At 59.6% G+C, this 57671-nt stretch carries 42 protein-coding genes and 6 pseudogenes (2 of these 48 only partly in view); 14 read left to right on the top strand and 34 right to left on the bottom strand.

What is annotated here, in order from left to right:
* Window positions 1–58 carry the final stretch of an IS110 family transposase gene (locus tag P6U29_RS13720; protein WP_407118070.1) on the top strand. It extends 983 nt beyond the left edge of the window, so only the last 58 of its 1041 coding nucleotides appear in the window; its start codon lies off the left edge, out of view; the stop codon is at window positions 56–58.
* Window positions 59–712: 654 nt separating this feature from the next.
* On the opposite strand, the gene P6U29_RS13715 is transcribed toward P6U29_RS13720, so the two are convergent.
* The 12 genes from P6U29_RS13715 to P6U29_RS13660 all read right to left on the bottom strand — a co-directional run bounded on the left by P6U29_RS13715 (window position 713) and on the right by P6U29_RS13660 (window position 13663).
* Window positions 713–1699, bottom strand: coding sequence for a glycosyltransferase family 2 protein (locus P6U29_RS13715; RefSeq protein WP_407118069.1), 987 nt, complete (start codon window positions 1697–1699; stop codon window positions 713–715).
* Complete coding sequence (locus tag P6U29_RS13710) at window positions 1696–2343, bottom strand: class I SAM-dependent methyltransferase (RefSeq protein WP_407118068.1); 648 nt, start codon at window positions 2341–2343, stop codon at window positions 1696–1698. Before P6U29_RS13710 ends, P6U29_RS13715 begins: the two co-directional genes overlap by 4 nt.
* Window positions 2344–2423: 80 nt before the next feature.
* Window positions 2424–3794, bottom strand: coding sequence for a class I SAM-dependent methyltransferase (locus P6U29_RS13705; protein ID WP_407118067.1), 1371 nt, complete (start codon window positions 3792–3794; stop codon window positions 2424–2426).
* A 97-nt stretch (window positions 3795–3891) separates the two neighbouring features.
* The gene (locus tag P6U29_RS13700) at window positions 3892–5088 is read right to left on the bottom strand and encodes a DegT/DnrJ/EryC1/StrS family aminotransferase (RefSeq protein ID WP_407118066.1); all 1197 of its coding nucleotides are present in this window, start codon (window positions 5086–5088) and stop codon (window positions 3892–3894) included.
* Window positions 5028–6053: an NAD-dependent epimerase/dehydratase family protein gene (locus P6U29_RS13695; RefSeq protein WP_407118065.1), complete on the bottom strand. Its 1026-nt coding sequence runs from the start codon at window positions 6051–6053 to the stop codon at window positions 5028–5030. The genes P6U29_RS13700 and P6U29_RS13695 overlap by 61 nt, the downstream gene beginning before the upstream one ends.
* On the bottom strand, window positions 6026–7204 hold the full coding sequence (locus P6U29_RS13690; RefSeq protein WP_407118064.1) for a DegT/DnrJ/EryC1/StrS family aminotransferase: 1179 nt from the start codon (window positions 7202–7204) through the stop codon (window positions 6026–6028). The genes P6U29_RS13695 and P6U29_RS13690 overlap by 28 nt, the downstream gene beginning before the upstream one ends.
* 92 nt (window positions 7205–7296) lie before the next feature.
* Entirely contained in the window at window positions 7297–7818 is a 522-nt protein-coding gene (locus P6U29_RS13685) for an acyltransferase (protein ID WP_407119321.1), read from the bottom strand.
* Window positions 7819–7853: 35 nt separating this feature from the next.
* Window positions 7854–9329: an oligosaccharide flippase family protein gene (locus tag P6U29_RS13680; protein WP_407118063.1), complete on the bottom strand. Its 1476-nt coding sequence runs from the start codon at window positions 9327–9329 to the stop codon at window positions 7854–7856.
* A gap of 52 nt (window positions 9330–9381) precedes the next feature.
* Window positions 9382–10446, bottom strand: coding sequence for a Gfo/Idh/MocA family protein (locus P6U29_RS13675; RefSeq protein WP_407118062.1), 1065 nt, complete (start codon window positions 10444–10446; stop codon window positions 9382–9384).
* Window positions 10447–10485: 39 nt separating this feature from the next.
* A complete protein-coding gene (wecC, locus tag P6U29_RS13670; RefSeq protein ID WP_407118061.1) occupies window positions 10486–11748 on the bottom strand; it encodes a UDP-N-acetyl-D-mannosamine dehydrogenase in 1263 nt (420 codons plus the stop codon).
* Window positions 11741–12865, bottom strand: a complete 1125-nt coding sequence (wecB, locus tag P6U29_RS13665; protein ID WP_407118060.1) for a non-hydrolyzing UDP-N-acetylglucosamine 2-epimerase — start codon at window positions 12863–12865, stop codon at window positions 11741–11743. The genes wecC and wecB overlap by 8 nt, the downstream gene beginning before the upstream one ends.
* 3 nt (window positions 12866–12868) lie before the next feature.
* Complete coding sequence (locus P6U29_RS13660) at window positions 12869–13663, bottom strand: WecB/TagA/CpsF family glycosyltransferase (protein WP_407118059.1); 795 nt, start codon at window positions 13661–13663, stop codon at window positions 12869–12871.
* 182 nt (window positions 13664–13845) lie between these two features.
* Here P6U29_RS13660 and P6U29_RS13655 point away from each other — a divergent pair, with 182 nt between their 5' ends.
* The gene (locus tag P6U29_RS13655) at window positions 13846–14733 is read left to right on the top strand and encodes a glycosyltransferase (RefSeq protein WP_407118058.1); all 888 of its coding nucleotides are present in this window, start codon (window positions 13846–13848) and stop codon (window positions 14731–14733) included.
* A 167-nt stretch (window positions 14734–14900) separates the two neighbouring features.
* Window positions 14901–15340: pseudogene (locus tag P6U29_RS13650) on the top strand (transposase); the annotation flags it as partial.
* A gap of 75 nt (window positions 15341–15415) precedes the next feature.
* Here the strand turns inward: P6U29_RS13650 and ltrA are convergent.
* Entirely contained in the window at window positions 15416–16666 is a 1251-nt protein-coding gene (ltrA, locus tag P6U29_RS13645) for a group II intron reverse transcriptase/maturase (RefSeq protein WP_407118057.1), read from the bottom strand.
* Window positions 16667–16800: 134 nt separating this feature from the next.
* Between ltrA and tnpA (P6U29_RS13640) the strand changes: the two genes are divergently transcribed.
* The 4 genes and pseudogenes from tnpA (P6U29_RS13640) to P6U29_RS13625 all read left to right on the top strand — a co-directional run.
* Window positions 16801–17181 carry an IS66-like element accessory protein TnpA gene (gene tnpA / locus P6U29_RS13640; RefSeq protein WP_407118056.1) on the top strand — a complete coding sequence of 127 codons (381 nt, stop codon included), beginning with the start codon at window positions 16801–16803 and terminating at the stop codon, window positions 17179–17181.
* A gap of 34 nt (window positions 17182–17215) precedes the next feature.
* Window positions 17216–17569: an IS66 family insertion sequence element accessory protein TnpB gene (gene tnpB, locus P6U29_RS13635; protein ID WP_091880705.1), complete on the top strand. Its 354-nt coding sequence runs from the start codon at window positions 17216–17218 to the stop codon at window positions 17567–17569.
* 50 nt (window positions 17570–17619) lie between these two features.
* A pseudogene (tnpC, locus tag P6U29_RS13630) lies at window positions 17620–19184 on the top strand (IS66 family transposase).
* Window positions 19181–19341: pseudogene (locus P6U29_RS13625) on the top strand (IS1096 element passenger TnpR family protein); the annotation flags it as partial. The pseudogenes tnpC (P6U29_RS13630) and P6U29_RS13625, both read left to right, overlap by 4 nt.
* A gap of 97 nt (window positions 19342–19438) precedes the next feature.
* On the opposite strand, the gene tnpC (P6U29_RS13620) reads toward P6U29_RS13625, so the two are convergent.
* The 3 genes from tnpC (P6U29_RS13620) to tnpA (P6U29_RS13610) are packed head-to-tail and all read right to left on the bottom strand — an operon-like array spanning window position 19439 to window position 21867.
* On the bottom strand, window positions 19439–21100 hold the full coding sequence (tnpC, locus tag P6U29_RS13620; protein ID WP_122401599.1) for an IS66 family transposase: 1662 nt from the start codon (window positions 21098–21100) through the stop codon (window positions 19439–19441).
* Window positions 21101–21145: 45 nt separating this feature from the next.
* A complete protein-coding gene (tnpB, locus tag P6U29_RS13615) occupies window positions 21146–21442 on the bottom strand; it encodes an IS66 family insertion sequence element accessory protein TnpB (RefSeq protein WP_407116271.1) in 297 nt (98 codons plus the stop codon).
* Window positions 21443–21465: 23 nt separating this feature from the next.
* Window positions 21466–21867 (bottom strand): IS66-like element accessory protein TnpA, encoded by a 402-nt coding sequence (gene tnpA, locus P6U29_RS13610; protein ID WP_074448291.1) that lies wholly within the window; start codon window positions 21865–21867, stop codon window positions 21466–21468.
* Window positions 21868–22003: 136 nt separating this feature from the next.
* Here tnpA (P6U29_RS13610) and P6U29_RS13605 point away from each other — a divergent pair.
* Together P6U29_RS13605 and P6U29_RS13600 are read left to right on the top strand one after the other, a co-directional pair.
* Window positions 22004–22252: pseudogene (locus P6U29_RS13605) on the top strand (plasmid pRiA4b ORF-3 family protein); the annotation flags it as partial.
* 102 nt (window positions 22253–22354) lie between these two features.
* Window positions 22355–23023, top strand: a pseudogene (locus P6U29_RS13600) (IS5/IS1182 family transposase); the annotation flags it as partial.
* A gap of 27 nt (window positions 23024–23050) precedes the next feature.
* On the opposite strand, the gene P6U29_RS13595 reads toward P6U29_RS13600, so the two are convergent.
* From P6U29_RS13595 to rfbC, 10 genes and pseudogenes are all read right to left on the bottom strand, one after another.
* Window positions 23051–24223: a hypothetical protein gene (locus tag P6U29_RS13595; protein WP_407118055.1), complete on the bottom strand. Its 1173-nt coding sequence runs from the start codon at window positions 24221–24223 to the stop codon at window positions 23051–23053.
* A gap of 24 nt (window positions 24224–24247) precedes the next feature.
* Window positions 24248–25675 (bottom strand): HlyD family type I secretion periplasmic adaptor subunit, encoded by a 1428-nt coding sequence (locus P6U29_RS13590; RefSeq protein ID WP_407118054.1) that lies wholly within the window; start codon window positions 25673–25675, stop codon window positions 24248–24250.
* Window positions 25672–27807, bottom strand: coding sequence for a peptidase domain-containing ABC transporter (locus tag P6U29_RS13585; protein WP_407119320.1), 2136 nt, complete (start codon window positions 27805–27807; stop codon window positions 25672–25674). Before P6U29_RS13585 ends, P6U29_RS13590 begins: the two co-directional genes overlap by 4 nt.
* A gap of 61 nt (window positions 27808–27868) precedes the next feature.
* The gene (locus tag P6U29_RS13580) at window positions 27869–28189 is read right to left on the bottom strand and encodes a hypothetical protein (protein WP_407118053.1); all 321 of its coding nucleotides are present in this window, start codon (window positions 28187–28189) and stop codon (window positions 27869–27871) included.
* 10 nt (window positions 28190–28199) lie between these two features.
* Window positions 28200–30887, bottom strand: a complete 2688-nt coding sequence (locus tag P6U29_RS13575) for a DUF4082 domain-containing protein (protein ID WP_407119319.1) — start codon at window positions 30885–30887, stop codon at window positions 28200–28202.
* Window positions 30888–31028: 141 nt separating this feature from the next.
* Window positions 31029–34168 (bottom strand): annotated as a pseudogene (locus P6U29_RS13570) (DUF4082 domain-containing protein); the annotation flags it as partial.
* A 1063-nt stretch (window positions 34169–35231) separates the two neighbouring features.
* The gene (gene rfbA, locus P6U29_RS13565) at window positions 35232–36119 is read right to left on the bottom strand and encodes a glucose-1-phosphate thymidylyltransferase RfbA (RefSeq protein ID WP_407118052.1); all 888 of its coding nucleotides are present in this window, start codon (window positions 36117–36119) and stop codon (window positions 35232–35234) included.
* Window positions 36028–37017, bottom strand: coding sequence for a dTDP-4-dehydrorhamnose reductase (gene rfbD / locus P6U29_RS13560; RefSeq protein ID WP_407118051.1), 990 nt, complete (start codon window positions 37015–37017; stop codon window positions 36028–36030). Before rfbD ends, rfbA begins: the two co-directional genes overlap by 92 nt.
* Window positions 37018–37024: 7 nt before the next feature.
* The gene (gene rfbB, locus P6U29_RS13555) at window positions 37025–38080 is read right to left on the bottom strand and encodes a dTDP-glucose 4,6-dehydratase (RefSeq protein WP_407118050.1); all 1056 of its coding nucleotides are present in this window, start codon (window positions 38078–38080) and stop codon (window positions 37025–37027) included.
* 14 nt (window positions 38081–38094) lie between these two features.
* The gene (rfbC, locus tag P6U29_RS13550) at window positions 38095–38652 is read right to left on the bottom strand and encodes a dTDP-4-dehydrorhamnose 3,5-epimerase (protein WP_407118049.1); all 558 of its coding nucleotides are present in this window, start codon (window positions 38650–38652) and stop codon (window positions 38095–38097) included.
* 355 nt (window positions 38653–39007) lie between these two features.
* Between rfbC and P6U29_RS13545 the strand changes: the two genes are divergently transcribed.
* The 3 genes from P6U29_RS13545 to P6U29_RS13535 all read left to right on the top strand — a co-directional run bounded on the left by P6U29_RS13545 (window position 39008) and on the right by P6U29_RS13535 (window position 45053).
* A complete protein-coding gene (locus tag P6U29_RS13545; protein WP_407119318.1) occupies window positions 39008–41344 on the top strand; it encodes an AAA family ATPase in 2337 nt (778 codons plus the stop codon).
* A gap of 76 nt (window positions 41345–41420) precedes the next feature.
* Window positions 41421–43433, top strand: coding sequence for a hypothetical protein (locus tag P6U29_RS13540; protein ID WP_407118048.1), 2013 nt, complete (start codon window positions 41421–41423; stop codon window positions 43431–43433).
* A gap of 150 nt (window positions 43434–43583) precedes the next feature.
* On the top strand, window positions 43584–45053 hold the full coding sequence (locus P6U29_RS13535; RefSeq protein ID WP_407118047.1) for an exopolysaccharide biosynthesis polyprenyl glycosylphosphotransferase: 1470 nt from the start codon (window positions 43584–43586) through the stop codon (window positions 45051–45053).
* A gap of 64 nt (window positions 45054–45117) precedes the next feature.
* Here P6U29_RS13535 and P6U29_RS13530 read toward each other — a convergent pair whose 3' ends face one another.
* Window positions 45118–45486 carry an H-NS family nucleoid-associated regulatory protein gene (locus P6U29_RS13530; RefSeq protein ID WP_407118046.1) on the bottom strand — a complete coding sequence of 123 codons (369 nt, stop codon included), beginning with the start codon at window positions 45484–45486 and terminating at the stop codon, window positions 45118–45120.
* 642 nt (window positions 45487–46128) lie between these two features.
* On the opposite strand from P6U29_RS13530, the gene P6U29_RS13525 reads away from it, so the two are divergent.
* The gene (locus tag P6U29_RS13525) at window positions 46129–46515 is read left to right on the top strand and encodes an H-NS family nucleoid-associated regulatory protein (RefSeq protein WP_407118045.1); all 387 of its coding nucleotides are present in this window, start codon (window positions 46129–46131) and stop codon (window positions 46513–46515) included.
* A gap of 164 nt (window positions 46516–46679) precedes the next feature.
* Here P6U29_RS13525 and P6U29_RS13520 read toward each other — a convergent pair whose 3' ends face one another.
* The 3 genes from P6U29_RS13520 to P6U29_RS13510 form a co-directional block, all read right to left on the bottom strand.
* On the bottom strand, window positions 46680–47708 hold the full coding sequence (locus P6U29_RS13520) for a nucleotidyltransferase family protein (RefSeq protein ID WP_407119317.1): 1029 nt from the start codon (window positions 47706–47708) through the stop codon (window positions 46680–46682).
* Between the two features lie 37 nt (window positions 47709–47745).
* Window positions 47746–48885: a serine/threonine protein kinase gene (locus P6U29_RS13515; protein ID WP_407118044.1), complete on the bottom strand. Its 1140-nt coding sequence runs from the start codon at window positions 48883–48885 to the stop codon at window positions 47746–47748.
* A 185-nt stretch (window positions 48886–49070) separates the two neighbouring features.
* Window positions 49071–49316: a hypothetical protein gene (locus tag P6U29_RS13510; protein ID WP_407118043.1), complete on the bottom strand. Its 246-nt coding sequence runs from the start codon at window positions 49314–49316 to the stop codon at window positions 49071–49073.
* Window positions 49317–50010: 694 nt separating this feature from the next.
* On the opposite strand from P6U29_RS13510, the gene P6U29_RS13505 reads away from it, so the two are divergent.
* Entirely contained in the window at window positions 50011–50226 is a 216-nt protein-coding gene (locus tag P6U29_RS13505) for a hypothetical protein (protein WP_407118042.1), read from the top strand.
* Window positions 50227–51003: 777 nt separating this feature from the next.
* Here P6U29_RS13505 and P6U29_RS13500 read toward each other — a convergent pair.
* From P6U29_RS13500 to P6U29_RS13485, 4 genes are all read right to left on the bottom strand, one after another.
* Window positions 51004–52365 (bottom strand): HlyD family type I secretion periplasmic adaptor subunit, encoded by a 1362-nt coding sequence (locus P6U29_RS13500; protein ID WP_407118041.1) that lies wholly within the window; start codon window positions 52363–52365, stop codon window positions 51004–51006.
* A gap of 18 nt (window positions 52366–52383) precedes the next feature.
* A complete protein-coding gene (locus P6U29_RS13495) occupies window positions 52384–54204 on the bottom strand; it encodes a type I secretion system permease/ATPase (RefSeq protein ID WP_407118040.1) in 1821 nt (606 codons plus the stop codon).
* A 12-nt stretch (window positions 54205–54216) separates the two neighbouring features.
* Entirely contained in the window at window positions 54217–56832 is a 2616-nt protein-coding gene (locus P6U29_RS13490) for a hypothetical protein (RefSeq protein WP_407118039.1), read from the bottom strand.
* 730 nt (window positions 56833–57562) lie between these two features.
* Window positions 57563–57671, bottom strand: partial view of a hypothetical protein gene (locus tag P6U29_RS13485; RefSeq protein ID WP_407118038.1) — the 3' portion only. The gene runs 458 nt beyond the window's last position; the window shows 109 of its 567 coding nt (coding positions 459–567); its start codon lies off the right edge, out of view; the stop codon is at window positions 57563–57565.

Here is a 57671-nt window from a genome sequence, read left to right as displayed (position 1 = left end):
GAACAAGGGCGGGACGTACCGACGTCCCGACCCGCTGACTGCCGCGGCCGCCGTCTGATGGACGCAGTGACCGCCAAAGCGATCTGACCGGCGCAGGCCGGCAGAGGGCCAGGTGCAACAACAGCCGATGAACCCATGGGACGACATCCCGAAACGAGTGAAGCTACTGCCCCCAATGCGCTCAAACGCGTAAACTTGATTTAGCTCCTCGTTCCGCGGATCTCATCGAGGCCAGGCGGCCATGTGCCGCGCGCAAAGGCCGGACATATGACCGCACCGTTCCAATGTGTGAAATCGACTGAAAAAGCTCTTGCCACGCGGGCCGTTCCACATATGGGGGCAAGGTCAGCGTCACACTCCGTCCTCCGCAGTGCCGCATCCGCGCCCTTTCGAACGTTTGGTAGCACTCACCGTCTGCTCGAGAATTGCTCCTGACAATGACGGCACGCAGCTCGCCGGAGGGCAAGTGATTCGTCATCAACCCGACGGTCACGTGGAATGGCTTTTGACGCGACGGAAATATCGTGCCCTTCACGCTGAGAGTTTCTCGCTAAGCGTGCTGGTTGACAACGCCAAGCCCGGCATGCCCCGTCTGGTCAACCTGTCCTGGAAAACTTGCGACCGAACTTCTCAAACGGACTCAGCCCATCGAGATCACGGTGACCATGAGGATAGCCGGCGTGCCCTCCCGAGAGCCGCGCACCCCTTCCTGCTATCGCCACAGCATCTGCCTCGCTAGATCAACGGCCGGTCGTAAAAACTGCGATGCACGTAGACCAAGACGGCGTTTGCAAACGAGAACAAACCAAGATAAAGTGCTTCCAACGCTCGGATCCATCTCCAATGCAGCGTTACAAAGCCGGTCGGAAAGTCCCATTGCTCCTTCGTTGAAGGCACGGCTCGCACTCCTTACTGCGTCAAGCGCCAGCTCTTGGACGAACCAGGTCCGAAGATCATCAATGTTTGCAAGAACTGGGGCGCAACTGCGAAGGAAGTCTTCAAATGCCGCTTTTCGTTGCGCGAGATCCTGCTCCGGCGAGTAAGTCGTTGACATGTTGGCCGCATGCCGTCGATAAACAGCCTGGGCCTGGTCGATAAATGCGACATCGGCGTGCGCCGCGAATCGCAACCACATGCCCATGTCCCCACTGTGCGTAAGTTGCGCCGAATATCCCCCCACCTTTTTTTGCAGGCTCGTCCGAACCACTACGGTAGGCGCGAGCACGATGTTCTTGGCGCCGCTGAGATGAATGAACTCAATTCCAGATAATATCCGTGTTCCCGGCCCCAGACCTGGAGGAGCAGCGACGTCTTCCGTTCGATCATCCTGTTGTACCATCGCTCTACCAAAAACGAGACCGACGGAAGGGTGATCATCCATCACGCGGGTTGATCTCGCAAGGGCACCAGGCAGCAGATAGTCATCTGCAGAAAGCAGCACCATGTAGTCGGCCGCCGCCCAGGCAATGCCTTCGTTGAACGTTGCGATGTGCCCCCGATTAGACGCGTGCTTGAGGACGTTGACCCGCGAGTCCGCGCGGGCCAACTCCCGCGCAACGTCAGCCGTGTTGTCTGGTGACGCGTCGTCAATAATCAGCACGCGGACCGTCACCCCGGATTGCGTCAGAACAGATTGGACGCAATCGCTCAGAAAATGCCCATACCGATAGCAGGGGATGACTACATCTATGGATCTCACCGGCGTCCCTCCGCCGCGCGCACGTTGTCCGCTCTCCTCCAGATGATGTTGGGCTGTGCCGAAGCATCGCCGCGTCGTTGCCCGGCCATGATGTACTGCTTGACCAGGTGGTGACGAAGGGCTCCGAGCGAGAGACAATCAATCAACCTCGATCTCGGTCCTTCGATGCCCGCAACCAACCCGTCCGTGACAATTAGATCAGCATCGTTCAGAAGTTCGACTGCCGTTCCTTCGACAAAAAACCTCAAATGCGTGCGATCTAGAATCCCGGAATCCCGATATGTAAACGTCCGCCGGAAGAGCAGCGGCAACGATACACTCAAATGCGCGACGTTCGGCACCGACACGATAATGCGGCCGCCCTCAGTTAGACGCCCGCTGATCGATCGAAGTGTCCTCGCGGGATCCGGCAGGTGCTCCAATACATCGAGAAGTAAGACGAGATCGAACTGGCCCAGGTCGGATGTACAATCATCGATGTTGCCGATAACGGCTATATCGGCGTTTTCCTCTAACTCTTCCTTCAGCTCAGGGTTGACCTCGACCCCCACGGTCGTGACGTTCGGATAGATCGATCTCAGCCAACGTAGCGTGTAACCGCCGCCCGGCCCCACCTCTAAGATCCTTGAGGCTTCATTTGGCAATAGCGACCTAATTTCCTCGCGTGAGTGCCTGTAGTATTCGGCACGTCCCGAGTCACAAGCGCGACCGTCTCTTGGATTTGTCATAGCGGCTCGCCCGCGTTTCCATCGCTTCTCATCGAATCTCTACGGCCATTCGGATCATCCACTCTCTTCGCCAGAGCGACGACGTCCGTGGCAAAAAGGGAGGACAAACGACTTTTCTTGGCTCCGTTGGCTCGGGCTGAAACGACTTTCGATGTCCTCTCCATCGAGAGCCCCGATTCCGCGCACCAACGTCGAATTACCGAGGTCGATGTATTGTGAATTCTCGTCGTTTCGAAGCTAAGCCCTCTATGGCGCGGCTCACTACCGCCCTTCCGTCGCCACCGATAACGGACATACGGCCTGTTCGGTGCCGTGATGAGAACTGCCCCTCCTGGCGAGAGAGCATCGACAAACAGCCTCAACAAATGCTCAGGACGATGAACGAACTGCAAAACGTTGAGAAACAAGATGCAGTCAAATCTCATTGGGCCAATCTGTGCCCGAACGGTATGAAAGTCTCCCGACACCACCTGAAGCCCACGTGCGGCTGATTCGCTGCTTATGACATCATCAAGTGGTACTGCTACCACCCGTTTTCCGGTCTCGAGCAACCAAAGTTCATTGGCGCCGGAAGCTGACCCGATCGACAGGATGCGTTCAGCGCTCTTGGGGATCAGGCTCAAGACGTCGTTTCTGATCGGTTCATAGTAATCCTTCGAATACATTCTATGCCACAAGGTGGTCTCGGTATTCAGCAGCGGACGACGTCTTTGCTCCTGAGAGGCGATTTGCAACAGCGCCGATATCTGAGAGTTCAGTTCGTGTTGGTCGACACCAAAACGGCCGATATACTTGTTCGGCAGATGATGCACCCAGAACTGCTCTATGTGAGAGATGGCAATAAGTTTTCTGAAGCCGCATTGGGTATATGGGTCGGTGGCAGCGCTGCAAAGAAGGTCGTACTCTCCCTCGTGCGGTGCTACCAGGAATCCGCCTGAAGCAATCGCTTTCGCCAGCTGTTGCTGGGTTAATACGTAGCAGGCTGAGTGTTCGTTCGTGAAATGGGCGAGAGTATAGTTCCCCCTAATTCTGACCGATTCACAATCCCAGCGGAAATGACCATGCACCTCGGGAAAATTGTGCTCTCCATCCGGACCATATTCAATCCGCAGGAATCCGGCGATCTCGCCTTCGTTCAGGTCGATCTGAACGTTCAGAAACGCTCTGATATTCTCTTCGGTTATTAGAATGTCATCTTCCGAGTAGATGAACAGATCGTAGGAATCGAGCCGCTCACGGAACAGCTCCTTGTGCCGAAACGGAAGAGACCAGGGATCTTTGGTTGGGAGTCCAACGAGACACTCGACAGAGGCCGGCAGGGCCTTTTCGATGTTCGAGAGAACGACCACGTCGATCTCGAAGTTCATGGATCGGTATTCATTGATCACCCGATCCAAGTGTCGGTCATTTGCGTGGCCGTAGCTGGCGATTGCGACCAGGATTCTCATAGATGTGCCGCACTCATCATTGGGCTATCTCGGCTTTCAGCGCCGCAACTACGCTGAGCATGTCCGCATCCGTCATCTGCGCGTAGAGGGGCAGCAGGATGGACCTGTCCTGCGCAAGTTCAGATTGACGAAGGTCGTGGCGCTGCCTCGAATCGGCGTAGGGCTGCTCACGATGCGAGCACATGATCCCGCGGCGGCTCGCGATTCCCTTGTCGAGGAGGTTTTGCATGACGATGCGCTGGTCGAGGCGGTCTGGCAGCCGCACGCAGTAGCTCTGCCAGTTCGATCTGGCCCATGCCGGCTCAGTTGGCAACCGCAGCCCTTTCAGATTGCCGAGCTGTTCGGCATATTTGGCTGCGACGGCTCGCCGGCGTGCGATCAATTCCGGGAGGCGCTCGAGCTGTTTGCGTCCAATCGCTGCCTGCATGTCCGTCATCCGGTAGTTGTAGCCCAGAACGACGTACTCCTCGAAGATCACGGACGACGAATTGTGCCGCACCGTGTCCGGAACGCTCATGCCGTGCTGGCGCAGGAGCTTGAACTTGCGATCAAGCTCGGCGTTCGCGGTGGTGAGCATTCCCCCCTCACCTGTCGTGATCACCTTTCGCGGATGAAAGGAAAAGCAGGCGATGTCTCCATGCGGCTTGCCGATCGACTCCCATTCCCCGTTCATCCGGATCAGCGATCCGGCGGCACAGGCCGCGTCCTCGATCACGGCGATCCTATGGCGGCGCGCTATGGCCAGAAGCGCAGCCATATCACATGGCATGCCCATCTGATGGACGACGATGACGGCACGCGTGCGCTCCGTGATCGCTTCAGCCAGCCGAGCGCAATCCAGATTATATGTCTCCGGCTCGATATCGATGAAAACCGGAGTGGCGCCCTGGTGTCGGATGACGTTTGCGGTCGCGATGAAGGAGTGGCTTACCGTGATCACCTCGTCGCCAGCGCCGATGTGCAATGCCGCCAAGGCGAGTTGCAGGGCGGTCGTGCAATTCGCGACGGCACAGGCGTGCGGAGCGCCGACAAGTGCAGCGAACTCGCGCTCGAACGCGGCCACTTGCGGACCTTGCGACACCCAGCCCGACAGCACGGCCGCGCGCGCAGCGTCGGCCTCTTCCTCCGCAAGTAGCGGCGCAGCGATCGGAATCACGATGCCGCCGCCTGCCGCTGGTGGTCCGAAGCAAGGTCCCGTTCGGATCGCCACCATTTCACGAGATCGGCAAGCCCCTGCTCCAGCGAAACCGTGGTGCGGAAACCCAGCAAACGCTCCGCCTTGCCCGTCGATGCCAGCCGTCGCGGCACCGGATTTATCGAGCGCTCCGGCGCGAACTCGGGCGTCAGGCCGCGGCGTCCCATCACCGACGCAAGCGCCGTAGCCAGCTCCGTCAGGCTGGTTTCGGTGCCGCTCCCAACGTTAAAGACTTCATCGGTAACCTTTGATCTGGCCGCAAGGATGTTGGCTCGCGCGATGTCGCGGACGTGGACGAAATCCATGGTCTGACGGCCGTCGCCAAAGATAACGGGAGGCAATCCGGCTTCCAGACGCTCCATCCAGCGGATCAAGACCTCCGTGTACCGTCCGTGGATGTCCATCCGGCTGCCGTAGACGTTGAAATACCGGAACGCCACATAGTCGAGGCCGCACATATCGTTGAAGGCCCGCAGCAGCCCTTCGTTAAACGCCTTGGCGGCTCCATAGAGAGTTCGGTTGTTGTACGGATTCTGCCGCTCGGTCGTCGGAAACTCCTCGGCCATGCCATATACGGATGCCGAAGACGCTGCGATGATCTTCTCGATATCGTGCTTGATGCACAGCTCCAGCAGGTCGTATGTCGCGTCCAGCATGACCTCTTTGGCGAGGCGTGGCTCGGCCGCACAATGAGTGATGCGGAGCGCTGCCTGGTGGAAGACGATATCGGCCGCTTTGACCAAGGCTTCCATCAGCTTGCGATCGCGAATGTCGCCATGAACCAGTCTCACCGGCCCACGCCCGAGCGCACGCCGGAGATTTTCCGGGCGGCCTCTGACCATGTTGTCGAGGGCAACGATCTCGATGCAGCCCTCGTCGCAGAGCAGATCAACGATGTGGGAGCCGATGAATCCCGCCCCGCCGGTGACCAGAACGCGTTTCCCCTTGAGATCAATCAAGACGCTCTCCTGTTGTGGGACCATGCCATGACGCTTTGTGGATGCTCCGCTCGGTCGCTGACGGCCGCGCCGGGCCGCAGCGCCGCTGCATTCCTCAGTGCAGCGACAACTTCGGCCGCCTGTTCGGGCTGCAGCTCCGGATAGATGGGAAGGGAGAGGAAATCGTTCGCAAGCCTCTCGGTAACGGGGAGATCACCGGCGCGATAGCCGAGGTCTACATAAGCTCTCTGCAGATGCACCGGAACCGGATAGTGAATCCCGGCTCCAATGCCGGCATCGCGCAATCGCGTCAGGGCGTCGTCGCGGCACTGCAGTCTGACTGCATAAACGTGATACACGTGACGGGAATGCCGGGGCGGCTGCGGACGCGCGAATGGCAGATCTGAAAGTAGTGCATCGTAGCGTTCGGCCAGCGACCGACGTGCTTCCGTCCAATGCTCGATGTAGTCCAGCTTGACGCTCAGTATCGCGCTCTGAATTTCGTCCATGCGATAGTTGTATCCGGCGATGACGTGGTCGTATTTCGCCTCCTGCCCCCAATCCCGCAGCAGTGACACGCGGCGCGCGAATTCAGGCCGGTCGGTGACGACCGCCCCGCCCTCGCCGCACGCCCCCAGATTCTTGCCCGGATAAAAGCTGAAACATCCCAGATCGCCGATCGAGCCTGCGCGACGCCCCCGGTACTCCGCCCCGTGCGCCTGCGCGGCGTCCTCGATGACGACCAGGCCGTGACGACGCGCGATCTCCATGATGGGATCCATATTGGCCATCAACCCGTGGAGATGAACCGGCAGGATAGCCTTGGTTCGCGGCGTTATCGCAGCTTCGACCAAGCCGGGATCCATTGTCCACGTTACAGGGTCGACGTCGACGAACACCGGCTTGGCGCCGCTGTAGAGAATGGCCGCCGTCGTCGCGACGAAAGTCAGGGAGACCGTGATGACTTCGTCACCGGGCCTTACGCCCGCCGCCAGTAAGGCAAGGTGAAGCGCCGAAGTTCCGCTGTTCACCGCCCGGCAATGGGCAGTCCGGCAATATTCCGCAAAGCGTCCTTCGAAGGCCGTCACCTCAGGCCCGAGCACAAAGTGCCCGCTCGCGATGACCCTCGCCACCGCGGCGTCGATTTCTGGCTTGATCTGGCTATATTGGGCCTTCAGATCCAGGAAGGGTATCAAGATTCAAGACCTTGGATTGGATTAAAATTATATCTCACATTTAAATCTAATCATTATATTAAATCAAGCATTAAATTCGAACGGAATGAATATTAACAATGCTCTTTCCGCTGTGCCTCAAATGAGCCGCGGCCACCCAAGATCGCCTCTTCAGCTGCGGACTGCACCCGAGCGGGCACTCCCGCGACGATGGCGCCGGCCGAAACGTCCTTCGTCACCACTGCACCCGCGCCTATGCAGGCTCCCTCTCCGATCGTCACACCGCACAGGATGGTGGCGTTCGAGCCGATGGACGCTCCTTTGCTGACGTGAGTGCGCTGCAGCGTCCAGTCCGATGCCTGCTGAAGACGACCGTCCCCGGTCGTTGCCTTCGGGTATTTGTCGTTCGTGAACATCACGCCGTGGCCGATGAACACTTCGTCCTCGATCGTGACGCCCTCGCAGATGAAGCTGTGCGACGATATCTTGCAACGTGCACCGATCTCCGCCCCCGCCTGAATCTCGACGAAGGCTCCGATCCTGGTTTCGTCACCAACTGTGCAACCGTACAGGTTGACCAAGTCCGGATGCAGGATGCGGACATCGCGACCAAGCTGGGTATCCTTTATTGGCATGTCAGTTTCCCTGTCTCTACAGTCCGGCAAGAACTTTACAGTGCTGAGCGTGACGGGCGCAGCCTGGGCGCCATCTCGACGAGGCCCGCGGCCGCTTGACGAAGGTGCTGCAGCAGAGGGTGCCCTGTGACGAACAGTCCCCATCCCCAGCAGAAGGCGGCGACCACAAACGCTGACAGAAGGCCGAGGAAGAAATTGAAAATTCCGGTCTCGATCAACACCGCACAGGCGGCTACGCCCGCGGCGGTCGCCATCGTGACGACACCGCTCTTCAGAACGGCACGGCCAAACTCGCGCGGCCGCAGCGCAAGATGCCGACTGAGATAGTGTATCGCTACTGCCGCTTGGAACGGCAAGGTCAGCAACGCGCACGCTGCGACTGCCTCCACGCCAAAGAAGGAGGCGCCCAGGAGCGCGACGAGCGACGGTGGCAGCGAGATGAAGGACGAGACAAGCGCGTCGCGCACGCCTCCAACCGCCAGGAACACAGGATAGGTCAGGCACGCCGCGAACAGTGCCAGATTTGCGAGGCAGAGAATGCGCACTAACGGCACAACCTCCAGCCAGGCCGGACCAAGCCAGATCAAAACGATCGGTTTTGCCATAATCGCTACGAATGTGAGGAACGGCCACTGCACTGCGGAAAGCAGTTGGACCGCGTCCAGATAGACGCCCTTTAGATCTGCCCCGGTTGCACGCCTCGTCACGATCGCCGGCATGATGACCGGGGTCAGCACCTGAGTGACGAGCCTGTCAAATACCTGGGTGAGATTGGTGGCCCGGCTGTAGAGACCTACAGCGGAAAAATCGAGAATCTTCGCGAGAAAGAGCTGGGGGGCGAGGTTGTAGAAGATATTGATGGCACCGACGCCGCTGGAATAGAGACCGAATCTGAGGACGTCGCGGTATTCAGACAGCGAAGGGCGCAACACGCCGAAATCCCGATAGGAGCTCAGCAGCATAGCCGTGAGAACGATGCTCCCCGCCACACCACCCCAGATCGGAGCCATGTAGCTGAAGTTCAATACCGCCAGTCCGATCGAAATCAGCGCAACCGTCATGTTGCTTGCAAGATTGCAGATCGCGAGCGTCCCAAACTGCATGTCACGGCGAAACAAGGCGATCAAAGTACCGGAGACCGGCAGAAGGAGAAGGTTTAGCGTAGAAACCTGGATACCTCGTCTCAGGCTGTCCTGCCCAAAGAGTTGCGCTATGATGTCGGCCGAGGCTAGCAGGATCGGCGCAACTGCCAGCGAGATCACCCAGGTCACAGTGAACGCGGTGCGAATGGTCCCGCGCGACAACTCATGTTTCTGAATCAGGTAGTTCGCCCCACCAAATTCCTGAAACGCGGCCGCGATAATGGCGGTAAGCGCGTTGACAACCGCAAAGACCCCGAACTCGCTCGGCGTCAACAGACGCGCGAGAACCGCGGTCGAGACAACGAACAGCACAAGGGCCGCATAACGGTCCACCCCGGAAAACAGGACTGAACGATGCACTGAATTCATCGAGACTCCGTCCCGGGGCTCGGCTGGCCAACAGCCACGGCCAAGCCGCCAGTCAAGCCGTGGCCCGGGCCTCCTCCGGTAGCATGCGCGGCAACTGCCTGATCGGGACTGGCTTGCCCTGTTGGGCGATCGATCGAGAAGCTGCCTCGAGCACCTCGATCACCCGCAGCCCGGACATGCCACTGGAAATCGGCTGCGTCCCCGTGCGGACGCAGTCGACAAAATGCTCGACCTCCGTTTGCAGCGCCTCCTTGGGCGAGACATGCGGTGCCCACATGTCGCCGGCGCGATATCCGATCCGAAATTGATGCGCACTCTCGGGGGGCCTGTCGAGCGTAATTCCCTTGTCGTAGACCTTCACCTTCTCGGTCGGCTCGAGATCGTCATAGACGATCATCTTCTTGCTGCCGCCAATGAACGTCTGCCGCACCTTGACAGGCGAGAGCCAGTTGACGCTGACGTGGGCCACGCATGCGTTGCCAAAGAACAATGTGATGTGGGCCATGTTTTCCGGCGAACCGACAACATGGCACGAGCCCGTCGCCGAGACCGCAACAGGCTCTTGATCGAGGATATGGTGGATGATCGAGATGTCGTGTACCGCCAGATCCCAGATCACGTTTACATCTCTTTGAAACAGCCCGAGGCTCGAGCGTATGCTATCGTAATAGTAGATCTCTCCGAGCTCTCTCTTCAGCAATAGTTCCCGAATCTTCTGAACCGCCGGCGTATAGAGAAAGGTGTGATCGACCATCAGCGTCAATCCGCGTCGGTCCGCCTCGTCGATTAAGCGGGACACCAGCTCCGCGCTCGGCGCAAGTGGCTTCTCGACCAACACGTGCTTGCCAGCTCTCAACGCCGCCATTGCCAGCTCGTAATGCGTGTGCACCGGCGTAGCGATGGCGATTGCATCGATCGAGGAGTCCTTCAGCAGATCGTCATATCGAGCGGTGGTCGCTACCGCTGGGTACAGCTGCCTGATGGCGGCCAGCCTGCCTGGATCAAGGTCGCTGACGCCGACGACGCGGGAGGCGGGATTGATCGAGAAATTGCGAACGAGATTGGGCCCCCAATAGCCGTAGCCCACGACCCCGATTCCCAGCTGACTATCTCGCATACTGACCTCGATCCATTCGGGAAACTTCGACTTTGCTCGTTAGGTGCGCGCGGGCATATCCTGCCATATGCCCCGCGTATCGATGACGTCGAGGTGCCGGCGCTCGGCCAATGGCACCATTTTGAATTCATCATGATCAACGAGCACGACCGCAATTTCGCAGCTGCGCAGGGCTTCGTCGATGGTCATGAATGCGACGCGATAATCGGCCAACTGAGACGGCAGACGGCGCAGATTCGGTTCGACGACCTTGATCCGTTCGCCGTATTTGGCCGCGAGATGCGTGGCAATCTCCAATGCCGGGCTTTCACGCACGTCGTCGACGTTCGCCTTGAACGTCAATCCACAACAGGCAACGTTCGCGTAGGGATGATCGTCGATCAGCGCCTCTGCGCGCTCGATGATCTTGTGCGTCTTGGCGTTGTTCACGTCCCGACTGGTTCGCATCACGCGCGCCAGGTCGGGCGCAGAGTCGATGATGAACCAGGGGTCGACCGCGATGCAGTGCCCGCCTACCCCCGGACCCGGTCGCAATACGTTCACGCGAGGGTGGCGGTTGGCGATATCGATCACTTCCCAGACGTTGATGTCGAACCGGTCGCAAATCATCGAAAGTTCGTTGGCGAATGCGATGTTGGTGTCGCGGAAGGCGTTCTCCGTCAGCTTGACCAACTCGGCCGCTCGTGCCGTGGTACCGACGCAAGCTCCGCGAACGAACATCTTGTAGAAGCGTTGAGCACGCCGCGTGCAGGTTGGCGTAATCCCGCCGATGCACCTGTCATTGTTGATAAGCTCGGTCAAGATCCGCCCCGGCAACACGCGTTCGGGACAATATGCGACGTAGATTGCTCCGTCCTCCTTGCCGTTGACACCTATGTGCAACTCCGGCCTGTGTTCAACGATCCGATTTGCGATGGCCTCGGTCGTTCCAATCGGCGAGGTCGATTCAAGAATGACAAGATTGCCGGGCACAAGAAGATCGATGATACTGTCGACCGCGGCATTCACGCTTGACAAGTCTGGATGGTTCTCGTGATCGATCGGGGTCGGCACCGCGATGATGAACACGTCTGCCGGCTGCGGCTTTCTGGACGTCGTGAGCGCACCGCTCGATACGACCTTGGAGACAAGACCATCCAGGTCGGGCTCGGCGATATGAATTTTTCCAGACGCAACGGTGTCGACGACGCGTTCGTTTGTATCGATGCCGACGACCTGCAGCCCTCGGCTCGCAATTAGCGCCGCGGTCGGCAGCCCGATATAACCGAGTCCAATGACGTTGATCTTTTGGAATTCAGGCATCGAGAAGAACCTTCACGATCCGCTCGCTCGCGTGCCCGTCACCAAACGGGTTGTGCGAACGTGCCATGGCAGCATAAGTGTCGTCATCGTCGAGGAGACGAAACGTCTCCGCAACGATCCTGTCGTAGTTTGCACCGACCAGGCGCGCCGTGCCCGCCTCTACGCCCTCCGGACGCTCGGTTGTCTCGCGCATCACCAGGACGGGCTTCCCGAAAGTTGGGGCCTCCTCTTGTACTCCGCCTGAATCTGTCAGGACCAGGTAGGACAACGAGAGCAGGCTCACGAAATCCGTGTACTCCTGAGGGGAAATGAGGACGACTCGCGGGTGGTCCGACAACCGCGACGCAAACAGGTCACGAACATTCGGATTCGGATGAACGGGGAGCACCACAGCAACGTCCTCACGCCGCAGGATCGTCTCCAACGCGTTCACAATATTGGCGACGCCGCCGCCGAAGTTTTCTCTGCGATGACAAGTCACCAGGATGATGCGCCGATTGCCGTGACGCTGCTTGATGCCATCCCATCGGCACGAGAGTCCTGGGTCGGACTCGACCATGGCTTTGGCGAGAATGAGAGCATCCACCACCGTGTTTCCGGTAACGTGAATGCGGTCATCCGAGACGTGTTCGGAACGCAGCGCTTGCGCGGCGCGCTCTGTGGGGGCGAAATGTTGATCGGCGATCGAACCGACGATCTTGCGGTTCACCTCCTCGGGCCACGGAGCGTAGATGTCGCCGCTGCGCAGTCCCGCCTCGATGTGCGAGACCGGTATACGGTGATAATAGGATGCCAGTGCACCCGTCATGGCCGTCGCCGTGTCGCCTTGGACAATAACCCTGGTGGGCTTCAGCTTTTCGAGGAGTTCGCCGACTTGTCCGAGCAGCCGGGCGGTCAGGTGATCCAGGGTCTGATTGGTCGTCATCACGTTCAGGTCAAAATCCGGGACCACTTTGGCCAGCTTGAGGACTTGATCAAGCAGGTGCCGATGCTGTGCCGTCGCACAGATTGTTACGGAGATGTCCTTGCTCTTCTCGGTCTTGAGCCGGTTGATGACCGGAAAGAGCTTGATTGCTTCCGGCCGGGTTCCCAGAAGGATAAAGAAATGCTTCCGCACGCCTCAACCTCCGATCCGGCTCGCGCCAGGCGGTAGAGCGCCGGGTGGAGCAAGCGGATGCCGAAGCGCCTGCCTGATGAGAGCTTGCGCCAGGACGCCCGCAAACAGAGTGTTGGTCGTGGCGTAACGCCACCACATCCGCCCAGGCTCCTGATAGATGCGGTAGAGCCATTCGAGGCCGAGCTTCTGAATCTGGACCGGGGCGCGCCGAACCGCGCCTGCCAGAATGTCGAATGAACCACCCACGCCCATGATGAATGGCACGCCGAGATCATCGCGGTGGGCGGCGAGAAAGCGTTCTTTTCGAGGTGTCGGCATGCCGATGAAGAGACAATCGGCCGCGCTGGATTGGATGTCGCGTACGACGTCACTCTCCTGCTCGGGTTTGAAGTAGCCGTCGTGCAAGCCTGCGAAAACAAGAGAAGGATGCCTTTCACGCGCAGCTTGCATCGCCTGGTTCAGGACGGCTGGAGTAGCGCCCAGGAAATAAGGCTTGAAGCCTTCCCGTGCACATACCGCCAGCAACTCGGCAAAAAGATCCACACCAGCAACCCGCGACGTCGCCGGAAGCCCCAGCGCTCGAGCGCCCCAGACAATCCCCATGCCGTCGAGGCCGACAACGTCGCTATTGGCGACGTCGGCCGCCAGCACGGGATCGGATCTCATATTGATGAACTTGGCGACGTTCAGCGCCACATGTTGCAACCGCCGCCGGCTTCGCATGGCGCCGCGCGCGAGATCGACGGTTTCCGCCATCGTCAGCAGGTCGACGGGACATCCCAGAAATGAGGCGCGCATTGGAACCGACCCCCTAGAAAATCCGATCCGGTTTAAGTTTGCATTTAACATTATTATACCGATAATACGCACCCCGCATTTAATTGCAAGGTTTAAATGAATCGCAATACACGGCAAAAACAAGGGTCGTCGCGCAAGCGGCCCGACGTGCGTCAACGTGAATTAAATAGAGGAATTAATTGATGATTTCGATCATCATTCCCCATCTTAACCAGGCCGACGCGCTGGAAGCCTGTCTACGCAGCCTGGACGCACAGACCCTGACTCGGGACGCGTTCGAAATCGTCGTGGTGGACAACGGCTCGGCAACGCCCCCGCTGGACGTCGTTGCGCGTCATCCTGGTGTACGGCTGCAGCACGAACCGCATCCAGGCCCGGGCCCGGCGCGAAATGCAGGCGTCTCGGCTGCCAAAGGCGAGATCCTCGCCTTCATCGACGCCGATTGTAGAGCTCATCCGGATTGGCTGAGCAGCGTGATGGCATGGTGCTACTCATCGCCAGCCGGAACGGTTCTCGGGGGCGACGTTCGCATTTGGCGACCGCAGAATGCGGAGCTTGACGCCATTGCGGCCTACGAGAGCGTCTTCGCGTATCGCTTCAAGCTCTATATCGAGCGCCACGGCTATTCCGGCACTGGCAATATGGCGCTGTTCCGCCGTGACTTCGATCGCGTCGGCCCTTTTGCCGGAATTGACGTAGCCGAAGATATGGAATGGGGGCAGCGTGCGCTGCGCGCGGGACTTCGATTTCGATACATCCCCGAAATGATCGTCTTCCATCCGGCTCGCGGCTCTCTCCAAGAGCTCTACACCAAATGGGATCGACACATCGCGCACTATCGCAACATGGCGGAAGGTAAACCTATCTGGCAATTGCGCTGGATCGCGCAAGCGTTGATCGTCTTCGCATCACTTGCGCCAAACGCAGTGACTGTACTGACGAGCGACCGCCTACATGGCACTGGCGTCCGCCTCAAAGCTATTGCCGTGTTGTGTGCTGTCCGAACGCACCGCGCCATGACGATGCTCTCGCACTTGCGAGGTCGGCGAGCGGTCGCCTGGAATCGTTAGTCGTCCGTTAAGAGCGACCAAGCGACTGATGTGGAATCGTAATCTGGCAGACCGGCTTTTTTGCGATTGCAGGGTTTTGATGCTTCGGGGATCGGAACCTTGCATTTTCATTTTCAGGATTCCGTCGAATCGCCAGTCATGATTCCGTGGTCGCATCGGAGGGGGCGATGCGGCCGAAGAAGCAGAAGGCGACGGGATCGGGCGATCTGTTCCGGGCCAGCTGGACCAGATCATCAATATGAAGCACGAGCTGGTTCAGCTCGCCGGCAGGGTCGACTGGGACTGGATCGATGGGGAGATCGCGCCGCTCTACAGCGAGAACGGCCGGCCAGGCATCGCGACCCGCTTCGTGATTGGGCTGCTGCTGCTCAAGCAGATTTACGGCCTGTCCGACGAGGGGGTGTGCGAGCGCTGGGTCCACGACCCGTATTTCCAGTACTTCACCGGCGAAGAGTTCTTCCAGCATTCATTTCCGCACGAGCGCTCGGATTTGAGCCACTGGCGCAAGCGGCTCGGCGACAAGCTGGAGCTGCTGCTGGCCGAGAGCTTGCGGGTGGCGCACGAAGCCGGCGCGTTACGCAGCCAGGACCTCAAGCGTGTCACGGTCGGTCGAGTAGCCCCGGGGAATTGCACCCCGAGGCTCTCACGAAACCGGACGTGAACCTCTCGATTCATCCGGCTTCTATCTTCCAGCCGCAGGTCGAATGCCGACTCGCCACAAATAGAGTAGGTTCGGATCGCGCTGTGCGAGCCGTCCCAACCAATATACTGAGGCGACTTTCCGGCCTTTCAACCGCTTGTATTTCCGCCTCGTCCAGCGGGCGAGCGCGTCGTTTACGTGACGAAGGACGTTGACACATTCCGTCCGGTAAAACCGTCCGTAATAGTTCAGCCATCCTTGCACGACAGGATCAATCAGCTTGGCGAGTTCTTCAAGACTCCAGTGGTTTCGCGTCGAACCCAGTCGCCATGAGCGAATGGTTTGTCGGATTCCTTTGGCAGCCTTGTTGCTGATTGCCGGGAGGAAGTTGAGGAACTTCTCGCCCCTTCGATCGCGAGCGCTGCGCGGCTGGAAGGTGTAGCCAAGGAAGTCGAACGAGATGTGTTCGCATTCCTTTCTCCGTTTATTATCCTTGCAGTAGACGATCCGGGTTTTCTCCGGATGGAGCTCCAGACCGCATTCCGCAAGACGTTTTCGGATCGCCTCCATCACGGTTCGAGCCTCGCTTTCAGTTCTGCAATGGACTATCGCATCGTCAGCGTATCTTTCGAAACACAAACAAGGGAAGGTCCGCTGCATCCAGTGATCGAATGCATAGTGCAGAACCAAATTTGCGAGCAGCGGTGAAACCACCGAACCCTGAGGGGTTCCGCGTGTTCTCTCCACAAGGATTCCGTCTTCTTTCTCCACGGGAGCTTGCAGCCACCGCTTTACGTAGAGACGAATCCAACTCAGTTCCGTGTGGTGGGCGACGGCCTTTTCGATCAGGTGCCAAGGAATCGAGTCGAAGAACGACTTGATATCAAGGTCGATAACCCAGTCGAATTTCCAGCAACGCTTTCGCGCTGTCCCCACTGCGTCAAGCGCCGAACGGCCGGGCCGATAGCCGTAGGAGTCCGGATGGAATATTCGTTCCATCGTCGGCTCCATAACCATCTTTGCAACCGTCTGAGCCACGCGAGCTATAGAGGGTATTCCTAACGGACGCTTCCCTCCATTAGCCTTGGGAATTTCCACGAGACGGACGGGAGGCGGAAAGTATGTCCCCGACGACATTCGATTCCAGATCTTGTAGAGGTTTCTCTTCAAGTCCTTTTCGAATTCCTCGATGGAGACCCCGTCCACACCCGCTGACCCGCGGTTCGCTTTCACCTGTTTCCAAGCTTCCCAAACGAGATGTTTGGGGATCTGATACGACTTTGCCTCAGTCATCGGCTCCTCCCGTTTCCGGTTGGCCTGTGACTTTGGCTGGAAGATCGTAAGCGTAGCGCCGAGGCCCTTTGGATTGTTTGTGCGGAGTCTTGAGAGCACCGTTAGAAGAGTCATCTTCTGGAAGGGTGCTCACAATGGACGACCATTCTGACGACATAAGACGACCGTTGTCACCGCGTATTGAAGTGTTCGCTGGCGCAGGTCGAAAGCGCTGGCCGGATGATTTGAAGGCACAGATTGCCGCGGAAAGCCTCGAGCCGGGGGCGGCTGTCACAGACGTCGCCCGTCGCCATGGCTGCCGGCCCCAGCAGGTGCATGACTGGCGGCGCCGGGCGCGTTTGGGCCAGTTGGTGCTGCCAGCTTCGGCGGAGACGCTGTCGTTCGTGCCGGTGGTGTCGGAATCGGCGCTACCGGCGGCCGCAGAGCCCACCGGGTCGCCGGAAGCAGCCGTTGTGACGGTTGAGCTCCAGGGGGCACGAGTGGAGGTGCGGGGGCGCCTGGCCTTGCTGTGTTGAGTGATGTGTTCTTGGCGCTTCGACGGACACGTTCATGCTGACGCCGCCTGCGAACCTTACGATTTACGTGGCGACGCAACCTGTGGACTTCAGAAAAGGTGCGGAGGGCTTGGCGCTTTTGGCGAAGGAGACGCTGGGCCATGATCCGATGAAGGGCGTGGCGGTGGTGTTCCGCGCGAAGCGCGCCGATCGGGTGAAGATTGTCGTCTGGGATGGCAGCGGCCTTGTGATGTATTGGAAGCGGCTCGATAGCAACGGCTTCAAATGGCCTCCCATCGTGGCCGGCGTGATGCGGATGAATGCCGCGCAGTTGTCGGCGCTTCTGGCCGGCATGGATTGGACGCGGATGCACGCGCCTCGGATCCCGCAGCCGAAAGCGCTTGCGTAAAGATACAAATCTCGCTGCATCGGGGCGCGAAGCATGGCAGACTCGGGCCAATGAGTGATTTGCCTGATGAGCTGCCGAGTGATCCAGCTGAGTTGCGTGTCTTTGCCGCGGCTCTGCTGGATCGCTGCGCCAGGCTCGAGCGGTTGCTCAAGCTTGCAAAAGATGCGCAGTTCGGTCGGTCCTCGGAAAAGCTGGAGCTGATCAGCTGCAGCTTGTTCTGGAGGACATCGAAGAGGCCGTCGCGGCCCTCGAAGCAGCCGAGGATCGCGCCAATCCCAGAACCTGCGAGAAGAGGACGGCCGAGCGCAAAGCCAACCGTGGTCAGCTGCCGGAGCATTTGCCGCGCATCATCGAGACCCTGATGCCCGCTGCAACCTGCTGTCCGTCCTGCAAAGGCGATCTCTTTGAGATCGGTCACGATGAGAGCCAGAGGTTGGACGTCGTACCGGCGCAGTATCGCGTGATCGTCACCCGCCGGCCCAAACTGGCCTGCCGCGCCTGTCACGGTGTCATCCTCCAGCATGCTGCTCCCGAGCGACTGATCAGGGGAGGATTGCCCACCGAGCGGCTGGTCGCGCATGTGATCGACGCGAAGTATCATTGGCATTTGCCGCTTTATCGCCAGGCGCAGATGCTGGAGACCCACGGAATAGCGCTGGACCGTTCCACGCTCGCCTTCTGGGTCGGCTACGCCGCCCAGGAATTGAAGCCCTTGTGGCATCGTCTACGCCAGCTTCTGCTGGCCTCCTCGAAGCTCTGTGTCGATGAGACCCCGGCGCCGGTGCTGGATCCGGGGCGCGGCAGGACAAAAACCGGCTACTTCTGGGCGCTGTCACGCGATGACAGGCCTTGGGCCGGACCTGATCCGCCTGGGGTGGTCTATGCCTATGCACCGGGCCGCGGCGCCGTTCATGGCTTGCGGCTGCTTGAGGGCTATCGCGGCATCATCCACTGCGACGGCTATCAGGCTTACAAGACCATGACCCGAGAGACGCGTGCGGACGCCCTGTCCGGGACGCTCGCCTTCTGCTGGTCGCATCTGCGGCGCCAGTTTGTGAAGATCGAGCGGGAGGCTGCGCCGGCGCCAGCTCCGGTTGCCCGCGAGGCGCTCGCGCGCATTGCCCAGCTCTACGCGGTCGAGAAGGCACTGCGCGGCCGCTCTGCTTCCGAGCGCTGCGCCGGCCGACAAGCGCATGCCCGGCCTCTGGCTACAGCCTTGAAGCAGTGGTTTGAGGCCAAGCTTGATCACCTTGCGGGGAAGAGCGACACGGCGAAGGCTTTGCGTTATGCGCTACGCCATTGGGACGGCCTGACGCTCTACCTTGATGACGGGCGCATCGAGATGGACACGAATGCGGTCGAGCGTGCGATGCGGCCGATCAAGCTCAACGCCAAGAACTCCCTTTTTGCCGGTTGCGACGAAGGTGCCGAGAATTGGGCATTGCTGGCTTCGCTCATTGAGACCTGTAAGCTCAATGGCGTCAGTGCCGAGCACTGGCTCGCTGACGTTCTCGCCAAGCTCGTCAATGGTTGGCCTGCGGCGCGACTGGACGAACTGCTTCCCTGGGCATCGACCTATACGATGCATACACACGATCCGAGGCTGGCGGCATGAGCCTGAACACGACCGCGGTCCGGATCAAGGTGGCCTCAAGGATGTGAAGCCGGAGGTGATGCGTCGCCTTGTCGTACCCGTCACCCTGCGCCTTGATCGGTTGCATCTGACGCTTCAGGAGGCATTCGGCTGGACGAACAGTCACCTCTTCGAGTTCTTCGCTGGTGAGGTCCGTTGTACGCATACGACGAAGGCCGCCTGATTGACGCATGCGCGCGAGCACGGCGAGTTCTACGATGGCGTTGCGTGAAGGGTCAGGCGGCTTGCTGATTGGCGGACTTGCCGGCTTGGTGCAGGAGCTTCCATTCCCAGGGCAGCAGTTCGCGCAGACGCGAGGTGGGAAGATCAGCGATCCGGGCGAGGACGTCGGCGAGCCAAGCCTTGGGATCGACGTCGTTGAGGCGACAGGTCGTGATCATCGTCAGCATGATAGCTGCACGATCGGCGCCACGCTGGCTGCCAGCGAAGGTCCAGTTGCGCCTTCCCAAGGCAATGCCTCTCAATGCACGCTCAGCGCAATTGTTGGTCAAGCAGATCCTGCCATCGTCGAGGAAGCGGACGAAGTCGTCCCAGCGCTTAAGCATGTAGTTCATGGGCTTCAGGACCTCGGCGGAGCGCGAGAGGCTTTCACGCTCGCGGAGCAGCCAGTCGTGCATGTCGTCGAGCAGCGGCTTGCTCCGCTCCTGGCGCACGGCACGCCGCTCGTCGGCGCTACGGCCGTTGATGGCGCGCTCGATCTCGAACAACGCATCCAGACGCCTGACCGCCTCCAGCGCGATCGGAGAGACCGGTTTGCCCTTGCCTTCCCGGGCGGCTTTCTCGATGTCAGCCAGCTCGAAGAATCCCCGCCGCGCATGGGCCAGGCAAAATGCCGGCGTGATCGGCATTGCTTTCCTTTTTGGGTCGAACAACGGCTCGAAGCCGCCATAGCAATCCGCCTGCAGAATGCCGACGAAGGCGGCCAGATGCCTCTGAGGATTTTCGCCCCGTCGATTGCCCGAGGCATAATAGACCGCCGCCGGCGGCGCAGGCCCGGCGAACGGCCGGTCATCCCGCACATACGTCCAGATCCGGCCGGTCGTGCATTTGCCCTTCGCCAGGACGCGGATGGTGGTGTCGTCGCCATGAAGGCGCTCGGCCGCGAGCACATGACGCTCGATCAGCTGGAACAGCGGCATGACGGCGAAGGTTCCGTGGCCGACCTGGTCGGCCAGCGTCGACAGCGGCAGATCGATCCTCTCGGCCTTGAAGCGCACGCTCTGGCGGTTGAGCGGGATATGCATGCCGAATTTGTCGAACAAAATCGTCGCCAGCAATTGTGGGCCGATGAAGCCGCGGGGCGTCGCATGGAACGGTGCCGGCGGCTGGCTGATCTTCTCGCAATCGCGGCAGGTGAACTTCTCGCGTACCGTCTCGATGACCTTAAAGCGACGCGGAATCTCCTCCAGCGTCTTGGTCACATCCTCGCCGACCTTCGCCAGCCGCGATCCGCCGCAGCAGGCGCAGGTCGTTGGAGCCTTGATGACGACGCGCTCACGTTCGATGTCGTCCGGCCACGGTTTGCGCACCGGCCGCTTGCGCGTGAAGGCGCTCACGCTCTGGGTTTTTGCCGCGGCAGCCTGCGCAGCCAGCTCATTCTCGGTCGCCGTGGTGGCGAGTTCTTCGAGCTCCAATTCCAACTGCTCGAGTAGCCGCGCCGTGCGCTCGGAGCGCTGCCCGTGCAGTTCGCGTTTGAGCTTCTCGATCCGTAGCTCAAGATGAGCGATCAGCACCTCGCTGTCCGACAGCTCCGCCCGCGCGTTGGCGGCATCCGCGACTGCCACATCGCGTTCAGCCTGCAACGCCTCGCGCTCGGCCAGCAGCGCAAGGTAGGCGCTTGCGAGATCCGACGGAAGATCGTCCGGCTTCGATGTCATGAAGCCATTGAATCAGATCGAGCATCAGATTCAAACCCAAAACGATTATCCGACCCGCGTCGGGCGCTGGGTTTCTTGCGGATTGCGCCAATCGATCCCGGACAGCAGGTAGCTCAACTGCGCCAGCGAGATCGTTACCGCTTCACCGGCAACCGATGGCCAGATAAACTTTCCTCTCTCGAGTTTTTTTGTGAACAAGCAGGCTCCCTGACCATCGTGCCAGATCACCTTCACAAGATCGCTGCGGCGACTAAGCGGTTCTTTGTGCAGCACCTCCTGCACTTGGAGGGCCAGCGATGGAAAGCCTCTGCGCATATCCGTGTAGCCTGTAGCCAGCCACACTCGCACATTCCCTGGTACAGAAATCATCGGCGTCCAAGCACATCGAGGACCCGCGCCAACGCCTCCGGATCGACGTGCGCATCCACCCGGATGCACCGTCGGTTGCCGAGATCGATCTCTATCAATCCAGTACGCGCAGCTGCCGCCGAACGAACTCGGCCATCAACCGTAGGCAAAAGCTTCGGAGTTTCTTCAGCCGAGGCTGCTACGGCGGCGATCTGCACCGGCGTAAAAGATGGTGCAACTTGTTCCGATGTCCGTGCTTGGCGACGCCAGGTAAACACCAGGCTGGCCGCTACTCCGTTGCGCCGCGCAACCTCAGTTACCTTCGCGCCCGGTGCCAGCGTCTCCTCGACAATCCGTGCCTTGTCGTCCTGCGACCAACGCCGCCGCCGCTCGAGCCCGCCCAAAACCTCGACCCGCATCGCCTGATCACCTTAAAGCTAGACTTAAGGTCACACGCTTCGCGAATTACCACCCGTCACGCAAGACGGTCCTCGTCGGAGGCGTACGGTCCGTTGGGGGATTCCTGATCCCCACAACGATTACGGCCACCAGCCCATGGATGCCCGCAAAGCGCGGCTTTGCGATATCGTTCGCGAGACCGGCGCCAAGACGATCCACTATCTCTATGACTTCGGCGACAGCTGGGACCATGTGATCAAGCTCGAAAAATGGTTCGAGAACACCACGACGGAGGGGCTTCCCTTCCTGCTCGAGGCCGCCGGCCGTTGTCCTCCGGAAGACGTCGGCGGTGCGCCAGGCTATGCCGAATACCTCGCCGCCATCAGCGACCCCGGCCATCCCGAGCACGAACACATGCGCCTCTGGGGCCCGGAGCGGTTCGATCCCAACGTCGTCGACCGGAAGGCGCGCCTGCCATCGGGATCACGCCGCCTCTACACCGGTTGCCGCCCGGCCAATAGACAGGCTCTCGCCGCGCTTGATCCCAGGAGGTGGTATCGCCCGCTCAGCCGGGCTTCGCAGATCCGCTCGCAACAGCAGCGTCAGCGTGGCTGGAAGCTTTATTCCTTCCACGCCCCGGAGGTGGAGTGCATCGGCAAGGGCAAGGCAGCCGCGCCTTACGAGTTCGGTGTCAAAGCCTCGATCGTCACCAACAACCGCCGTGCTCCCGGTGGCGTGTTCGTGCTGCACGCCAGGGCGTTACCCGATAACCCATATGACGGTCACACCTTGCGGGACGTCATCGACCGCACCGAGACACTCACCGGCTGCGCGATCGAGCGGGCCTATGTCGACAAGGGATACCGCGGCCACGACGCACAAAATCCCCGCCGCATCTTCATCTCCGGCCAGAAGCGCGGCGTCTTTGGGGTCATCAAGCGCGAGCTGCGCCGCCGCTCCGCCATCGAACCCATCATCGGACACCTGAAGACCGATGGTCACCTCGGCCGCTGCTATCTCAAAGGCCGCGCCGGCGATGCGGCCAATGTCATCCTCTCGGCCGTCGGCCACAACTTCCGCCGCATCCTCGCCTGGCTGAGAGCTTTTTGGCGCCTGATCCTGACCACCCTCATCGCAGCCACGAGCAACCCCTCACCGCTGAAATCGCGTTCTTAACGGACGACTAAGCGAAACGGCATTTCGTCAGGCGCCATCAAAGGCACAATTGTGGGTCAACTCCGGCAAATCAGTACGTCGGCCGAATGACCACAGGATCCAACCCAGCTCGTAGCTGCGGCATTCAAGCCGAACTTCTACGTTCGCAGCGTCGATCAGCCGCTCCCCTTTTCCGAGCCAGGCGTTCTTGAGCGCGCGCAACACCCGCGGCGCCTTTGTCGTCAATTCACTCTTGCGAACCTGCGAGCGGATAGTCAGGTTCAGTTCAGGGACGAGCATGGCCCGGCGCAGTTGATTGTGGCCAAAGACCCAGTTGAATCCCTTGATCAGGGCGTCCCGCGATTGCCTCTGCCCAAAGCGCTCGGCCCATTCCAGCAGCGCGGGGGCCATTCCATACTGATGGACCGAATAGACTTCGTAAAAATCAATAACGCGGCCGCTCAGCGCGTCGAAAAACCAAGGCCATTCGCCTTGCGGGCCTTGAAGTGCTATCAGATTGCGAACACAAATATCGGCCATGACAAGCGCGGACGCGTCGCCAGAAAATTCGCCATATTGATAACAGGCGATCGAGAGGTAGGTCTGCGTCGCAAACGACGAGAACCGGCGGCGAAGGCCAGCCGGCGCGTCGAAGAACAATCCCGATTCGCTGTGAAAGCGTTCCTTCAAAAGACGATAAAGCGGCTTGGCGTAGCGCCACCACTCGCGCTCGCCTGCCCTCGCCTGGGCCACGACTCCCGTGAGCAGCATGCCAAGATCCTGCGCACGGAAGCTCTTCCACCGGCTCTCATCGGAAAGAATGGCTCTCAGCTCGCATTTGACCGGGTCCGGTATTTCGAGACCCAGTTCGGCGGCGCTCCATAGCGCCATGCCGAAGGCATACTTCCGTACTGGAAGCTGCGTGAGTTGCAGAGCGTTGCGACGGAATATCTCGGGAATATCAATGCCATTTGGAACTTCGGCAACGCGCGACATTCCGAGCAGAACGTTGAGGGTATAGAATACGTCGCTGCTCGGTATCGACTCGTTTGGCGAAGGACGTCCATCGAGATGGTAGATATGCGACCACCGGCGGTGTTGGGGCAGCCAACAACGCTCCAGCCCGTTGAGGGCGAAGTTCACCAAAGGTGCATTTTGCGAGAGCTTGCTCGCCGCCGTCGGCACCACGAGCTTCACTCCAAAATTCGGACTAATCATCATGGTCGATCGCCATTCCAAGCCGGGTTAGTATTCTCGAATGCTTTCATCCAATCCGCGTAGCAGCGGATAGAGGAAGTAGGAAATCACAGTGCGCTTGCCGACTTTCAGTTCGGCCGTAACCGCCATGCCTGGAATCAGTTGAATGCGCTCCGGCGGCAGCCGAAGGTGCGTGTCCGACAAATCGACCAGTACGCGGTAATAGGGAGCTGGCGCGTGGCGCGCACCTTCGGCCTTCGGATCCGGCGAGAACGTGTCCTGACTGATGACGCGGACTTCTCCCCTCGCAGTTCCATACTTCTGGAAAGGAAATGCTTCGAACTTGATGCGGACCGCTTGTCCAAGCGCCACCTGACCGATATCTCGCCCTTCGACTTTGACCTCCGCCTGCAGAGGCACGTCGCGCGGGACCAGGACGAACAGCGTTTCCGCTTCGCGAACCACTGAGCCGACTGTGCGATTTGCGATCTCCAGCACCACGGCATCTGCCGGCGCTTGCAGGACGATCAACTGTCGTCGAAGCTCGGCCTTCTTCAAATCCTCTGCTGCGCTATTGCGCTTCAGCACCGTCTCCACCAAATCCTGATAGGCGGTGCGGCGGAATTCCTCGACGAAGACCTTCTGGTCTGCACGGGCCTTCTCCAGCCGATGCGTGCTGTCGGCGATACTGCCGCGAACGCGCGCCAAATTGCTCTCAACCTCGAGCCGTGCGTCGCGTGACAGTAGGAAGTTCAACCTCGAGCCGACCTCCTTGTCCATCAGCGTGGTGCGCATGGCTTCTATCGAGCGCATGGTGTCGAGGCGCTGAAGGAGAACCACCTCTTCATCCTGCGCTGTCTTGAGATTGGCACGGGCGGAAGCGATCTGCGCGTCGTAATTCTGGATCTGCGCCTGATACGCGGCTCTCCTCTGCAGGAACACCTTGCGCTGCAGGATCTGGTCCGCATCCGTTAGCTCCTTGACCGCATACTCGGTCCCATTCAGTTCGGCGCCCAGGCGATCGATCGAGGCATCGAATCCAGCCACTCTGCCGCGCAATTGATCGAAATCCGCCTGCGAGAAGGTTGGATCGAGGGTCGCCAGAACGTCGCCGCGGTTGACGCGATCACCGGCCTTGACGTGGATTTCGCGGATGACCGACGTTTCCAACGGCTGCACGACCAGGTTCGGACGTGTCGTGGTTAGTTTCCCCTGCGCCGTGACGATCATCTCCACTTGCGAAACCGATGCCCAGGTCACCGCAAAGACAATCAATGCAAGTACGCCGTAGAGAGTGAGACGCGCCAGCCGCGGCGGTGCTTGCTGCTCCACCTCGGCTGCATCGGACTGGAATTCAGCGATGACTGGCGCTCGCCTCGGCCCCGGCCTGAATAGCTTTCGCCGGCGCTCGACCGGTCTGGCCGGAACGAGACCGTTCGGCTTCACGTCCGCGCGTGATGGCCCTGTCTTCCTCATGCAATCTGCTTCATCTGCTGGTTCCACAAATGCCTGTAGATGGTGCATTTCGACAGGAGGTGGTCGTGGCGATCCACATCGAGGATTCGGCCGCGGTCCATCACCAGGATCTGGTTCGCCTCGGTCAGCATCGACAATCGATGGGAGACGATGATGACGGTACGCCCTGCCGCCAAACGGCGGAGATTGCGCCTGATGATCATTTCGCTTTCGGAATCGAGGGCACTCGTCGCTTCATCGAAAATCAAGATCCGCGGATTGACGATCAGAGCCCTCGCGATCGCGAGCCGCTGCTTCTGCCCGCCGGACAGGTTCGAGGCATCTTCCTCGAGCATGGTGTCGAAGCCGCGCGGCAACCGCTCGATGAACTCGTCGGCGCCTGCGAGCTGCGCCGCAGCCACGACCTCGGCAAAGGTCGCGTCACGTTTCACGCAGGCAATGTTGTCGCGAACCGTCCCGCGAAACAGGAAATTGTCCTGCAGGACGATTCCGAGGTTTCGGCGCAGGTGTGCGAGGTCGAGCTCCCTCGAATCATATCCGTCGATACGGAGCAACCCCTGCTGCACCGGATACATGCCCGAGATCAGCCTTGTGAGCGTCGTTTTGCCGGAGCCGCTCCGGCCCACGATCCCGAAGATTGAACCTGGCTCGATGGTAAAGGAGACGTCGTCTAGCGCTGGTGATCCCTCGGATCCGTAGCGAAAAGAGACACTGTCGAACTCGATTTTGCCGGCGAGATCGGGCCGCAGCCCATCTTTCCGACCGTCACGCTCAGGCTTCTGATTCATGACCTCGCCGAGCATTTTCACGGCAAGAGCGACTTCCTGGTATTCGTGCACCATGGTTACGAGCTGAACCAGTGGTCCGGAGACCCTGCCGGCCAACATGTTGAAAGCGACCAGCGCGCCGATCGTCATTTCTCCAGCGAAGACATCGAGTGCTCCGACAGAAATGATCCCAAGCGTCATGATCTTCTCGAGAAATCCGGTGAGCGCCTGGGCGCCCGCGGAAATTTTCTCGACACCAAATCGCATGGTCACGGACTGCGCACAGCGGCTATCCCAGACCCTGCTCTGCGCTGGCTCCATCCCCAGCGTCTTCACCGTGCGCATACCGTGGACTGTTTCGACGAGGAGAGCCTGCCGCGCACCTTCCGCCTGGTAAAGATCGTAAAGACGTCGCCGGAAAGGGCCCATGAGCAGGCCGACAACAGCGCCGCTCGCGGCGGTGAAGGCCAGGACCATCAAAGTCAATTTGACGCTGTAGAGCGCAAGGACCGGCAGGAAGACGAACAACGAGAGCGCATCGAGGGTCGTCAAAAACAGGCGGCCGGTCAGAAACTCGCGGATCCGCGCCGCTTGCTGCATGTGCTTGACCAGAACCCCCGCGGCCATATGTTCGAAAAACGTGACCGGCAGCCCGAGGAGATGACCGAACGTCTTCGTCGCAACGCGAATGTCGACCTTATTGGTCGCATACAGCAGCAGGTAGCGCCGCAGAAAGCCGAATATCGCATCAAAGACGAGTGCTACGGCCGCTCCTGCCGCGAGTACGTACAACGTGGTGAAGCTCTCGTGAACCAGAACCTTGTCAATGACGAGCTGGAAAAAGATCGGGACGACGAGGCCCAACGCATAGAGCAGGATGGCGGCGATCGCGACATCCCTGAACAGTCGCCATTGAAGAAGCAGTTCCGGTACGAACCACCGGAGGCCGAAACTCCTCCGACCGTCCTGTGCCAACTGTTCGCGCTTGATCAGGACCGTTTCACCGGCCCACCGCGCACAGAATCGGTCCCGGTCGACAACCAGGACCTCGTGCTTGCGGTCGGCGAGCGGGTCGAAGATGCTGACGGCCTCGGTGCCGTCAGCTCGTCGCCCCGCACCAAGGACAACGATCCAGTTGCCATTGGCGAGCCTCGCCAGCGCCGGATAGGCCTCTCCGAGACGGATCAGCGCGCCCCAATCCAGTTTCGTGCTTCTCGCGCGCAGGCCCGCATCCTTCGCCATGCGCAACAGGAGATTCAACGAGAGCGGCGCGGATACCGCGTAGGCATGCTTCAACCGCTCGACCGGCAGATCTATGCCGTGGTGACCGGAAACCTTGGACAGGCATTCCAATGCCGTCTGCATTGACAATCCGGGCGCGGGCGTATCCGCAACCTGGTCCTTCGCGCCGCCAGCGGCCTCCATTTCAGCGGAAATTTGAAGAGACATTCAAAGACCGTGTGTTGGGCGCAAGCGCATCACGTGCCCCCGACGCGCCATTATGCGACTGGGCGGGCTGATTCCGTCGGACCACGCCCGCATCAACCAGGCCCTGGAGCGCCTTCTGCATCACATCCACTGAATTGGCGAAGGACTCGACCGAAAAGATCAGTCGCTGCGAAAATACCCGTTTCGGTTCATTGTTGGCGTCGCGCTCAGTCGGTGAAAGACTGACCAGGTCGACGCGGACGATGGTTCCGCTGACGGTAATTTCCGCGATTCCATCGGTATAGAGCTCGGCGTGCATGTTACGTCTCCTATGCTGCCGCTAGCTGCGGCCTGAAAACAACGTCAACGCCATAGCTCGTTGAGTTGTAAGTGTTGGTCGGAAACAGGTTATCAGTGCCGTACGCAAACACACCGTTGCCGCCGATCGATGCCGACGATGGGGCCGTCAGAGGCCCGTTGGTGATTGCATTTGCCAACAGGCCCGGATCGGCGGCGTAATTCCCGGAGGTGTGATAGGATGCGACGTAGGTGGATCCCGGCATGATCGTCACAGGCGTGGCGAAATTGACTTGCTGCCAGCCATCGGCCGTTTCGTTGGTAAAGGTCGCAGTCGCCAGCAATGTCCCGGTACCGCTCCAGAGATCCGCAACGTGCGTGCCCGTATTGGAAGGCCCCTTGTAGAAGCGAATGCCGATAATATCGCCCGGGGTAGACGCCTGAAACTTGACGCCTAGTTCCACTGACTTTGGATCATTAGCCGCCACAATGGCGGGCTCATGACTTGCGCTGAACAGGCGCACAGTCGTCGAAGACGCAGCGCTTACATTGAGAGCGACAGATGCATTTGCGACGCCACCATGGCCGTCGGAGATGCTATAGTTGAAGGACGCCGGTCCCGTGTAGCCGGGCGTCGGAGTGAACGTCACGATGTTGCTTTGGGCGTTGTAGCTGGCGACGCCATTCACACCGCCGCTCGCGCCTGTGATCGTGAGCGCATCGCCGTTGGGATCGGTGTCGTTGGCAAGTAGTGCTGAGCTCGGAATCCCGAACGGAACGTCTTGTGTGGCGTAGAAGCCGCTGTCGTTTGCTGCGACTGGCGACTGGTTGGGGCCGCCGCTCGAGCTGTTGAACACGACATCCACCCAGTAATTGCTCGCGCTATAGGTACTGGTCGGGAACAGATTGCTTGTTCCATAGGTGTAGAGGCCATTGATGTTCGCAGGAGCCGTGAGCGGACCGTTGGTGCGAGCGGAGGTGAAGTAGCTGGTGGTGGAGGCGTAATGGCCGTTGCTGTGATAGCTCGCGACGTAGGTGGTGCCGGCCGTGATGGACACGGGATTGCTGAACGTGACTGTCTGCCAACCACTGCTACTCTCGTTCGTGAACGTCGCGGTCGCCAGCAGCGCGCCGGTGCTGCTCCACAACGAGCCCGTATGGGTGCCGGGGTCGTTTGCGCTCTTGTAGTATTTGATGCCGGTAATCGTTCCGGCCACGGACGACGTGAATTGCACTCCGAGGTTGACTTGGGAAGTGTCCGAACCCGATCGTATGGCCGGCGTATCGGTGTTCGAGAACAGGCTCACCGTCGAAGGAACCGGCGAAACTGCGATATCGAATGTCTCGCTGCTCGCGAGATTGCCGAGATCGGCAGCAGAGACCGTAACGCTGAGCTTACCAACATCCGCGGACGTCGGCGTGCCGCTAAAGGTACGAGTCTGAGCATTGAACGCGAGCCAGGCGGGAAGCGCTGAACCGCCAGCGGTTGCGGTGTAGGTGAGCGAGTCGCCGGCGTCGACGTCGGTGAAGGTGCCGGCGGGCAAGGTCAGGGAGAATGCCGAGCCAACGGTGACGGCCTGGTTGCCGGTCTGGATCGCCAGTACGGGCGCATCGTTGGCGCCATGAATCGTGACAGTAAGCGTGCTCGACGATGCGACGCCCGCAGCATCCCGCATCGTATAACTGAAGACGTCGCTCAGCGTATTGGTCGACTGCCGCAAGGCCTGTACGGCTGCATCGTTCTCGTTCACCGTGTAGGTGAAAGCACCCGAAGCACCGAGCAAGAGGGTGCCGTGCGCGCCCGTGAGAGGTGTACCGAGCGTCCCGTTGGTCGAGCCGAAGCTGACTGCAGTAACGGTTTTGGTATCACCGGCATCGGGATCAGTATCGTTCGTCAGTACGTTACCAGTGGCCGTCGTGCCGCCCGTAGCGTTGTTTACGCCCCCCTTCTCGGTCGCATCAGCGGCGTCGGCGACCGCGGTTGGCGGGGTATTTGTGGCGGCGGAGGAGCCGTTGAAGATAACGTCGACCCAATAGTTGGAGGACTTGAAGGTGTTCGTCGGGAACGTGCTTCCGGCTCCGTAGCTATAGACGCCGTTGCCGTCGGCCGGAGCCGTCAACTGGCCGTTGGCAAGCGATGTCGCGAAATAGTTCTGGGTGCCGGAATAATTGCCATTGGTGTGATAGGACGCGACGTAGGTGGTGCCTGCGGTGATGGCCACGGGATTGGAGAAATTGACCTGCTGCCAGCCGCTGGCGGTCTCGTTCGTGAACGTGGCAGTTGCAAGCAGGGCTCCGGTCGAGCTCCAGAGATTCGCAATGTGGGAACCGGTATTCAACGATCCCTTGTAGAAGCGCAGGCCGGTGATTGTCCCGTTTATGGATGCGGTAAACTTGACTCCGACTTCGACGGGGCTGGTATCGCCGGAATTGGGGACGTTTGGCGCATCATTGGTGCCGAACAGGCTCTGGGCGGAGGCCGGATAGTTGACCTTGAGCGACACCTGGCCGGACCCGCTCTGGCCGCTCGTGTCCGTGATCGTGTAGGTGAAGCTCGCCGCCCCGGCGTAGCCAGCGGTGGGCGTGAAGGTCACGGTCTGGTTCTGCGAATTGTAGCTTACGCTTCCATTGGCCGCGTTACTGACGCCGGTGAGCGAGAAAGCCAATCCGGACGCGTTGGTATCGTTCGCGAGCAGCGTCGATGCCGGAATATTCAACACGCCATTTTGGCTAACGGTGAAGCCGCTGTCGGCATTCGCTTGTGGCGTGCTGGTCGCGGCGGAGCCGTTGAAGACGACATCGACCCAGTAGTTGGAGGATTTGAAGGTGTTCGTCGGGAACGCGCTTCCGGATCCGTAGGCATACACCCCGTTGCTACCAGCAGGAGCCGTCAACTGGCCGTTGGCAAGCGATGTCGTGAAATAGTTCTGGGTGCCGGAATAATTGCCATTGGTGTGATAGGAAGCGACGTAGGTGGTGCCTGCGGTGATGGCCACGGGATTGGAGAAATTGACCTGCTGCCAGCCGCTGGCGGTCTCTCGTTCGTGAACGTGGCAGTTGCAAGCAGGGCTCCGGTCGAGCTCCAGAGATTCGCAATGTGGGAACCGGTATTCAACGATCCCTTGTAGAAGCGCAGGCCGGTGATTGTTCCGTTCACCGATGCGGTAAACTTGACGCCGAGTTCGACCGGGCTGCTATCGCCGGAATTGGGGACGCTCGGCGCATCATTGGTCCCGAACAGGCTTTGCGCCGAGACCGGATAGTTGACCTTGAGCGACACCTGGCCGGACCCGCTCTGGCCGCTCGTGTCCGTGATCGTGTAGGTGAAACTCGCCGCGCCGGCGTAGCCAGCGGTGGGCGTGAAGGTCACGGTCTGGTTCTGCGAATTGTAGCTTACGCTTCCATTGGCCGGGTTACCGACGCTGGTGAGCGAGAAAGCCAGCCCCGACGGATTGGTGTCGTTCGCGAGCAGCGTTGATGCCGGAATGTTCAGCACGCCATTTTGGCTGACCGTAAAGCCACCGTCGTCGTGAGCTTGCGGCGACGTCTGGCCTGAATCGCTGAAGACGACGTCCACCCAGTAGTTCGCGGCGTCAACAAAGGACGCGTTGCTGGGGAAAGTCGGGCTACTGCCGTAGGCATAAACGCCGTTGAGGCTGCTACCCGGCGCGGTAAGCGCACCTTTCGTAATTCCGTCATAGTCGATGAAATAGAAGTCCGTCGAGGAATAGTGGCCGGTGTTCGTGTGATAGGAGGCGACATACGTGACGCCCGCCTGGACATTGACCGGCGTCGCAAAATCAACCTGCTGCCAGCCGCTCGCTGTTTCGTTGCTAAAGGTGGCGCTCGCGAGCAACGTGCCGTTGGTGGTCCAGAGATCACCGATATGGGTGCCGGTATTATCAGATGCCTTGTAGAAACGAATGCCGGTGATCTTGCCCGATACGGCAGGGACGAATTTGACGCCGAGCTCAACTGCGCCGGAATCGCTGTTCGAGATCACCGCTGGTGTATCGGTCGGACTGAAGAGTGTCAGATTGGATGACGCCGTGACTGCGTAGGTCCTGCCCGCACCAGGTGTTTCCAGGTTCAGGCTGTCGTCAACCGCCCTGGTCTTGAGACTATATGTCCCCTGAGCGCCTGTGACGAACGTATATGACCACGTCACGTTTGCCGCGCCGACATTGCTGTTGGTTGGATGCCAGGTTGCTCCACCATCCGTGGAGATTTCGACACCGGCAATCTTTCCAGCCGCGTCGGTGGCCGTACCCGTCACCGTAATCGTTTGCCCCTCGACAACGCTGGCAGCCGAAAGATTAGAGATCGCAGAGGTCGGCGCCGTAGTGTCGGTGGACCGGATCGCGGCTGTCAGGTTCGCCTGCAGCGTCGCCGGCTGAACCCCCATGTCGGCGAAAAGGTTGACCATCGCCTGCTGGACATTGGGATCCACCGGAGTCGCAGGTCCGTCGTGGTCGCTGGCAAGCGCCCACGGCCAATTGATTGAACCGGCCGAGAAGATCAGTGCACCACTGACGGGATCGCGATGCAGCACGAGATTGTGGGTCGCCGTGCCTGCTCCGAACGTATTGCCATAGTCAAGCAGATACTTTCCGTCCACATTGACTGTCGAAGATGAGACACTGACCAACCCGGCAGGGCGGAATCCATTGTCCGGCGCGATGTCCCATTCAACGCCCAATAGGCCGGGTACGAGCGAGGCAGTCTGCCCGGATGAGGTTTGCGCGACGGCCGTATTGCGCCAGAAGCGCAATTGGGTCATCGGGTACGGTATCGTGATCGTATCGTACCGAAATGCGTTGACCGCGAACAACGTACCAGTCAGCTGATTCGAGGGAAGAGGCGCACCAAATCGCGGATCGGAGAAGTTGCCGGTCGCCTGTCCTGATGGATCAATTAGCGCATTTGCATGCGTATCCTTGTAGCTAATCAGTGTGCGATTGGCTGTCCCGCTGCCATCGATGCTGGGTGCCAACCTCGTTTTCCAAAAGATCTCGTTGGCTGTGAGAAACGCAAGGTTCACGCCGGCGTGCGCGGCCGCCTCTACGTTGGCGCGCTGAGCCTCGGTCCAATACTCGTCATGCCCCGCGTCCATGAAGACCTTGTGATTGAGCAATAACGAGCCGTTCGTCGCAGCATCTATTCCAGAAATGTAAGAGACATCGTACCCGTTCTGCTCGAGCCAATAGATGGCCGCAATCTCAGCCGTGAACGGGGAGTCTCCTCCTTCGGAGAAGGTTCCGGTGCCGTCGCGCGTTACGAGGGGACGATTGTAACTGACCGCGTAGGCCGATCCATTGATGCCCGGGCCGTTCCCGAAATAAAGGTTGGCCCCTCCCCAGCCGTTGTAGGCTTGCCAATCCTGATCACTTGTCTGCAAGACGATGTCACTGTGGGAAGCATCGTTCCTTATGATGAACGGAATCTGGAAAATTTCGGTACCGTTGATGACGTTGGCGATGTAGACGCCCGAGGCCGCATCGGTTGGCACGCTCCAGGAATCGGTTACGCTCCAGTTGCCGGCATCTACGAGACCGGTCGAAGCGTCCCTTATTGGAGCGGGTTGGACGACTGCGGCTGCGGCCTGATGCTGCAGGCTCGTGACCAGTCTCGCACCATTCCCACCGTAATAGCCCAGCCGGTAAACATCGACGCGATAGTTCGGGTTGCCGGTCAGGTTGTTGATCTTGAATTGGACCGTCCCTCCGACATTGGTGCTGATTGCGGTCGCAAACCCCTGGGTCAGAGTCGAATTGTCGCCTGGTTGGATCTCCCAGACACTTCTCGGTGTGCCTGGCTTCTGGTTTTCCAATACGGTGGGATTCGTGGGCGGATCTGAGACGATGGTCCCCCCCTGCCCATCGCTCTTGAAATTCCAGTTCAACTCCGGCCCCGAGAACAGCAAGGCGACATTGGCTGCACCATTGCTGAAATCGACTGTGCTGATATTCGAGCTGTTGTCGTAGTGAACGGTCGCCGACATCGAGGTCGTGAAGGGCAGATCCTTCAGGTCGATGAGATTCCCCGGAGAAAGCAGCGCTTCCGGCGATGAACCTGCGATCAACCCGTGGAAGTTGGCGGACTGGTCGAGGACAAGCGTGCCAACTTCCGTGGCGAACGACACGGTTATGCCGGAGAACGATCCATTCAAGAACTGGCCGGAAACAGAACCTCCGATCTTCAGGACAGCTTGGTCGAAAATCTCGAAAGATCCAGTGCCGCTGACGTCCCCCTTAAATTCCGCCGTCGCGATGCGATCGCCAAGGAACGCTCCAACTCCGACAGTCCCATTGTTCAGGACATTTCCTTCGACGATGAACGATGAGCCGCCACCCAACGAAAGCGTTGCACCTGCATCGAGGACCAGGCTCCCAATATCAACACCGGCCGAGCTCATAACGACATACGTTCCTGAGGCATCGAGGAAGGCAGAGTCGATGTTGCCCGGAAGGCCGGCGCTCCAGTTCGTTGCGACATTCCAGGCTCCGTCAGTCGGATGAGCCCAGTGAGTTGCGCTAGGGGTGGAAACCGATTGGGACGTCGGCGTCGCTTCGTTTGCCACAGATGGGAACGTTGGCGCCAAGCTTTTATGACCGCTCGTCAATGACGTCGAAGACAGCAGAGCGGACAATCGCGACCGGGAAGATACGACGAAGAGACGGGGCACAACGTCGCGCAAGTCCAACGGATCACCGAAGCCGGCCCGAGACGTCCGTTCGAAGAACGATGCGTCACCGACAAGAGGGGGCAGAGTGGGCAGAGTGGATAACCTGCCTACTGGCTGATCAACAAGCGACGGAGCCCAGAGGCCAGCCGTGTCGAAGCCCGCGAATGCATTCCAAATCGTGGATTCCTGCCAAAGGGCGGGAATGTCTTCCCCCGGAAAAACGGCCCGGGTTCCCCGGCCGAAGACGCTCGCCTTTTGAACCAGCATGGCCATACCGATTAAATAAATAACCGCACAAAATATTTTAATTCTATTTTAAACTGCAGTCAATTCAACGTGCAGATATTTAACGTGATACAAGAAAATCCGCTGAGTAGCGCTATCGCGAAGCGAATTGGGGCAGCCGCATGATTTCGCTCAAATATTTGCCGTAACCGCTCTTCTCCAAGGGTCGCGCCAGCGCGAGGAGTTGATCGCGATTAATGAAGCCGAGTCTGAACGCAACCTCTTCGAGGCAGGCGATCTTCATTCCCTGCCGCTTTTCCAGGGTTTGCACGAAGGTCCCCGCATCAATGAGAGATTCGACCGTGCCGGTGTCCAGCCAGGCAAACCCCCGTCCCATGCGCTCAACGTGGAGCGCGTGGGCCGAAAGGTAACGCATCTGAAGATCGGTAATCTCGAGCTCGCCGCGCGCAGACGGCTCGACGCGACGGGCGTAGCGGACGACGCGGTGATCGAAAAAGTATAGTCCCGTGATCGCCCAGTTCGAAACTGGCCGCTTGGGTTTCTCCTCGATCGACACCGGGCGGTCCGCCTCGTCGAACGTGACGACGCCATATCGCTCCGGATCGCGCACGTGATATGCGAAAACCGTTGCGCCTTCTTCACGTCCCGCCGCTCTGGCAAGCAGCTCGCTCAGGCCGTCGCCGAAGAAGATATTGTCTCCAAGCACCATCGCCACGCGATCGTTTCCGATGAAATCGGCACCGACAATGAACGCATCCGCGAGACCGGCGGGTCGGGCTTGTTCCGCGTAGCTGAGCCGGATGCCCCATTGGCTGCCGTCCCCCAGCAATCGCTCGAACTGACACCGGTCTGAAGGAGTGGTGATGATCAGAATTTCGCGGATCCCCGCCAACATCAGCGTCGACAGGGGATAATAGATCATCGGCTTGTCATAGATCGGGAGCAATTGCTTGCTGACCACGCGCGTGATTGGATAGAGGCGCGTTCCGCTGCCGCCAGCCAGCACGATTCCCTTCAGCATCGGTTTCTCCTTCTCCGACCAGCTGGTCCAGACAAGCTTCCAGGGAATGGCGCCAAGGTGCCATTCGAATCCCGAACACACGTTCGGCTTTGGATGAGTCCAGGCGCGAGTTCCGAGGCCGACGCGCAGCGGTTGGAAACTCCTCGGTCGTAATCGCCTCGAGCGCCGGAATCCGCGCTCCACGACGGGAATGCTCGTGAAAGATTGCCTGCGCAAAATCGTACCAGCTTGCCTCGCCCTGGCCGGCGAGATGAAAGATGCCGGCCGTGGCCCGGCGGTCGTCCCTTACCGACCGTTGTGCGATCCGGAGGACGGCTTCCGCGAGGTCGAACGCGTAGGTCGGATTTCCACATTGGTCGCGGACAACCCTAACGATCTGCCGCGTTTCGCATAACCGCAGCATCGTCCGGACGAAATTGCTGCCATAGGGACTGTAAAGCCACGAGCATCTGATCACCGTCGCGAGCGGATGCGCGGCCAATACAGCAGCTTCACCGGCAAGCTTGGATGCGCCATAGACGTTCAGCGGCGCCGGAATGTCGCTTTCGTCGTACGCATCGGGTTTCGCACCGTCGAACACATAGTCGGTCGACAGATGGATGAGCGGAATGTTCATCTGCCACGCGACATCTGCCAGCGCGGCCGCGCCATCGCGGTTGATGCTGAACGCCCTCGCTCCTTCGGATTCGGCCTGATCTACCGCCGTGTAGGCGGCCGTATTGATGATTGCAGACGGCCGGATCGACCCGATGAGCTTGTCGATCCCTTCCCGGCTCTCCAGATCGAGTTCTGGGCGCCCAAGAGCCACCGCAGGCAAACCTCGCATTGTGGCAAGATGACGAAGACACTTTGCCAACTGACCATTCCGCCCGGCAATGAGGATGGGTCGATCTGTCATCTTCACCTCAGCTTTGTGCGGCCAGCAGACCCAGGCGCGACCCGTCATAGACACCGCGACGAGCACGTTCCCACCATGTGCGGTTCTTGAGATACCATCCGACGGTTTCGGCCAGGCCCTGTTCGAAAGTTCGCTTGGGTTCCCAGCCGAGTTCGCGATGCGCCTTCGACGCGTCGATTGCATAGCGCGCATCATGTCCCGGACGATCCGGTACGAACGTAATGAGAGAATGTCTTGACCCGGCGCCCGGAGACAATCGATCTACAACGTCACAAATCCGGGTGACGACCTCCAGGTTGGATCGCTGGGCATCTCCGCCGAAATTGTACTTCTCGCCGGGCCCTCCTTCGTACAGAAGTCTTATCAAGCCGGCGGCATGATCATCGACATGAAGCCAGTCGCGAATATTCCTGCCGTCGCCATAAACTGGCAGAGGCTTTCGGTCGATCGCATTAAGGATCGTCAGCGGGATGAGCTTTTCCGGAAACTGATACGGACCGTAGTTGTTCGAGCAGTTCGATACGATAACCGGCAGGCCGTAGGTTCGAAACCACGCGAGTGCGAGGTGGTCCGATGCGGCCTTGCTCGCCGAATAAGGCGAGCTCGGCTTGTAGGGCGTGTCCTCGCGGAACAAGTCATCCGGTCCCAACGAGCCGTAGACTTCGTCAGTCGACACATGCACGAAGCGGAACTGCTTCCGCCTCGAAGACGGCAGACGTTCGTAGTAGGTTCTGGCCGCCTCCAATAGGGTGTAGGTGCCAACTACATTGGTATTGACGAACGCGTCGGGCCCGTTGATCGAGCGGTCGACGTGGCTTTCGGCGGCCAAATGTATAATCGCATCCGGCTCATACTCGGCGAACGCAAAATCCATGGCCTCGCGATCGCAAATGTCGGATTGCAGGAACGTATAAGTCTCCAATCTCTCGATGCTCGCGAGCGAAGCCAGGTTGGCGGCGTATGTCAGCTTGTCGACGTTGATCACTGCGGCACCCGTCTGCACCAAGCGGCGACAGACCGCAGAACCGATAAAGCCCGCTCCGCCAGTGACCAAGATACGCATTCTACTCGTCCCCACTAGTCGAAAACGCAACCGAGCTGGCTGAGCGTAGGAAGCGTCTGGTCCTTTGGCGACACCTGGGCCTCTGAGGGCGTCACGGGCCACTTGATCGCTAATGCTGGATCGGCCCAATAGACGCCGCCGTCATGACTTGGGGCATAGACCTGGTCGACTTTGTACAAGACGACGGTCTTGGGCTGCAGCGTACAGAAGCCGTGCGCGAATCCCTTCGGAATGAACACCTGCTCACCGTTTTCCCCATCCAACCGGATCGCGATGTGCTTGCCGAAGCTGGGCGATGAACGCCGAAGGTCAACTGCAATATCGAGAATCGCCCCGCTCAGCACCCGTATCAACTTCGCCTGCGCGAAGGGCGGCCGCTGGAAATGCAAGCCGCGCACCGTGCCGATCCGATCCGAGCTGGATTCATTATCCTGAACGAAGTCATGGAGAATTCCCTTCTCCGCAAAAGCCGATCGCTGAAAAGTTTCGCAGAAGTAGCCGCGGGCGTCGGAAAACCGATCTGAGCGAATGACTTTGACATCGGGAATCGCCAAGGATCTCAGTTCCAACATTGGGTACCCTTCTGCCCCGCTCTCAGTTCGGATCGGCTTCGATGCAGTGGACCATAATCCCCGACGGAATTAATTTTCCGCCCTCTCAGTCCACCTCTAAACGCCCGCGCTATTTTCGACGGAAGCCGCCAAAGTAACCGTAAGCTACGGAAATATCGTCGAATTCTTCAGCATATACTCAAGCAGAAAGCGCCTTATCGTTATTTTCACCCACGCAAACAATTAATATATGATTTATTTAATTTGGCAAGTGGATTTTTATGAGGTATATAATTCCTTACCTTCCCGCAGGTCCTATTAAATGTTGGTCTGCGGGCGGAAGGCCGCAACGTGACCAGCGTCGGACAGGTACGTGATGCTCCAGAACAATCTTCAACATACGGATAGAATGCGGCTGCCGGTAAACGGGCTGCCCCAACCCACCCAGGCAGCCGGCGGAGGAATCACCGACGTCATCAATTTCGGCATCGGGCTTCTGAGGCGCCAGTATCTCGTAATCCTTGTCACTGCCGCACTCGCCACTGCGGCCAGCCTGCTCTATCTCCGTTTGGTCCCTCCAACCTATACGGCGCAAGTTCAGATCCTGTTGGCCAATCCAAGACCCCAATTCGTCCAGCAGCAATCGATCCTCGCGGAGCCCGCTTTCGATCTCAATCAAATCGAGACCCAGCTTCAGCTCCTGAGATCAAAGGCCACTGCAGTTGCGGTAATCGATCAATTGAAACTGAGGGAAGATCCGGACTTTAATTCGTCGGGACTGTCTCTTCAGTCGCTCTGGCAGCGAATTCGGTCATGGACCTCGAATGCATCGAAGAAACATGGGCCATCCGATGCGCAAGCCGGACCATCGGACACTATCGTAAACGCATTTCTCAATCGACTTTCAGCCGGGCGTGTCGGGTACAGCAACGTTATTGAGGTAAGCTTCAATTCGAGCAACGCAGCCCGAGCCGCCGAGATCGTCAACGCGGCTGCCAATACCTATGTTACCGACCAGCTCAATGCAAAATTCGACGCCAATCGCAGGGCAACAAGCTGGCTGCAGGAGAGGCTGCGCGATCTCGGTGACCAAGCTCTCGCTGCGCAGCGCGCCGTCGACGCCTACAAGACTCAGAACAATATCGTTTCATTTGACGGAAAGCCGATCGACGAGCAGCAGATCACAGAAATCAACAATCGATTGGCTGCGGCACGTGCTCAAACATCTGAAGCCACGGCCAAGTTGACTCGTTATGAAACTCTCCTTGCCGTCGATCCAAAAAATCCGTCCTCGATAGACAATCTGGATGCTATCGGGACTGACGCGCTGAACAGCCAGATCATTACGGGGTTGCGCCAGCAATATCTGGAGCTCACCAGACGTGAGGCCGAGTTGGCGGCCAGGGTCGGTCGCGACCACCTGGCAGTCGTCAATGTCCGGAACCGCGCACGAGAGTTCCGCGTCTCCATTTTCGACGAGGTCAGAAGACTTGCCGAGGTCAGCCGAAGCGAATTCGAACTCGCCAAACAGCGCCAGGAAGAAATCGAAAAGCAGTTATCCAAAGCCGTTTCACAATCCCGTTCGGTCAATTCTGCTGAACTGACCATCAAGGATTTGGAAAGCCGGGCAAAGGGCTTGCGTAGCTTGTACGAGACCTTCCTACAGCGTTACATGGGCTCCACACAGCAGGAGACATTTCCCACCTCGGACACGCGGGTACTCTTTCCCGCTTTGCCGCCGGCGAGCAAGAGCAAGCCGAAAACACCGTTGGTACTGGCGCTCGGCATCTTGGGCGGTCTCGCGCTAGGCGTCGGTCTCGCGCTTCTCAGAGATCTCATGGACCGTGTCTTTCGGACCTCCTCACAAGTGGAAGCCGTGCTGGAGTTGCCTTGTCTATCTCTGGTCCCATTGTTGCCGGCCCGCAAATCTCCGAATGTACCAGTTCGCCTCCAGAAAACCGATGATGATGTTCAGCAGCGGATTGTCTCGTCTCCAACCGCAATTCATCGGACCGTGGTCGGGATGCCACTATCTCGATACACCGAGGCAATTCGTTCGATCAAGCTGGCCATCGACCACAATCCGGCGAAAATCTCCTCGCAGGTCGTCGGCATTACTTCTGCCTTACCGAATGAGGGGAAGACCACGATTGCAGCCTCGCTCGCGCAATTGGTCGGGCACACCGGCAAGAAAGCTATCATCGTCGATTGCGACCTCAGGAATCCCTCGTTAACGGCCATCTTTGCGCCAAAAGCGGCCTGTGGAATCATCGAAGTTGCAAACGGCAGCCGGTCGCTCTCCGACGCTATCTGGCGGGATCCGACGACCAACCTTGCATTTCTGCCCGCCGTGCGACGGGGACCTCTGCTCCACACCAGCGAAATTCTTTGCGCCGACGCTATAAGCAAGCTGTTCGACCGTTTACGCGCCGAGTATGACTACGTCATCGTCGACCTTCCTCCCTTGACTCCATTGGTCGACGTTCGAGCCACTTCATCTCTGATTGACTGCTACATTCTCGTTGTTGAATGGGGCAGGACCAAAATAGATGTCGTGCAACACGCACTGCACACGGCACCAAACATTCACGAGTCGCTGATTGGGGCAGTTCTCAGCAAGACGGACACTAAGGCGATGGCTCGATATGACGGTCACCGGAGCTACTATTATCATGATAGCCATTACATCCGTTATGGTCTTTCTGGCTCTTGAGGCTGTCTCGTAGCGGCCTGCACGCCATCCGGCCTGCAGGACCAGCGGAGCGGCCGCACCACACGACGGTGTTTACATGATGGTTCGGCTTGTTATATTGGCCGAGTTGGTGGCGATTACCGCGGCATTCGCAATGCCCGAAAGCCTGCAAGGCTGGGCGTTGGCATCGTTGATACTTTCAGCAGCGGCGCTGGTAGTAGCGATCTTTCCATCGCCCTCCTCCCTCGGGCTCGCCAAACTGCTTCGACCCGGTCTCATCGTCGTACTCGCGGTTCCGGCGCTCTGGATGGCGTTGCAGGCAGTGCCGATGCCGAGGGGCACACTCGGCAATCCCATTTGGGCGACTGCATCGGCGGCCTTAAACGAGCCCCTCGCTGAAATGATCACAGTCGATACCGCGGCGACCATGTTCTCGCTCGCGCAGTATTGCGCTGTGCTCGCCGCGGCCCTCATCACGGCCGTCATCTCGCTTGACCGACATCGCGCAGCGCATGTCCTGTATGTCCTGCTGTCGATAGCCACAATTGCTACGGCCATGTGGTTCGACAAGGAAGCAACCGGTGTCGCCGGGCCCGACGGCTCAACCGTCGCAGTGCTCGGTGTCTTGCTCTCCTGCGCAACGGCAATGCGTGCGGTCGATCAGTTGTTGCGACACAGCCGGCCAGGAACAATCGCGACAGCCCCGCTCCCTGTTTTGTCCGCCGCCATTATCGCAATGATTGTCTGCATGGCCGCGCTGCTCATTCGGGCCAATTCAACCGCGGTCGTTGCCGCCATCATCGGATCTGGAATCTTGCTCTCGGTATTCGCCATTCGAGGGTGGTTCCCGGGCTTGTGGGGTACTGCGGGCGTTCTCGCAACCGCCGCGATCGTCTTCATTGCCATCGCTACCGTCATTCCCTTCAGGACGAATACCGATCTGGCGATCGCCTTGTCGACGAGCAGTCAGACCGCAACGGAACGGATGCTACAGGATATTGGGCCGGCGGGCTCCGGCGCGGGTGCTTCTACCGTTCTCTTGCCGATTTATCAGGACGTTGGAGTCGGCGCCTCGCGAGAAAGGCCAACTGCCGCCGCCGCGATCGTTATAGACATGGGCCGGGCCTTCCTTTGCGGACTCGTGGTTATTGCAATGCTTGCCGCTTGTATTCTGATCAGGCGTTCTCTGTCGCGTACCTACGATTACGTCTTTCCAGCCCTGGGCGCCGGCGCTTCGATTGCAGTGACGATACTGGCCTTTGCTGATCACGGAATTCTGGGTTTAGGCGCATCGCTTCTGGTCGCTGCGCTTTTTGGGCTGTCGTTCGGTCAAAGCGTCCCCGGCGCGGGACGCGACGCCATACCCTCGGAATCGAACGAGACCTCTGACCGGATCGCAGTTCAAGCATCGGCGTCTCGTCGGAGGTTCGCGTCAGCATCCGTCGCCATGTGGCCCCGCGCTACGCTGACGGTGCTTGGAATCGCGCTGATCATGCAGGCAGTATGGATGGTCCTCCCTGAGTTGTTTCTCGGTGGACGATCTTCGTTATCGTCAGTTGTGTCGACTGCAGCAGCGTGGCCGAACGGGATCTCGAAACCGGCTTCGGTTGCGGCAGCGCGTGAAGACCTATGGATTCGAGGGGGATCAAGATTCAGCTGGGATTCGGCTCTGGCTGCGGACGAGCAAAGGACGGCTCCTCTAGTGACTTCGAGTGCGTTTGCTCGTGCATTGCGCTCTTCGCCGCTCCGGGGTGACATTTGGCTCATGCTTGCGGCGAGGTCGAAGCACAGTTCGCCTCAGTCCAGCACGGCAGCGATGCTCAAGATGTCGTACTATACCGCCCCCAATGACTTGGATCTGGTTCCGTTACGCGTATCCGTCGCGCTCGCTACAGATGCCGTGATGCGGGAGCCCGAGTTTCGTGAATTGGTCAAGCGGGACATCAGCCTCGTCGTTAGGCATCGGCCTGCCCTCAGGCCAACGCTTGTGACCGCGTACCGGTCAGCCTCGGCCGACGGGAAGACCTATCTCGAGGGCCTGATTTCGGAACTGGATCCGGCGTATCTCGACCAAATGCGCACGCGGAATTCCCGCCAGGGTTCTCGATAAAAGTCCTAAGAGGCGCGGCGACCTTTCGCCCAGGCGATCGAGGATCCGGCGACAAAGGGCGCAGGAATCAAATCGTTGGAACCGCGATTTTTACTTGATAAACCCGATTAATTAATAATAAATTAAACATTAAATTGCAGGGCCACGACAATGAATTTCGTGAACCGACATTTCCCCGAACGGGAGGTTACGGATCGTGTCAGTCCCGAGCCGGCAATATCCCGCCAGCAAAAATGGCCCCTCCGTTATGACGCCGTAGAGCACGTGGCGCTTGGCGCGGATATTGCGACCATTCTGTTTGCGAGCATCGTTTCTACATTGTTGTACCAAGCCCAGAACGGGCAAGCTGCGGCCGGCTTGGACAACGCACTCAGCTTTGCGCTGGTCAGCGCAGCTTGTCTCGTTTGCCTGCTGAAGACCTACGGGCTTTATCAGCCGGTTGAGCTCCTCGCCCTCCGAAATCAGATGCGCGCGGTCTGTCTGGCTTGGACGTCATCGGTGCTTTTCATTTGGGCGGTGTCCGGCTTTGCAACTCACCCGGGAATTTCCAAGCAAGCAGGCCTGCTCTTCGTCGTCATCGGTCTGGGTTTGCTTTTGGCCGAGCGGTGGGGAGTCAAGGTGCTTCTCGGAAGGGCCCTGAGCGGCAGGAAGTTCGCCAACACAAATATTGTTCTGATCAGCGATCAACCATTGTCGAAAAACGTGGGATTGTCCGAAACCCTGTCAATGCACGGGTATTTCGTGAAGGGACGATTCAGCTTGCCTCCGTTTGGCTTCGGTCCTGCCTGCCGAAGGCGGCTCACGGCCCGCGTCATCGACCACATCCGCACTTGTCAGCTCGACCAGGTGGTGGTGGAAGCTGACCCGGAGCGATGGCCCGAATTGCGAGCCTTTGTTGCCGATTTGCGCGTTTTGCCGTTCCCGATCATATTCGTGCCCGTCGGCACAACGTCCGAATTGCTTCGACACCCTAAGCGGAGTCTTGGAAGTGCCGTATGTGTAGAACTCCAGCGTGGCCCCCTTACGCCGCTGGAGTGCGCGATTAAGCGGATGATTGACGTTATCGGCGCGGGCCTCGCCCTGGCGATGCTCGCCCCGCTGCTTGCGCTGACCGCGGTGGCGATCAAGCTAGATTCTCGCGGCCCTGTATTCTTTCGGCAGCAACGCTGTGGGTTCAACGGCCGAATATTCTTGATCCGCAAATTCCGGACGATGCATGTGCTCGAGGACGGACCTGTAATCCTTCAGGCCAACCGCGCCGATCGACGCGTTACCCGCGTCGGCAGATGGCTGCGCCGGACGAGCTTCGATGAACTGCCACAGCTGCTAAATGTTCTCGACGGCAGCATGTCGCTGGTGGGCCCGCGTCCTCATGCCGTGGCTCACGACAATGAATTTGATAAGCTCGTGCGAAACTACGCGCTTCGGCATCGGGTCAGGCCCGGATTGACCGGTTGGGCCCAAGTCCACGGCTGCCGGGGCCCCACCCCCACAGCAGTCGCGGTCGAAACACGTGTCCAATATGATCTCTGGTACATCGACAATTGGAGTCTCGGGCTGGATATCGCAATCTTGCTGCGAACTCCCGTGGAGGTCTTGCGAGGGCGCAACGCCTATTAGAGCTTCGAGTTATGGGAACGCTGGCGTTTCGCCCGTTACAATCCTGCCAATCAAACAGACGCAGTCACGCCCGGTGACGAAGCTTCGGACTTGCATCGCCAATGCGAAACTCCTCAATCCTTCGGCCAGACTTCATTGCGGCGACCAACCACCGCGGCCGCTTGCCACGCCCCGACCAGGTTTCAGAAGTCTGCGGATTCCGATATTTCGGCAGCACCCGAGGATATTTACGTCGCGGCTTGTCGGTCGAAGACACGCCTGCCGAGCTGGAATCCGCCCAAGCAGCCATCCCGCCCCCAAGTGCCGCCAAGCGCTTTTCCAGCTCGTTCTTTTCTGCCTTGATCCGATCAGACAGAATTCCGCTAATTTCCTCATGCAGCGACCAGAGATCGTCAAGGGACATCGTTTCTAATTCGAGTTTCTTAGCTGACATGCTCTCACCGTGTAGTTGCGCCCAATCCAATATCGCCTCTGTCAATATATTAATCAAGACAGAGCGCCGGATTATCCCAAGACAATGTATGGAACCGATCTGAAACCTGCGCTCCAAATAACCGGGCCGCGGTTAGTAATCAAGCCGGGAAAATGGCCAATCCGCACAATTTAACTGCGAAGAGGAAATACCACACGCCCAAATTGCAGCTGGGGAACCGCTCAAGCAGCGTCAAGGAGAGGAATTAGGCGCCCCATGTCTGGGCAGCCTTATTACCGTGAGACGGTCACATAAAAGCAAAGGAGAGCGAATAGTCCCATATCCGTCAGCGCGCGTCTGAGCCCGATTTGGGGACTCAGGGCCTGGATGTCCGACAACGCGGTCGCGGGAACTACAACCAGCGGACAGAATCCTACAGAATCCTGAAGACGTTTAAGAGGATACTAGATCAAAACTATGCCTCCTTTCCGCGCCTCCAGCAAGCTTTTTGCCGTTGAGACCAATTAATAAAATAATCGTCGCAATAAATTATTAAATAATATATGATAAATATATTGTCGCGGGGGCGTTGATCTCGGTCAAACATCATTCGTCACTCAGACGAAGAGACAACGGGGCAGTCGAACGGTGTCGAGAAATGCTATGCGAAGGCAAGATCTCGAAGCCATGGATTTTGAGGAACTTTGGCTCCTTCATGAGGAGCTGACTAAGATTCTTGCCGAAAAAATCACTGCCGAAAAGCGAGAACTGGAAAAGCGTCTTGCGCAACTGAACCAGCCGGATCAACTCGGTGGAGCTGAAAGCGGGGCGGCAGAGGCGGGAACAGGCCAGCCGCCCCGTCGCAAATACCCGAAGGTGGTGCCGAAGTACTACAACCCGCTTCAGCCAACAGAGACTTGGTCAGGACGTGGTAAGCAGCCCCGCTGGTTGGTTGCCGCCCTCCAATCGGGCCACACGCTCGAGGAGTTCAGAATCCGCGAGAACGGCGAATCGTCCGAACGGAATGCTGGTGGTCGAGAGCATTCCTAGCTCTGCGCGACTGGACGCACCTCGGGCCGGCTGAGAATGTTCGGCTCTGCGGATTTCCGGGCAGTTCCCTCACCACCTGGAGCAGGTAGCAGGTCGAGAACTCGCTCCGCCAAGAGACGTGCCGCCACACTCTCTCGACAACGCTCGTGAGACGGCCGCAGTCTCTAGACCTTTCCCGCCCGAACTGCGGTCGTCGCATTCAACAGAAAGTGCAAGGTGCTCGCTCTTGGCACAGACCACAATCCACGTTGGCTCGCGCTGGTTTTGGTCGAGACAATAGTCGCCTCCCTGCGGTAATTTCTGAGGTCCAGAACGTTCATCGCCAGTAGAGGCACGCGCGTGGCCGGAAAGCGTGCTTGCATCAACTGTCGCATGAACTGCAATCGGGGAATCAATCGGGAGCGTAACGCGCGCGGAATCTCGACGCCAAGGAGCTCAGCAAGAGCGAACAGCTGGGTTTCAACCGCGTTCTTCATCAATTCGCCCGAGACAAATGAGGTGAGCTCCCCCCAATCGAGGCCCTCGGCGGAATTGTTTAGATTGCGTAATTCAACAAGGTGCCGCAGGTCGAGGTCGCCGAGCCAATAACCATAGTCTTGAAACTGATCATGGATGATCAACATGAGCGCTTGGTAGGCAGGCGTGGGGATATACACGCGTCCCCGTCCCAGCGGCGCTGGGACGCAATGGTTCAGCGCATGCCCGAAGCTCTGATAGAGGCACGCAGGCCCTGGAGCTGCCTGCTGCAGGTCGATGCTCCCGACATCCTGCGGCCGATTCAGCTCGACGTGCCATCTCTGGCTTTCGGGAGGGGTTTGATAGTTGATATCGTAACCAATTGCACATAGAGCGGCGGCTGCCATTCCGGCCTCGTCCGGCATAACCATAACGTCCAGATCGGACATTAGCCGAACGCCTCGTCGCTCTTCGGGCGCGGTCGCCAGTGTCGATGCCCCCTTGAGCATAATCGGCGTAATTCCCAGGCCGTTCATAGCAACGACTGCGTCCTCCAGTTGAGCGAGGAGGCGATTGTTGCGCAGCACGTTTCGGTGGTGGATATGGCGAATATATGTGCAGACGTCCTCCGGCAGCATCGACGCAAATTTGTCGACAAAATCGATGAGCGCCGGCGTCGTCAGGGTCTGATTTGCGAGCCCGATCACGGACGTCCACTCTACATCGACGGGTGGCATGCCTCGCAAGCAGTTGCAGAGGCTCGTGAGCGCGCCGCTATGCCTTGCCATTGCACAATTCCATAAGCAAACGCCGAGCCTCCGCGGCCTCGCAGTAGGTGAGTTGAAGCGATCGCGCGCCCGCGACAATCCGCTTTAAAGCGAAGAAGCCGGCCTGCGACAGTCTTCCATCAGCAGCAAATGCGTTCTCGACGAGCCGCTTCATCGAATCCAACTGATCTATCGCAGTTAGTTCGGTCGGACCGCCCGCGACCCGGTTCAGGAAGATGATCCAGCTTGCGCAAACGCATTGGTTCTGCGCATCCGCAATGGGTAGGTACCGCACCCGAACGCCGTCGGAGCGGCAATGCGTCGCGTCGTACCGGTCGCCATGTAGTCGCGAGAGCAAGTCCCACGATCCCTCCTTGAGGGTGAGCGCAAACGGGATTCCGCAGATCGTTCCGTCAGCGCCAACCAGCGCAACGTCATCGCCGGCGTACCGAAGTCCAGCGTCCACCAGCTGCAGCGTGAGGGTAGACTTTCCAGCTCCCGGTTGGCCGCATAGCAGCAGGCCCAGGCCGTCTTTCACGAGAGAAGCGGCATGAAGGGAGAAGACCCAACGATTGCTTCGAATAAGCCGCTCGGTGACGTGAGCTTTGATGGTAGGAGCCAGTGCTTCGACTTCACATCTGGAGATACTGGAATCCTCTCCGCGCAAGAACACTTGCTGGTCCAGCATCATTGCCTCGATCGTGATGTCGCCTTCGCCGCCGGCGCCCTGGTCCGAAACACAAAATGGCGAAAGCAGCCGTCTCAAGAGGTCCCGATTTGCCGCCCGGACGCTTATTCTGTGCCGACCTAGATTGGCCGAGAAGGCGCAATCGGTCGCCATTCGCCAATCGACTTTGAGCAGCGCTCGATCGATCCAGACATTTATGATCTGTCGCGTGAACTGGCGTGCCGTGTGCTCGTCAATGCCCAGCGCCCCAAGCCCCTGACAGACGTCTTCCAGAGAGGCGCCTTGCGCCAACTTACACCAAATGAATGCCCCTACCCGGTCGAGTTCGAAGATCTTCTGCCCTGCTTCGCTGAACAGCATTGATCGCCCGTCCAGCAGCGCGAACACTGCATCCGGAGCCGGTCTCAACACCATCTCTGCCGACGATCTTTCCAGCACGGCTTCAACCAATGTGAACAATCTGCCTCGCCCTGCACCGGCGAGGCGACGACAGCCTCCGGGATGCGCTGTTTTTGGCGGCACCCGACAAACGGACGGCCGCCGCCTGCGACACTCAATCTCGCCCGGCCTGCGGCGTTTACGATTCCCGTTCAGCCGAACACACGCGACCCGGTCGGCACGTTTCGAAATGACAATTCAGTCGGTCATGCCGCGAGCTGACCGTCCTTGCCCCCTTCTGGCGGAGAAATGTTCAAGACCTGCTCTCCAAGGAGGCTCGCTCTCGCGATCAACCGATGAGCATCCAAGAGGTACCGATAGGCTTCGCGATCCGCACTCCGTTCTCTCAGAATGCGCTCCTTCTCGCCAATACTGACCAATTCCGCGCGCATCTGAGCCAACTGCGGTGTCTCCGAGGTGAGGTCGCCCTTGTTAAGAATTAATTCCCACATCGTCTCCTCCAGCCGAAGAAACTAGGACGAGTTTAGCTTACGTGATCGGCAGCAATTAACAACGAGATTTATATATTTAGCTTACAATCAAAATTTGTTTCATAGTTGAACCTCGTGCGATCATTCAATACTACGCACAAAGCGCAGCAGGCACCGAACCGACGTCGAGAATGGGCCTGCTGAAGTCTACGAGAAAAAAGATCGACATTTTCGCTGCATCGCGCCACGTAAAAAATAAATCGATCGAGAGTCGCCAATCAGACCGACAAGACAAATTTTTATTTGCACATTAAATGCAAACAGAGAATATTAACGAACTGCTCAGAGGGAGTGAAACGAGTGATTCGGTTGCCCGATCCGTCCGTCGAGAGGAAGAAAATGGTTTCGTCGCAAGCGGAACGTTCCGCACGAAGTCGCAGGGATTTCGACACGATAATTGTTAGTGGCCTCCCAGAAGCTTTCGGTTGAGGTCGGAGCATCATTCAGCGTTGCCGCGAAAGCCTGCGGCATCCCAATAACTCGCCAAATAGGAATCCGGTCGGCTGGAGAAGCGTCGTCACGAGCAAGCTGCCCTTTGCTCGAACAACGACCCCAGGTGCGATGCCCCCCAAGTCACCCGCACCGACGAGAGCGCACTCCAGCCGGCCGGCCCTTTCACTCGACAAAAACAAAATACGTATTTCAGGAGGCTCGCATGGGCATGATCATGGTCAAGTGTCCGCAAACCGGTCGCGCGATTCCCACCGGCATCAAATCCGATCGTGAAACTTTCCTGCGGAGCATCGTGTTTTTCGGCAATACGCGTTGTCCGATCTGTCAGGCCAATCACAACTGGTTCGCCCGCGAGGCCTGGGTCGAGGAGCCGATCGTCCGGACGGCGGAGATCCTTGGTGCGGCTCCCTCGTGCTGATGCAAGTGACGGGTCCGTTTCAGAGAGGCGCCCCGATTCTCCTTTTCCGATGCACGCATCTTGTTGCGACGCATTAGGATAATGCTCGAAAATATTTCCGCGTATCGTCGTAAAGCGAACGGACGGCTCGAGGGCCCATCGCCTAGACCTCATTGGCACGTCATCACTAATCCGAGCTTCCCGTCACGGATTCGGCAAGGGCCTGTTTGGGGGTGTTTGTAGTGAGTAGTGGGGTTTGTAGCCTGACTGTTCTGCGTCACACAACGATCGAGCTCGTTAGCCTGCTCGCTCAATTGCAGCGGCTCCGAGAGAAAGTTCGAAGGGCGGAAGCGCGGCGCGCGAGAGAAAGACGACGATCAGCGTCGGCGTCGCGCGCGCGAAGGCTCCGAACAACGAGGTATCGCATACGGGTGTAGCCGGCGCGCCCCTGACAGCGATCACCTGCGAGCGTCATATTCTTCCGAAGCTCTAGGCACGCTTGCGCTTGCTTCAGGCGCTCGTTTTTCGATCCGGAAAAACGTGCAGGCTGGGGCCGTTGTGGTCTACTCCGGAGGCAAATCCTTCTTCCCAAGAAAAGGCGCCACGCAAGAATGCCACACCAAAGAGGTCATCCTGCGTTAGAACGCGAGCCGTGACCTTCGACGGGAGCTGAGACAGTGGGCAGGCAAGAACGAAGACGAGCAATGGCCTGCTGCTTGCCTGTGTAGCGCTGTCGGCGGCCACCACGGAGTGCGGGACACGCGGCCGCGCATCGGCGTTCGTCGATTATGTCGCCTATCAGGTTTCACGAAAAGCGCGGGAGAAGCTGTCGAGGATAGGTTTCATGATGTACTCGAAAAACGTACGCTCTCCGGTCTTGATGTAGACGTCGGCGGGCATTCCGGGCGTCGGGATAAATTCAGGCATCCGTCTGACAACATCATCTTGGTCGAGGCGCACCCGAACGACATAATACCCTCGGCGCGTGTCATTGTCACGGTGTGTTTCCGTCCTTGCCTCTTTTTCCGATACAGTGTCCGCTGACACGTAAACGACGCTTGCCTCGACCATAGGCGTAATACGCTGGTTGAGCGCAGACAGGCGTACGAGCGCGTCCTGGCCTACGCTCACGTGCGAAATGTCTTTGGGATTCACATGTGCCTCGATGATGCGCTCGTCGCCGATCGGCAGGAGCTCGAGAATGCCGGCACCAGGAGAAACGACGCCGCCCGGTGTATGGAAGTTGTTCTTCACCACAATACCTCGGACCGGCGAACGGACATCGACCCGATCGACCACATCCTGAGCGGCGCGAATCTGCTCCTCCGCGTCGTCCAGCTCCGCCTCGGTCTCGCGCAGTTCCTTTATTGAGTCCCGGAGCGCCGTCGCGTGGAGCTGCGTTATTCTTTCGTTGGCCTGAGCGACCCGCTCCTTCGAGTCGGCGATGCGGCCGAGATACTCGCCGAGATCGCCCCCGAGACTCGCCTCCGAGCGTCGCAACGCTAGCACATCCGACTTGCGGACCAACTGCTGACCAAGAAGCGAATTCTTGTCCTTCAGCTCTTCGGCGAACAAGGCAATACGCTCTTTGGTGGACTGAACTTGCGCCTGATATCCGCGGATGCTTTCCTCCAGCCCGGCGATCTGCTTCACGAGTACGCTTTCCTCGGTCACCAGACTAGCCCGGCGTGCCTGAAGCTCGGCACGCTGCCGCTCAAGAATCGCTTTGATTTCGGGATCACGTGCGCCCTCGCTGAATTCGGCCGGAGTTTCGATGGCGTCCGAAGAGCTCATTTCAGCTTCCAGGCGCGCCTTCATGGCGAGCAGCCGATACTTCTTCAAAATCAGCCGCCTCAGCTTAGCATTGGCGGCGGTATCGTCCATGCGCACAAGTACCTGGTTCGCCTCGACGACATCGCCTTCCTTGACCGCGATCTCGCGGATGATGCCGCCCTCGAAGTGCTGGACTAGCTTGTTCTGCCCGGTAGCCACGAACGTGCCCGACGCGACGACCGCACTGTTGAGTGGGGCAACTGCGGCCCAAACGCCGAAACACCCGAGCCAAACAACCAGGATGGCGAGGCCGGTGAAGATGGGCCATTTGGCGCTCAGCGGAACACCGCGGTACCACTCGCCGATGTCGTCCTTTACCGCTCTCATGCTGTCCTCCCGCGCTGGTCACCCGCCCGAGGATTCGATGCGCTGCGGCTGCTCCGGCTCATCTCCGCCGGTCCTGCCCGGCGGCCGAACCAAGCGATGCAACACCTCGCTCGGAGAACCGAATGCTTCCGCGCGTCCGGCCCGCAGTATGAGCACTTTGTCAACACTGTTCAGTAGCGCTGGACGCAGAGTTACGACCACCGCGGTGACCCCCCGCCTCTTGGCGCGCTGCAGGGTCTCGGTCAGAGCTTGTTCGCCCGCCGCATCGAGATTCGAGTTGGGCTCGTCGAGCACGACAAGGGACGGATTACCGAAGAAAGCCCGGGCGAGCGCGATGCGTTGCTTCTGTCCTCCCGAGAGCGGCCCACCACTGCGGTCGAGCACGGTCTCGTATCCCTGCCTCAACTGGCAGACCATGTCGTGAATGCCCGACAACATCGCCGCCTCATAGATGCTCTCGTCGGGCAAATCGTCGCGCATGCGGCAGATGTTCTGCTTGATGGTCCCGGGAAATAGCTCGACCTCCTGGGGCAGGTAGCCGGTATATTCGCCGAACTGGCGGCGATCCCAGTTGCGCAGCTCCGTTCCGTCCAGCCTGACCTTGCCGGCCGTCGGCACCAGACAACCCACCAGAATGCGCGCGAGAGTTGACTTGCCCGATCCAGACGGTCCGACAATGGCCAAAGACTCTCCGGGAGCGAGCTCGAGCGACACACCATTGAGTACCGGCTCCTTCGAGCCGGGCGGCAGGTACAAGACTCGGTCAACGCTCAGGCGCCCTTGCGGTCTGGGCAAGCGCAGCTTGGGCGTCTCGCGCTGGAATGACTCGATGGCCTGCTTTACGCGGGCATAGGCCGATCGCGCCTGGACGCAGCTCCGCCATCCCTCGATTAAACCCTCGAGCGGCTGCAGGGCGCGGCCGGCAATGATCGAAGCCGCGATCATCATGCCCCCCGTGATCTCGGCGTGGAGGGCCAGATAGGCCCCAGTGCCGAGGATAGTGATCTGGGCCACGAGCCGGACGAACTTCGACGCACCGCTGATCCAGAAATTCCGGTCAAGGGCCTGGCTCTGCACCGTCAGCGCCGGCGCCTGCCGGCGCCCCCAGTGGAGAATGCTTTCGCTCAGCATTCCCATCGCGTTGATCACCTGCGAATTTCGCGCCAGCGACTCGGCCGCCGCATCAGCCTCGGCGGCATGCAGGCCTGCCTCGCTCAGACGCTCCGAGGTCGCTTTTTGGTTGATCAGCGCAATCAATGCGAGGACCAAGCCCGATACGACTGCGATCCAGCCCAGATGTCGGTGAACGAGGAATATGACCGCGAAGTAGAGGGGTGCGAGTGGCGCGTCCATCAGTAGAAGCATGATAGGGCTCGAGATGAAGCCCCGCACCTGGTGAAGGCTGCGGATCGCCTGGATGGTTCCGCCCTCGCCAGCCCTGGCATTGTTGATGCTGCTCGCCAGCACTGCGCCGCCGAGCACCGCCTCCATCTTGGTCGCAAGACGCCCCAGCACCTGCCGACGCAGAATGTCGACGATCGAGAGAATACCGATGAACGTCAGCGCGAGAACCGAGAGCATCAGCAGTGTCTCGAGACTACGGCTCGTCAGCACGCGATCGGATATTTGAAAGAGGTAGATCGGCAACGTGAGCATCAGCAGATTCACAACAACCGAAAACGCCGCGACTGCTATCAGGTTGGTGCGCGCCACCGAACGCCAGCCGGCCATCGCGTCGACAGGTCCGACATAGTTGCGGGCATCGCCGCTGGGTGCGACGCGAAGTTGAGCTGTGGAGTGCGTGCGCTGCGGATCGTCCAGTGTCTCGACAGCTGCCATGTTTGCCTCCCACTACAGGATGGCATCGTGAGTTCCAACGTGATCGATCGGAGTACTATCCACGATGTCGGGAGGCGGCGGCACGGGCTTTTGGACATCGGCAGGCACCGGCGCTGAATTGTCTTGAGCCGAGACGGTTTCCGCCTGAGACATGGCGGTTTGGGAGGGCGCGATGTCGCTGCTAAGCGTGACGCCATAGTCTGTATATTGGTTTCCGTTGAACAGCGAATCTGACGGCGGCGGTGGCGCATCGTTCAACGCGATGGCGTCGCTCGAGACGGCAGTCGTTGCCGCGGCATTCGATGTGTCCGTGACGACGTTCTCCGGGCCAGTGGTGGCGGATCCCGAACTCTCGATCGGTGCGTCAGCTGTGCTGGCGAGCGCAAGAAGCGTGTCGGCCGATCCTGAAGTTTGAGCGCTGCCGGTGTCCGGCACGGCCGGCTCTACCGGCTCGGTTGTTGCGTTGCTGAGCGAGTCTCCGGCGCTGGTGAGCACCGGCTGGCTCGTGTCCGCGACCGGCGCCGCACTCGCCAAAGCATCGCCAGCCACACTGTCCGTGTCGGCCGGTTGCGACAGGTCGTTCGGCAGATCGGTCGCAGCCGCAGCCGTTGTGGCGAGCACCGGCTCGCCCGTGTCCGCGACCGGCGCCGCACTCACCACAACATCGCCAGCCACACTGCCCGTGTCGGGCGGTTGCAACACATCGTTCGGCGGATCGGTTACAGCTGCAGCCGTTGTGGCGAGCGCTGGCTCGCCCGCGTCAGCGACCGGCGCCGTACTCGCAAGAGAATCGCCCGCCACGCTGCCCGTGTCGACCGGATGCGACGCGTCGCTGGTCGGATTGGTCAGAGCTGCAGCCGTCGTGGCGAGCGCTGGCTCGCCCGCGTCAGCGACCGGCGCAGTACTCGCAAGAGAATCACCCGCCACACCGCCCGTGTCGACCGGATGCGACACGTCGCTGGTCGGATTGGTCAGAGCGGCAGCCGTTGTGGTGAGCACGGGCTCGCTCATGTTAGCGACCGGCGCCGTACTCGCCAGAGCGTCGCCAGCCACACTGGTCGTATCGGCCGGATGCGACAGCTCGCTCGGCGCATCGGTCGGAGCGGCAGCTGTTGTGGTGAGCACAGGCTCGCTCGTCCCAAGAGCGGGCGCCGCGCTCGCAAGAGCATCGCCAAGCGCGTCGGCGGGCTGTGATATATCACCAGGCGCACCGTTACCCATAGTCAGTGGCGACTCCACGATCTCAAGGATGTGAGCTCCCGTGCTATCCGATGCAACGGTTTGCGACAACGCGGTCGACTGCGTGTCTGGACCTGGCGTCGGGCCAACCACCTCGTTGCTCAGCATGCTAACCGTGTCGGTCGCCGTCGCGAGGGCTGGCGGCACTGCCGCCTCGACCGGCGCAATTGCGCCAACCACGTCGTTCGATAGCGTGCTGACGGTATCGGTCGGCGTGGCGAGTGCCCTCGGCACCGCCGCCTCGACCGGTGCAACCGTTCCAACCACGTCGTTGGGTAGTGTGCTGACGGTGTCGGTCGCCGTCGCGAGTGCCGGCAGCACCGCCGCCTCGACCGGCGCAATTGCGCCAACCACGTCGTTCGATAGCGTGCTGACGGTGTCGGTCGCCGTGGCGAGTGCCGGCGGCACCGCCGCCTCGACCGGCGCAATCGTTCCAACCACGTCGTTGGATAGCGTGCTGACGGTGTCGGTCGCCGCGGCGAGTGCCGGCGGCACTGCCGCCTCGAGCGGCGCAATTGCACCAACCACTTCGTTGGGTAGTGTGCTGACGGTGTCGGTCGCCGTCGCAAGTGCCGGCATCAGAACCGCCTCGACGGGCGCAATCGTAGCAACCACGTCGTTGGACAGCGTGCTGACGGTGTCGGTCGCCGCCGCGAGTGTCGGCAGCACCGCCGCCGCAACTGGCGCGATCGCGCCAACCACGTCGTTGGGCAGCGCGCTGACGCTGTCGGCCGCCGTCGCGAGTGCCGGCATCACCGCCGCGACCGGCGCAATCGTACCAACCACGTCGTTGGACGGCGTGCTGACGGTGTCGGTCGCCGCCCCGAGTGTCGGCAGCACCGCCGCCGCGACTGGCGCAATCGTAGCAACCACGTCGTTGGGCAGCGTGCCCGCGGTGTCGGCCAGAATCGATAGCGTCGGCTGCGTCGCCGCCTCGAGCGGCGCGATCGCGCCGGCGACGTCGTTGGGCAACGTACTGATGGTGTCGGTCGCCGTGGCGAGTATCGGCAGCACCGCCGCCGCGACTGGCGCAACCGTCGCAACCACGTCGTTGGGCAGCGTGCCCGCGGTGTCGGCCAGAATCGATAGCGTCGGCTGCGTCGCCGCCTCGAGCGGCGCGATCGCGCCAACCACGTCGTTGGGCAGCCCGCTGACGCTGTCGGCCGCCGTCGCGAGTGCCGGCACCGCCGCCGCGACCGGCGCAATCGTACCAACCACGTCGTTGGGCAGCGTGCCCGCGGTGGCGACCAGGGTCGTGAGCGTCGGCTGCGCCGTCGCCTGGAGCGGCGCGAGACAGGCCTCGTTATCGGATAGCGTGCTGACGGTGTCGCACGTCGTCGTGAGCGGCGGCGGCACCGCCACCGCGGCCGGCGCAATCCCTTTCACCACGTCATTGCTCAGATCGCCGACCATTCCAAGCAAGGGAAAGGAGCTGACGATTGATGGGCTAAACGAGTCGCAAAGCACATTAGACCGAACGGATTCGAACGTTGAGCCGCCGAGCGATTGAGTGCTTCCGAGGTCGGAATCCGCTGACAGCGAGTTGACGCCATTGACGCTACTAAGGTCGGCTGAGGTGCGAACATGGTGCTCGCAAGAATCGACATCGTCGCCGTCCTCACCCCCAACCCCAGAGCTCGCAGCGGCGACTGCTTCGCCACGAGCGGTGCTCGGTCTGGGCGCGTCTTCATGCGATTCCGCCAAGAGCTCGGTCGGATCGAGTTGGACCACATGCGTGTCCGACGAGGCGGCCGTCCTTGCGGACCTCTCATCCTGTGCGCCCGGTTTCGCGGGTTCGCTCGCAGGCACCTCGTCGTTCGTCCCTTGCGGCCCCGCACCTGCCTGAGCGGCCGTCGCGTCTTCTTGCTCGGCCAGCGCGGATTTGAACGTAGCCGCAAGAAACTCTTCGCAAGCGATCAGCGGGCCAATGAAGAACGGCCAAGTCAAGAAACTAAAAGAGCCGGATCGCCTGTCAGCGCGCTGCACTCCGGCTTCGAAAATCTTCCGCTCTTGTTCGAACAATTCGCGCTTTTCTACCTGCTGCATGACCGGCGCCTTTTTCGTTCAAAAACCACTCTCGCCCGGTAGCATTCACCGCCAGGCGGGTCTCTTCGGCAGGTCAGGCGTCCGTGTCGTGCGACGTATCCGTCGCCGTGTCGAAATGCCCTACGTCGAAGTGATCCGTTGGGCCCATCAAACCGATGGCGTATTCGAGCGCATCGTCGCAA

Source organism: Bradyrhizobium sp. LMG 9283, assembly GCF_045571415.1.
Taxonomy (GTDB): domain Bacteria; phylum Pseudomonadota; class Alphaproteobacteria; order Rhizobiales; family Xanthobacteraceae; genus Bradyrhizobium.
Note: the sequence above shows the minus strand (reverse complement) of the source record. Positions and strands in the feature narration are given on the sequence as shown.

What these genes read in the sequence shown, in the direction of transcription:
- tnpA (WP_074448291.1), bottom strand. Translation starts at nt 21,867, where the DNA reads ATGCGGGTCGAGGTTTTGGGCGGGCTCGAGCGGCGGCGGCGTTGGTCG.
- P6U29_RS13675 (WP_407118062.1), bottom strand. Translation starts at nt 10,446, where the DNA reads ATGCGAGATAGTCAGCTGGGAATCGGGGTCGTGGGCTACGGCTATTGG.
- P6U29_RS13545 (WP_407119318.1), top strand. Translation starts at nt 39,008, where the DNA reads ATGCTCCAGAACAATCTTCAACATACGGATAGAATGCGGCTGCCGGTA.
- P6U29_RS13700 (WP_407118066.1), bottom strand. Translation starts at nt 5,088, where the DNA reads ATGGTGGCGATCCGAACGGGACCTTGCTTCGGACCACCAGCGGCAGGC.
- P6U29_RS13535 (WP_407118047.1), top strand. Translation starts at nt 43,584, where the DNA reads ATGAATTTCGTGAACCGACATTTCCCCGAACGGGAGGTTACGGATCGT.
- tnpC (WP_122401599.1), bottom strand. Translation starts at nt 21,100, where the DNA reads ATGACATCGAAGCCGGACGATCTTCCGTCGGATCTCGCAAGCGCCTAC.
- rfbD (WP_407118051.1), bottom strand. Translation starts at nt 37,017, where the DNA reads ATGACAGATCGACCCATCCTCATTGCCGGGCGGAATGGTCAGTTGGCA.
- P6U29_RS13685 (WP_407119321.1), bottom strand. Translation starts at nt 7,818, where the DNA reads ATGCCAATAAAGGATACCCAGCTTGGTCGCGATGTCCGCATCCTGCAT.
- P6U29_RS13495 (WP_407118040.1), bottom strand. Translation starts at nt 54,204, where the DNA reads ATGGCAGCTGTCGAGACACTGGACGATCCGCAGCGCACGCACTCCACA.
- P6U29_RS13660 (WP_407118059.1), bottom strand. Translation starts at nt 13,663, where the DNA reads ATGCGCGCCTCATTTCTGGGATGTCCCGTCGACCTGCTGACGATGGCG.
- ltrA (WP_407118057.1), bottom strand. Translation starts at nt 16,666, where the DNA reads ATGACTGAGGCAAAGTCGTATCAGATCCCCAAACATCTCGTTTGGGAA.
- rfbC (WP_407118049.1), bottom strand. Translation starts at nt 38,652, where the DNA reads ATGTTGGAACTGAGATCCTTGGCGATTCCCGATGTCAAAGTCATTCGC.
- P6U29_RS13590 (WP_407118054.1), bottom strand. Translation starts at nt 25,675, where the DNA reads ATGAGGAAGACAGGGCCATCACGCGCGGACGTGAAGCCGAACGGTCTC.
- tnpA (WP_407118056.1), top strand. Translation starts at nt 16,801, where the DNA reads ATGGACGACCATTCTGACGACATAAGACGACCGTTGTCACCGCGTATT.
- P6U29_RS13520 (WP_407119317.1), bottom strand. Translation starts at nt 47,708, where the DNA reads ATGCCACCCGTCGATGTAGAGTGGACGTCCGTGATCGGGCTCGCAAAT.
- P6U29_RS13580 (WP_407118053.1), bottom strand. Translation starts at nt 28,189, where the DNA reads ATGCACGCCGAGCTCTATACCGATGGAATCGCGGAAATTACCGTCAGC.
- P6U29_RS13595 (WP_407118055.1), bottom strand. Translation starts at nt 24,223, where the DNA reads ATGATGATTAGTCCGAATTTTGGAGTGAAGCTCGTGGTGCCGACGGCG.
- rfbB (WP_407118050.1), bottom strand. Translation starts at nt 38,080, where the DNA reads ATGCGTATCTTGGTCACTGGCGGAGCGGGCTTTATCGGTTCTGCGGTC.
- P6U29_RS13705 (WP_407118067.1), bottom strand. Translation starts at nt 3,794, where the DNA reads ATGAACTTCGAGATCGACGTGGTCGTTCTCTCGAACATCGAAAAGGCC.
- P6U29_RS13695 (WP_407118065.1), bottom strand. Translation starts at nt 6,053, where the DNA reads ATGGTCCCACAACAGGAGAGCGTCTTGATTGATCTCAAGGGGAAACGC.
- P6U29_RS13500 (WP_407118041.1), bottom strand. Translation starts at nt 52,365, where the DNA reads ATGAGAGCGGTAAAGGACGACATCGGCGAGTGGTACCGCGGTGTTCCG.
- tnpB (WP_091880705.1), top strand. Translation starts at nt 17,216, where the DNA reads ATGCTGACGCCGCCTGCGAACCTTACGATTTACGTGGCGACGCAACCT.
- P6U29_RS13680 (WP_407118063.1), bottom strand. Translation starts at nt 9,329, where the DNA reads ATGAATTCAGTGCATCGTTCAGTCCTGTTTTCCGGGGTGGACCGTTAT.
- P6U29_RS13655 (WP_407118058.1), top strand. Translation starts at nt 13,846, where the DNA reads ATGATTTCGATCATCATTCCCCATCTTAACCAGGCCGACGCGCTGGAA.
- P6U29_RS13530 (WP_407118046.1), bottom strand. Translation starts at nt 45,486, where the DNA reads ATGTCAGCTAAGAAACTCGAATTAGAAACGATGTCCCTTGACGATCTC.
- wecC (WP_407118061.1), bottom strand. Translation starts at nt 11,748, where the DNA reads ATGCCTGAATTCCAAAAGATCAACGTCATTGGACTCGGTTATATCGGG.
- P6U29_RS13525 (WP_407118045.1), top strand. Translation starts at nt 46,129, where the DNA reads ATGCGAAGGCAAGATCTCGAAGCCATGGATTTTGAGGAACTTTGGCTC.
- P6U29_RS13510 (WP_407118043.1), bottom strand. Translation starts at nt 49,316, where the DNA reads ATGTGGGAATTAATTCTTAACAAGGGCGACCTCACCTCGGAGACACCG.
- P6U29_RS13585 (WP_407119320.1), bottom strand. Translation starts at nt 27,807, where the DNA reads ATGCAGACGGCATTGGAATGCCTGTCCAAGGTTTCCGGTCACCACGGC.
- rfbA (WP_407118052.1), bottom strand. Translation starts at nt 36,119, where the DNA reads ATGCTGAAGGGAATCGTGCTGGCTGGCGGCAGCGGAACGCGCCTCTAT.
- P6U29_RS13540 (WP_407118048.1), top strand. Translation starts at nt 41,421, where the DNA reads ATGATGGTTCGGCTTGTTATATTGGCCGAGTTGGTGGCGATTACCGCG.
- P6U29_RS13505 (WP_407118042.1), top strand. Translation starts at nt 50,011, where the DNA reads ATGGGCATGATCATGGTCAAGTGTCCGCAAACCGGTCGCGCGATTCCC.